Source organism: Actinacidiphila yanglinensis (genome assembly GCF_900107965.1).
In the GTDB taxonomy this organism is placed as follows: domain Bacteria; phylum Actinomycetota; class Actinomycetes; order Streptomycetales; family Streptomycetaceae; genus Actinacidiphila; species Actinacidiphila yanglinensis.
The window spans coordinates 57,033-114,703 of sequence record NZ_FNVU01000015.1 but is presented as its reverse complement, the minus strand read 5'-3'; the positions used below and the strand labels follow the sequence as shown (position 1 = coordinate 114,703).

Genomic DNA, 57,671 nt, shown 5'->3' with positions numbered 1-57,671 from the left:
GTGCCGATCGTCGTCCTGGGCCTCCCGGCCGGTGCCCTGGTGGACCGGTGGGACCACCGCAGGACCATGGCCGCCGTCGACGCCGCCCGGTTCCTGGTCGTCGTGCTGATGGCGCTGCTGATCGCCACCGGGCACGGGTCGATCGGACTGATCGTGGCTGTCGCATTCCTGATCGCCGCCGGCGAGGCGTTCTACGGAACCGCCGCCCAGTCCATCCTGCCGCACCTGGTGTCCCGCTCCTCGCCGCGACTGCGGCGCGCCAACTCCCGGCTGACGGCAACGCGCATTCTCTGCAAGGACTTCGTCGGCCGCCCGGTGGGCGGCGCGCTCTACGCCGTCGCCGGGTGGATACCGGTGCTGCTCAACGCGCTCTCCTACGCCACCGGTTCGCTCCTGGTCGCCGGCATCCGCCAGGAACGGCACCGGCCCGCGACCGGCGCGCCCGGCCCGAGGTCGCTGCGCGCGGAGATCGGGGAAGGGGCCCGCTGGCTGTGGGACCACCGGGTGCTGCGCACGCTCGCGCTTCTGGTGGCGGTGGACAACCTGGTCTTCTCCGCCTGGATCGGCCTGCTGGTGCTGCTTGCCCAGGACCGCTTCCACGTCAGCGGAGTGGGCTTCGGTGTCCTGTCCGGATGCATCGGCGCCGGGGCGCTGTGCGGAAGCCTGCTGGCCTCCCGGCTCGGCACTCGCTTCGGCGCCGCGCGCGTGATGACCGCGGTCATGCTCCTGGAGGGTGTGGCGACGCTACTGCTCGGCGTCGTCCGGCAGGCCGTGGTCGCGGCGCTGCTGCTCGCCGTGGTCGGGTGCGCCGCGGTGACCTGGAACATCCTGACGGTGTCAGCGCGGCAGAACATCGTCCCCGAGCATCTCGCGGGGCGGGTCAACGGCGCCTACCGGCTGCTCGCGGGTGCCGCCGCGCCGGTCGGCGCGCTGATCGGTGGCGCCGTGGCGTCGTTCACCGGCATTCCCCAGGTACTGCTCGGGGGCGGGGTGATCACCGTCCTGCTGGCCCTGGTCGGGATGCGGGTCGTCGACGACGCCGCGCTGCGGCGCACTTCCGACGCCGGGGAGGACTGATGCGGTCCCGATCCGCCGCGCCCGCCCCTGCCGCGGCGTCCAGCCTGCCGGCCACCCCTGCCCAGCGCCGGATGCTGCGCCTGTCCGGGGGCCGGCTGGACGACGCATGCCTGTGGGCACACCGGACCTTACGGCTCCACGGAACACCGGACCGTACGGCGCTTCAGCGGGCGATCGAGCAGGTGGCCGATCGACACGACGCGCTGCGCTGTGCGTTCACCGTGGACGAGGGCGGGACGCTGCGGCAGCACCTCGGCGCCGCTCCAGCACCGCGACTGTCTCCCGACGCTGACAGGGCGTCCGAACGTCTCCTGGACGGTGGCGACGCCCCTCATGTCATCCCCGATGACCGATGCGAAGGCACGTCACCCACCCGGGTCGCACAGCCGCTGTGGATCAGGCTGCGCGACCTCGGCGCGGGCGATCATCTGCTGGAAGTGGCCGCGCACCGGCTGGCCTGCGACGAATGGTCGTTGACCTTGCTGCTGGCCGAACTCGGCGAGCGGTACGGCGCCGCGCTGCCCGGCCGCGAGGCCGCGCGGAGCCGTCCGGCCACCGGCTACGCCGAGGCGCTACGGCAACAGTCGGCCGCCTTGGCGGGGCTGACGGGCGGTCATCTAACTTTCTGGTCACAACGGCTCGCCGACCTGCCCCACGGGACGGCCCTCGATACGCCGGACGGCCCATCGACGGACGCCGGGGCAGTCCTGCTCACCCGCGCACTGGACCCCGCGGTGTCCGCCGAGCTGTCCCGGGTGGCCGCCGTCTGCGGTGCCACCGACCACATGCTGCTCATCGCCGTGGCCCAACTCGTCCTCAGTCGCCGCACGGGTACCTCCGACGTGATGGTGGGCGCGGCAGCAACCGGGCGCCGGCCCGGCTGGCAGCGCACCATCGGCGCGTTCGCGACCACGGTGGCTGTACGCACAGACCTCTCCGGCACTCCCGGTTTCGCGGCGCTGGTCAGTCGGGTCCGCGATGCGGTGGTGGATGCCTACCGGTACCAGGACCTGTCGTACGACACCTCCCCGGCTGACATCGGAGCTGCCCCTGGAGCAGGCGTCGGCGTGGACCCCGGGGACCCGGCGGACGCCTTCGGTGAGCGGTCGCCGGCCTTGACAGCGGACCTCGTGGTCGAGCCGCCGCTGCTGGCGACGCCGCCGCAGCGGTGGGGGGACCTGGTGGCCGAGCCGGCCACGCCGGGTCCGCCGCCCGACCCCGCCTCCCGCGCGGTGCTGCGTACCGTCACCGGCCCGGGCGGCTGGCGGCTGCTGCTGTCCGGCCGGGCCGACCGGATCGCCGAGGACGACGCGGCTGCCTTCCTCGCCCAACTCGACCACGTACTGCGGCAGGTCGCCGAGACCCCGGGACGGATCGCAGACGCGATCTCGCTGCTGCCCGCCGAGCACCGAGCCGTGCTGCCCGACCCGCGCGCGCCGCTGCCCGAGCCACCCGCGACCCGCGACCTGGTCTCGATGGTGGCCGGTCAGGTGTCCCGGAACCCCGGCGCACCCGCCGTGGAGCACGCCGGACGGGTCTGGTCCTACCGTGAGTTGTGGCAGCGGTCGGAGCACCTGCGCTCGGCACTGGCCACCACCGGAGTGGAGCCGGGGCACGTGGTGGCGGTACGCGGCTCCGGGTTCGGGATGGTGGCCGCCATGCTCGCGGTCCTGCGCGCAGGCGCCGTGCTGATGCCGATGGGGTCGGCCGCGCCGATGCGGCGTCAGGCCGCGCTCCTCGATGCCGGGCGGCCCGCCCTGGTGCTGTGCGCCGACGACGAGGAGGTCCCGCCGCGGTGCCGCGTCCCCGTGCTGCGGGTCGACCCCGCCACCGGTCTCGGCTCCGCCGGTTCGGAAACCGGCGCGCATCGGGTGCCGCCGCCTCCCGAGGTGTCAGCCGACGACAGCGCGTACCTGTGCTTCACGTCGGGGACGACCGGAGAGCCGCAGCCGGTGGTGGGCACCCATAAGGGGCTGGGCCATTTCCTCGGCTGGCAGCGTGACACCTTCGGGGTGGGACCCGCGGACCGGGCCGCCCAGTTCACGGACGCGTCCTTCGACGTGTTCCTGCGCGACGTGTTCTGCCCGCTCGTCTCCGGCGCGACGCTGTGCGTTCCGGACCGGCCGGGCGGACGGCTGCCCGATGACCCTCTCGGATGGCTGGCCGGGCAGCGCGTCACCCTGGCCCACCTGGTGCCGACCGTCACCGCGGCCTGGCTCGCCGAGCGGTCCGGCGGCCCGGACAGTACCTGCCTGCGGACCGCTTTCTTCGCCGGCGAACCGCTGTCCGACGCACTCGTGCGCGACTTCCGATCGGCGTTCCCGGCAGCGGAGGTCGTCAACCTCTACGGCCCGACGGAGACCACGCTCGCCACGTGCTGGCATCGCGTGACCTTCCCGCCGCGCCCGGGCACCCAGCCGGTCGGGCGGCCGTTTCCCGGTGCGCAGGTCATGGTGCTCGGTCCGCAGGACCGGGAGTGCGGCGTCGGTGAGATCGGCGAGATCGTCATCAGGACGCCGTACCGCACGCGTGTACCGGAGGGGACCGCGGACGACCGCGCGCCCCGCTTCATCCCGAACCCGCATACCGGCGATCCGGCCGATCCGGTCCACCGCACAGGCGACCGTGGGCGCTTCCGTGCCGACGGGACGCTGACCGTACTCGGCCGCGTCGACGACCAGGTCAAGATCCGCGGCGTCCGGATCGATCCGCGGGAGGTGGCCGCGGTCATCCAGCGGCACGATGCGGTGTCGGCCTGCGTCGTCCTGCCGTCCACGGGTGCCGGACAGCCCGTCCTGACCGCGCACGCCGTCCGCGCCGACCCCTCGTTGACCGTCTCCGATCTGCTCAATCACGTCAGCTCGCGGCTGCCCGCGGCGATGGTCCCGGCCCAGATCCACTTCCACAGCCGGCTCCCCGTCACCCGCAGCGGCAAGCTCGACCGGCGGTGGCTGCGGGAGCACGCGGCTGACCGCGCGCCCACCGGGACCGCCGCGGCACCCCGTGCGTCGGGCGAGGCGCGCTCGGTGGCCGAGGCGCGAATAGCGGCGATCTGGCAGGACCTGCTGCCGGTCGATCAGGTGGAGCGGCAGGACAGCTTCTTCCACCTCGGCGGGCACTCGATGCTCGCCATGCGCATGATCGGCGAGGTGAGCGACGCGTTCGATGTGGACGTACCGCTGCACGCCTTCTTCGACGAGCCCACCATCGCCGGGCTCGTCCGTGTCCTGTCCGCGGCGGTCGCGGGCCCCATCGATCCGTCGAACCAGCCGGGGGGTTAGCCAGTGAAGACAAGCCACACCGACACCGATATCGACGCCCGCACGACGACAGCCGTGCCCGGCAGCGTGCTGCGCATGCGAGTGACTCCGCAGGAGGCCAGTCGGATCCGTGCTCTCATCGAGGAGTTGGGTGCCGCCGATACACCCCCCGAGGAGCGGCTCACCGAGTTTGCGGTGCGCGCACACGATCTGCCCGTACGACTGCGGAAGCTGCTGACCGGGTTCCGGCTGGCCAGTGACGCACCCGCCGCCGGGATACTGCTGTCCGGGCTGCCGGTCGACGAGGATGCGCTCGGCCCGACGCCGACCGAGGCCACCGCAGAGTCCAGCACCGAGGAGTCCGCCCGGGCAAGCACGCTGCTGCTCCTGCTGGCCTCTCTCCTGGGCGAGCCGTTCTCCTTCGCCACCCAGCAGCGCGGGAAGCTGATGCTCGACGTCTTCCCGGTCTGCGGCCACGAGGACACCCAACTCGGGTCCAGCTCGCAGACCGAACTGGAGTGGCACACCGAGGACGCCTTCCATCCGCACCGGGCCGACTGGATCATGCTGCTCGGGCTGCGCAACCCCGACCGTGCACCGACCATGTTCGCCCCGGTCCAGGACCTGGAACTCGGCGAGGACGTGCGTGACCTGCTCTTCGAGGAGCGGTACGTCATCCTGCCGGACGAGTCCCACACGGTCGCGTTCAACCAGGCCACCACCGGAACCGGCAGCGGCGACCACGTGTCCGCCGCCTTCGACCGGATCGCCGACATGTCCACCCGGCCGCAGCGGATCGCCGTGCTGTCGGGGGACCGTCGGTTCCCGTTCCTCCGCATCGATCCGGCGTTCATGCCGGAGGAGCTCGGCGACCCGGATGCCGAGCGCGCGCTGTCCCTGATCGGTTCCGAGATCCACCGCACCATGCAGGAAATCGCCCTCGGCAGCGGCGACCTGCTGGTCATTGACAACAAGCGGGCGGTGCACGGCCGCAGGCCCTTCACCGCCCGCTTCGACGGCACCGACCGATGGCTGCGCCGCATCAACATCAGTGCCGACCTGAGGGCGTGCGCGGACCGTCGGCACGGACCGAACTCCCGTGTGCTGGTGTGACTCACGGCAGGAGCGGTTCGGCAGACCCACCCGACGGCAGCGAGGAGAGCAGGCGGATGTCAGCGGGCGCACCCGGTACGCAGGACCGGGCGAACACATCGGGAGCACAGCGGCAGCAGGCCGCGGACGTGGCCCGCATCTTCAACTCAGCGGTCGCGGCATGGTCCATCGCCGCGGCATGGGAGATCGGCGCCCTGGACGAACTGCGGGAGAAGGGACGGCTCGACGCCCCGGAGTTCGCCGAACGGCACGACCTGGACGTGCCCTCCACCGAGGCCGTCTTCACCGCCCTCGCCACGGTCGACATCGTGCGGTACGAGCGGAGCGGCGGCAACGACAACGACGCAGGCGGCGACGGCATGTGCGAGGTGCTGCCGGGACCGGCGTTCGAGGAGACCTACCGCACCAAGGCTCTTTTCCACTGGCTGTGCCGGGGCAGTGCGCCGTTGTTCACTGCCATGCCCGACGTGATGCGCAATGCCAACCGCACGGGGCGGTTCTACCGCCGCGACGCCGAGGCGATCAGCCGGGCCTGTGCCGATATCGACGCGCAGTTCTTCCAACCAGCGTTCCGGGGCGCCATGGACGCCCTGGACTTCGACTTCTCCCTCGTCGTCGATCTGGGATGCGGAGGCGGCGGCCGGCTCACGCAGATCCTGCGGCGCCATCCGCAGGCGCGCGGGCTCGGTATCGACATCGCTCCGGCGGCGCTGGACCTGGCCCGCGGCGACGCTGCCGACGCGGGAGTCGGCGACCGTGTGTCCTTCGTGCACGGCGATGTCCGGGATCTGGCACCGCGTCCGGAGTTCGAGGACGCGGAGTTGTTGACCTGCTTCATGATGGGGCACGACTTCTGGCCGCGCGCGGACTGCGTGGCATCGCTGCGCCGGCTGCGGGACGTCTTTCCGCGGGCCAGGCGGTTCCTGCTCGGCGACACGGCCCGCACCCAAGGGCCCGGTCGTGGGGCGATGCCGGTCTTCTCCCTCGGTTACGAGGTCGGGCACGCCCTGATGGGCGCGTGCATCCCGTCGCTCGACGAGTGGCGGGACGTCTTCCCGGAGGCCGGTTGGGAACTGCGAAGGACCCACCTCCTGGACACACCCGCCGAGTCGTTCGTCTTCGAACTGGGCTGAACGGACCGGGTGTCAGGAGGGCTGGGCTGGTCGATGCAGGACACGGCCGCCTTGATCCCGTCGACCTCCGTCGCTGCGCCACCTCACGCCGTCTTGCCGCTGATCACCGCGACGACAGGAACACTGCCCACACCATGCGATGCCATCGGTCCAGGTTGACTCACCTGCGAACCCCCGCAACACCGCGAAGCCACCCCCCGTACCCCCCAGGTGGCAAACGATGAGCCCCCTTTCCTACGAGCAGTACGGCATCTGGCTGCACGACCAGGCCGCCGACGCGCGCGGGGCGTACAACACGCCCTTGGCGATCCGACTGACCGGGCCGCTGGACGTTCTCGCGCTGCGGGCCGCGTTCGGCGACGTGGCGGCGCGGCACGAACCACTGCATACCGTCATCGTCGACGGCGAACGCGACGACGGCCGGAGCGGCACGCGCGACGGGCGCGGTCCGCGGCCGCGGCTCCTGGACCCAGCGGCCGGTCGGTACGAAATACCGCTGCAGGTCGTCTCCGCATCACGGCTCGCGGAGGCGCTCGCCGACGTGGCCCACGAACCGTTCGATCTGGCGGCCGAACCCCCGGTGCGGGCCCGGCTGTTCCGGACGGGCCAGGAGGAGCACACCCTCCTGCTGGTCGTGCACCACATCGCAGGGGACGGCCTCTCGCTCACCCCGCTGTGCCGTGACCTGTCCACGGCCTACGCAGCGCGCGTCGTGGGCACGGCACCGCGGTGGAAGCCGCTGCCGGTGGACTACTCCGACTACGTCGTGTGGCGGGGCGGGGTCCTGGGCGAGGAGGAGGACCCGGGCAGTCTCGCCCACGAGCAGGCGGAGTACTGGACCGGCGCCCTGGCCGGGCTCCCGGAGGAACTCGCGCTTCCGGCGGATCGCCCCCGGCCGGCCACGCCGTCCGGTGCCGGGCGCTCGGTGCGGCGGCCTCTCGACCCCGCCCTACGAGCCCGGTTGGCGTCACTCGCGACGGCCCACGACACCACGCTGTTCACCGTCGTGCACGCCGGCCTGGCCGCGTTGCTCACCCGGCTCGGCTGCGGCACGGACATCCCTGTCGGCGCTCCCGTGTCGGGGCGGTCCGACACAGCTCTTGAGGACATGGTCGGGCTCTTCGTCAACACGCTGGTGCTGCGGGCGGACACCTCCGGCAACCCCCGGTTCGGCGAGCTCGTCGACCGGGTGCGCGACGCCGACCTTGCCGCGTACCGCCACCAGGACCTGCCGTTCTCGCGGGTGGTGGAACTGCTCAATCCGCCGCGCAGCGCGGCACGGCACCCGCTCTTCCAGATCATGCTGACCTCCTGGGACGAGGTCTGGCCCGACGCCCGGTTCGAAGGCATGCGGGCAGAGCTGGTCCCGGTCCAGGTCAGGGCCTCGAAGTTCGACCTCTCTCTCGCCTTCGCGGACGGAACGGAGGGTCCGGGCGACCCGGACAGCCCGAGCCGGCGCAGCCGGGAACCCGCGCACCACGGCCCTTACCTCGACCTGACCTACAGCTTGGACCTGTTCGGCGAATCGAGCGCGGAACGTCTGCTCGACCGGCTGGTCGCGCTGCTCACCCGCTGCGCGGCGGCGCCCGCGACCCGGATCGGCGAGCTCGACGTGCTCACGGAGGGAGAGTCCGAGCGCCTCGCGGCCTGGAGCCGCGCCGACCGGCCGGCCGCCCGGCCCGAGGCGTCCGTGCTGCCAGAGATGTTCGAGTGCCAGGCCGCGCGGACCCCCGACGCCGTCGCCGTCGAGACCGTCGACCTCCAGCTTTCCTACGCCGAACTGAACGCGCGCGCCAACCGGTTGGCGTGGCGCCTGATCGGCTTGGGTGCCGGGCCCGAGCAGTTCGTGGCGGTCGCGCTTCCGTCCACCCACGACCTGGTCGTCGCGGTACTGGCCACCCTCAAGGCCGGCGCGGCATACCTGCCTGTCGACCCGGAGTTGCCCGACGAGCGGATCGGCACCATGCTGTCGGACGCGCGGCCCGCCGTGCTGCTCACGCTCACTGCCACCGCCCGTACCCTCCCCGTCGGCCACGGTGTGCGACTGGTCCTCCTCGACGCACCGGACACCGGCGTGGACGCGCCTTCGGGTGACGCCGTCGGGGCCGGGCCGGGGGTCGCGGCCGCCCCGACCGTCCCCGCCACCGCTCGGCGGCGCCCCACGAACCCCTGCGACGGCGACCGGACGGCGCCGCTGACGGCCGGTTGCCCCGCCTATGTCATCTACACCTCGGGCTCGACCGGCGAACCCAACGGGGTGGTCGTCGAGCACGGATCGGTCGTCAACTACCTTGCCCAGGTCGCCCGGGTCCACCCAACGGCATGCGACAGCACGCTGGTGCACGCGTCGATCTCCTTCGACGGCACGGTCACCAGCCTCTTCACCCCGTTGATGTCCGGGGGGCGGGTCCACCTCGGCAGCCTGGACCTGACCCCGTCGCCGCGGCCGGCGCTGTTGAAGGTGACCCCGTCCCACCTGCCCGTGCTGCTCGGGGAGTCCGCGGTCTCCCCGGTCGGCACCCTCGTTGTCGGCGGCGAGCAACTCCTCGGCGAGGCGCTACTGGAGTGGCGGGAGCGGCATCCGGGCGTGGTGATAGCCAACCACTACGGCCCGACCGAGGCGACTGTCGCCTGCACCGACCACAGGATCGACCCTGCCGACCCGCTCCCCGCAGGCCCTGTCCCGATCGGACGGCCGCTCGGGAACATCCGCGTGTACGTCCTCGGCGGTACACGGCCGGTGCCGCCGGGTGTGCTCGGCGAACTGTGCGTCTCCGGGGCCGGGGTCGCCCGGGGATACCTGGGCCGGCCCGCGCTCACCGGCGAGCGCTTCGTCCCCGACCCGTACGGGCCGCCCGGCACCCGCATGTACCGGACCGGCGACCTGGCACGCTGGCGGGACGACGGCGTCCTCCTGCTGGCCGGACGCGCCGACGAGCAGGTCAAGATCCGCGGCTTCCGCGTCGAGCTCGGCGAGGTGGAGGCGGCGCTGCGCGCCGAGCCCACCGTTGCCCGGGCCGTGGTCGTCGCCGGCCGGAACCGCTTCGGCGACCGGCACCTCGTCGGCTACGTCCAGCCCCGATACGGCGGCGTGAACACCGACGCGCTGCTGCGGTGGTCCGCGGACCGTCTGCCGCACTACATGGTCCCTGCGGTCCTCGTCGTGATGGACCGCATCCCGCTCACCCGCAGTGGCAAGGTCGACCGCGGCGCCCTGCCCGAACCGGCGGCGCGGGCCGCCATCGGGCGGGTGGGGGAGTCAGCTCCGCACGAGGCAGTGCTGCAGACCCTGTTCGCCGACGTCCTCGGGCTTGATCAAGACCGGGTCGGCAGGGACGACGACTTCTTCGACCTCGGCGGTCACTCCGTGCTGGCCGGCCGGCTGATCAACCGGGTGCGTGCGGTACTGGGCGCCGGGATCACCCTCCGGAACGTGTTCGACACCCCGACCGTCTCGGGACTGGCCAGCGCCCTCACCACCGAGCGGCCGAACCGGCCGCCGGTGCGGGCCGGCATCCGACCGGAACACCCCCCGCTCTCTTATGGACAGGCGCGGATGTGGTTCCTGCACAGGATGGAGCCGTCAAGCATCGCCTACCACATCCCTTACGTCATGCGGCTGTCGGGAGATCTGGACACTGTTGCGCTCTCCGCCGCGCTGGGAGACGTGGTCGAACGGCACGAGGTGCTGCGGACGGTCATTCGCGAGGAGGGCGGCACGGCGTACCAGCGGGTGCTGCCCGGGCCACCGGTCACCACCGCCCTGACGGCCTGGCCGACAACCTTCGGACGCCTGGACGCGGCCGTCGTCGCCGAGATGGGCCGCACGTTCGATCTGAGCGTGCAACCGCCTCTGCGGGCAACGCTGTTCGGGCTGGGCCCGCAGGATCACGCCTTGTTGCTGGTGCTGCACCACATCGCGGGTGACGGCTGGTCCTTCCTGCCGCTCACCGAGGACCTGGCCACCGCGTACGCGGCACGTAGGGCGGGCCGGGAACCGGCGTGGCCACCGCTGACCGTGCAGTACGCCGACTACGCCGCCTGGCAGCGCGACCTGCTCGATGGCACCGGAGAGGCGGCCGGCGCCGCCGCCGGTCAGGAGCGGTTCTGGGCGGCCGCACTGGCGGGCCTGCCGGATGAACTGCCGCTGCCGCGCGACCGGGAGCGTCCGGCCGAGCCGACCGCGGCCGGCGGAACACTGCCGATCACCATTCCGGCGGACGTCCACCGCCGGTTGCAGCTCCTGGCCCGCGCGACCGGTACCAGTCTGTTCATGGTGGTGCAGGCGGGTCTGGCCGTGGTCCTCAGTCGTCTGGGCGCAGGCACCGACGTGCCGATCGGCACTGCCGCCAACGGGCGGCCGGACCGTGCGTGGGAGGGGCTGGTCGGCTTCTTCCTCAACACGTTGGTGCTGCGCACCGACCTTTCCGGTGATCCTCCCTTCAGCAGGCTGGTGGAGCGGGTCAGGGAGACCGACCTGGCCGCCTACGCTCATCAGGATCTGCCGTTCGAGCAGGTGGTCGAACTGGTCAACCCGGCCCGTGCGGCGGGCCGTCACCCGCTGGTGCAGGTCATGCTGGCCTTTCACAGCTCGCCGCATCTCGACGTCGACATGCCGGGGCTGGTCGTGACCTCCGGAGCCGTGCCGACGTCGACGGCCAAGTTCGACCTGTCCTTCCGGTTCCGGACCCGTCGGACGGCCGACGCCCTCCCCGACGGGATCAGCGGCGCGCTCGACTACAGTCTCGACCTGTTCGACAGGGCGACTGCCGGACGCCTGGTGGACTGGCTGATCGCCGTGCTGGCCCGAGGCTCGTCGGAGCCCTCGACGCGGGTCAGCGCGTTCGACTTCCGAATTGACCCTGTCCCGCCGGTCCGGCCCGGCGAACCGTCCCCTGTGTGGGAGCCGGACGGCTGGAACAAGCCGGGTGAGCCGGCCCGGCGGTTGGCCGCCGCGCTGGGGGAAGCCGGCCCCGCGATCAGGCCCGACCTACGCGTGCTGGACTACACCCTCACACCCGTCCCGGCCGGCATCACGGGACGCCTTTACGTGAGTGGGGTGTCGCCGGACGCGCGCCACGCCGTCGAGTTCGCCGTCCGGTGGTTCGTCGCGGACCCGTTCGGCGCCCCGGGCGCGACCATGGCGCGCACCGGCGTGGCAGGTTACCTCGACGTCACGGGGGAGTTGGTGCTGCTGGAGGAGGAAGCGGCGATCACCCCGGATCCGTTCGCCGAGCCCGAGGCGCTCTGCCTGGTGTTGCGCGGCACGCAGAACCAACGGTGCCTCTGGCCGGTGGGGGTTCCTGTACCGGCCGGATGGGAGGTGGCGCTGCGCGCGGGCACACCGGCCGAGGCACTTGCCTTCGCCGTGCAGGTCGCAGGTAACGACCGTGAACCGTAGTCGCACCGGCAGCGGCGCGGGAACGCGGAGGGGACGTCGACCGTGGACCGCCGACCGGCCCGCCTACGGTCGAGACAAAGCGTGCGGGTTCGTCGCCGTCCGCCTCGCGCTCACGTCCAGGTGACGACAGTCCGCTCGTCGACGAAACCCATGAGGAACGACACGTTCGTCCGGTGTCCCTTGCAGGCGTCGACGGCATGGACATGTCGTCCGTTGAACACGTAGACGTCACCGCTTCGAACATCGAGCTGTATCGCATCGAATGGTTCGAGGGTCGCTGCCGGGTAGGAGAATCCCGTGTGCTGAATTCCCAGCGATGTTCTGCTGTCGTCGTCCGGACGAATGTTCCAGACGACCAGACGGCCACCGTCTCCCTGCTGGACACACATGTTGACGGCGCAGATCTCGTAGTCGGCCGCTCGCTGGATCTCGAATCCGGCCTGTCTCGGGTCCGTGCACTGCGCCTCGTCCTCGTGAGGGTCGAGGGCAAAACTTCCTTCCTTGTCCCATGCGCGAATCAACGCGGCACCGGCAGGCTCGCCTTCGTGTTCGGCGATACGGATACTCGCACCGTAGCGGGCGAGTTCCTCCGCCATCGCCGACCTGAAGGAGCGCCACGGAGAGTGGGGCACGTCAAGCAGCGGGAGTACCGCGTCAGCCGTCGTCGCGGCGTCCTTGAGGTAGCTCTCGGTCGACTTGTTCCAGTGGTAGGAGCCGATGCAGTAGGAGGGCTCCCCGTCGCGGCGCAGCAGACCAGGGCTGCTCCAGAATCGGGCGACCGTCTCCTTCTTCGCGTCCTCGGGTATCGCATCGCGGAAGATCACGCCGAGTCGCCGCCCACGCAGAACGTCCATCACTGGCTCGGGGTCGAATTCATTCCGCTCTTCGAAGCGGAAGAACGCCGATTCGGTTTGAACTCCGGTGAGTCGAAAATCTTGCTTCACAATGAACGCACCCATTTTCCGAAATGCCCGATTGGCCCGTCTTTCGAATATTGCAGGAGGATGTGAAGGCCCTCGAAAATAACCTGGATGTGATGTCATGTCAATGCCGCTGTTGGGTGTCGACATCCGTGCGGATGTGCCCGACCTGGAACCGCACCAGGTCGGGTACAGGTCAAGCAGAGCCGGCCAACTAGGTAGCGATCCAGTGGAGGTTGACGCGGCGCCATGGAGATATCGCTGGATGAAACTCAGGACCGTCACCTGTCCGTCTTCTGGGAGTACCTGACGGACCCGGAAATGCAGCAACTGGCGGCTGTTGGGGGAAATGCCTCGACGTCCGTGGCCATTCTGATCGGGACCGGGCCCAAGTACAGCCCGGTCCCGCAAGGCGCTGACGAACCGTTCTCGCCGACGGCGCCGTGGAAGGGCATGCCGTCGTGGTCGGGTCGCCCTCGCTCGTCGTCGATGCGAGAGCGTGAGCGAGAACCTAACAGGTCCCTTCGGGCGCTGGGGATGAACGGATGAACGGAGTCACGGCGTCCGGAGGACGGTGCGGGCCGACCGGGCAGCGGTTTCTCAGCGCGGCGCTTTGATCGTCTCCGCGTCGGCGACCCAGCCGAGCGCACCGGCGATCAGGCCGGCCTGGAATCGGCTCTTCACCTTCATCCTGGTCATCAGCTCGGACATGATGCGGCGCACGGTGCGCAGCGAGATTCCCAGGTGCCGGGCGACGCCGTCGTCGGTCAGACCGAGCCCGAGCAGGTGGAGGACCTCTCGCTCCTGGCTGGTCAGTCCGTAGCTGTCGCGGCGTTGCGGCGCGCCCAACGGGGTCGCGTCCTGCCACACCCGCTCGAAGAGCGCCACCAGGGGGGTGATGACGCCCTCACTCGTCACGACGAACGCACCCGCGCGAGCCTCGGCGGGATCGAGGGGCAGCATCGCGGTCGAACGGTCCACCACGATCATGCGCAGAGGAAGGGTGGAGACGGTCCTCACCTGCCCGCCCAGGTCGGTCAGCCAGCGGGCGTAGCCGACACTCGCGGCGTCGTTCCTGATGCTCTCCAGGTAGACCGTACGCATACTGATGCCGCGGCCGAGAACGGCTTCGTCAAGGGGCCTGCTGTTGTCCAGCACCTCTTTCGGCTGCACACCGCCGGGGGCGAAGGCCAGGACTTCGTGGCGCGCCTCGCGGGCCAACTGCTCGATCTTCATCCGCACCTCCCCCAGGTCGGTGTAGAACTCGGACTCCAGCCTGGGGGAGCCGACGTTGAGCGCGCTGTACTGCGCCATGAGAGCGCTGACGGCACCGCGGCTCAGCTCGACCTCCTGCTGGTGCCGGGCGAGTTCGGCTTCCTTGCGTGCGAGGATCGAGGCGAGGCCGAGTGCGGGGCTGATGGTGTGCCAGTGATCCCCGGCTTCGGGGGATTTCTCCGCAAGGGAGAGTTCCGCGAGCCGTGCGAGTGCCGCGCTGATCCACGTCTCCGACTTCCCGAAGTGCGTGGCCAGTTCCGCCATGCCCCAGTCGGGGTTCCGCAGCATTATGTGGTATACGGATTCAACCTGATCATCGAGCCCGAGTATCTCGAACACTGGTTCCCCCGTGAGTCCTCGTTGGCGCGTCGCCATGGTAGCCATATGTACACCCCGAGTGGTGGAGCATGTAAGGTTTCGTCGGTTGTCCGGGCGGTAAACCCGAAGCTCGGCAGCCGTGCGGCGCGGCATCGTGAACACTGTGTGTCGGCGCCCCGCTATGCGCCGTTCCCTGTCCGCGGAACCGGGTTCCGACGGCCGCCCGATCGCGTGCGCACATGTGAACGCCCGCCGCGTACGGATGAACATCCCCCGTTGCGCGACGTGTTGAGGGGTCGCGTTCAGGACTCTGCAGCATGTCCGCACGGGACGGCGGGTGGTGGACGGCGAAGCGGTGGTCGTCAGAGGGTGGTTGACCGCGCCGCTGATCAGCCCGACGCTGGGGCGGAGAACTCGCCGGAGGCCGCGGGCCGTCCCCTGGCGGTCGGCAGCGGTACGGGCTCACGGGGTCGGGCAGGGGCGAACACCGGGGCTGATCGTTCGCGATCACGGCCGGTCCGGTTGGATCTCCTGCGCGAACGCATCCTCCCCGCCCAGCGGCCCGTTCAGGAAATCGCGACAGTCCGCCAACGCCGGGGAAAGGGAAATCGATTCGCTCTCATCCGCCCCGATGAATTCACCCGGGACCGTTCGCGTCATTGATTCCTGGACGCGCCGTGGCCTGGTCTCTGATAAGTGCGTCGTGGGCTTTCCCTTTCGGGTGCGCGGTGTCTTTTTCGCCGGCGGCGTCCAGGGCGTGGCGTGCGTGCGGGCCGGCCGAAGGACGCCCGCACGCACGGTGGTCCCCGCTCGCCGTGGTCTGGCTGGATGGTGCGAGGCCGGAAGCTGCAGGCACCGAACCCGCGGCAACGGCATCCGCGGCGGCCATGCTGCACTGATGTACGCCATTCGACTCCAACTGCTCAGGACCGGCTCGCCCCACGGCGAGCCCACACCGACGGACCTGGTCGAGGTCCTCATCGAGGGGCTGCCCCCGCCGTGCGGGGTCCAACAACTCACCGCCCTGACGGACCAGTCGGGGCGCCGCATCGACGCGATCGCGTTCGTGCTGGCACCTTCCCTGTTGGCTGCGGAGACCGCGGTGCGCCGCGCCTGTCTGGATGCGATCGCCCGGTCCGTGGTCTTTCCGGGATGGAGCCTGACCCGTTGCGAGGCCGACTTCATGCTGACGATGGATCTGCCGTGACCGCGGACGGCCCGCTTCCGGAATTGCCGCTTGGTGCCATCGCACTTGATGCCAGGAGCCTCGCGTGACAGTCGGACCTGAGGTCAGGAATGCTCAAGACCTGACAGGGCGCGGCTGGAACGGTCGTAGGAAGCCGGTGCCCTGGGGCAGCCCATTCCCTCTCGCTGGAAGGTCGCTCACACATGAAGATCTTGACCGTGTCGATATTCGCCGCACTGGCCCTGGTACTGCTCGGCTCGCTGGCAGTGGTGTCCGGACACGGACCGAACACCGCTGCTGGAGGCCGTGGTTCGCAGCAGAGCGCGACGGCGCCCCTCGCCTCGCCGAGCGGTGACACCCTGGGATGGGGCTGACCGTCGCGAGCGGTAAGGGCCCCGCGGCTCGGGCAGGACTCAGACCGGGCCGCCCACCTCGTGACCGGCCCGCTGCAGCACGCTGATCGCCTCCTCCTTCCGCGGCGAGGGCACCAGCACCACATCCGCGTGGTAAGTGGAGGCGACGAACACCGGTACCGCTGCCGCGGCCAGCGGCCCGACCAGCGCGACCAACATGCCCGGAAGGTCCAGGGCGTGAGCGCTGTCACCGTAGAACCCGGTCCACAGCTCATCGCCGGTGCCTTCGGCGGTGTGCTCGCGAATGACCGTCAGGCCCTCGGGGGCCCGAATCAGCGCGAACCACCGGTCATCGGGAGCGCTGCGCGCACCCGGCAGGTGCTCGACCACGAATTCCGTCGGCAGTAGACGAAGCCGTTGGACGGTCGCTGAAGTCATGGCTTCCCTCATAGGACGGTCCATCTGCCATGCCCCATTCACTTTACCCCACACCGAGCCATGGAGGCCGATCATGCAGGAGACCGAAGAGTTCGACGATGCCGTCTTCGACGTCGTCGTCAACGACGAGGAGCAGTACTCGATCTGGCGCAACGACATGCCGCTGCCGCTGGGCTGGACGAACGCCGGCTTCCAGGGGTTCAAGGACGAGTGCCTGGCCTACATCGACGCGCACTGGACGGACATGCGCCCGTTGAGTGTCCGCCGGGACATGGAAGCACGGCAACGCTGAGACAGCCCGTCCGCGCACGACTGAGAAAGGCAACGACAGTGGCGGGACGTGTATCCGTGGCTCCGGTCGGCCGCGCACGAGAGCTGCGACTCTTCGAGACGGTGGCCAGGGCCTCGGAGCACGGGCCCCAGTTCGTCGCCCTGGTCGGTGACCCGGGGATCGGAAAGACCCATCTGCTGACCGCGGTGCGCCGACGTTTCGCGGGCGCCGGCTGGCAGGTGGTCTCCGGAAGGGCCCGCGCCGTCGCCGTACCGTACGGGCTGCTGGCCGATGCACTGGACGGCCTGCCCGAGGGAGCGGCCGCCGGGCTCGCCCCCCAGGACGCGGAGTCGGTGGCTGTGGTGCTCCCCGTGCTGGGCCGTGGGGCGGCTCCGGCCGGACCGCCGACCGAGGGCTACCCGGTCGGCCGCGCGATCAGCTCCTTGCTGCAGTGTGCAGCCGCCGCCTCGCCCCTGCTGATCCTGCTCGACGACGTTCACCAGGCCGATGCGGCCTCCTTGGAGATCCTGGAGTACCTGCTGCACCATCCTCCGCACCGGAGGGTGGTCATCGCGGCGGCGTACCGCCCGCGGCAGGGCCCGGACCTACCCTGGCAGGGATACGGGAGCCATGGCGCGTTACCGGTGTGGCTGGTGGCGCCACGCCCCCTGGGCGCCCAGGAGGTGGACTCGCTCATCCCACCCGGCACCGCGCCCGCGCGGCAGGCCGTGCTGCGGGAAGCGAGCGCCGGCAACCCGGGAGTGCTGCGGGCCTTCCTCCAGGCCGGATCGACCGCTTCCGGCCGCGGCTATGGCATGGACGAGCTGCGGATCGGCGTGCCGCCGGTCGTCCCGGGAGCTCTCGCGGTCGGACAGAACCGGCTGACCCCGCTCGCGCGGCTGGTCGCCGAGGCCGCGGCGGTTGCCGGGGACCCCTTCGAGCCCGACGTGGTGGCCGCGGTCGCGCATCTCGCCGAACCGCGTGTGCTCGCCGGCCTCGACGAGCTGCTGGCCGCGGACCTGCTGCGGTCGGAGGGTGTCTGGCGTGGTTTCAGGTTCCGTGACCTCGCCGTCCGCGCCGGTTTCTACCACGCGTCCGGTGCGGGCTGGCGCTGCGCGGCCCACAGCCGGGCCGCCACCGCACTGTACGGCCGCGGGATGTCAGCCACCCGCTGCGCCCACCACCTGGAGCACGCCGCGGCCATCGGTGACACGGCGGCGGCGGCCCAGCTGTTGACGGCCGCCAGGGAAGCGGTCCCGCTGGCACCGGATCAGGCCGTCCGTTGGCTGCGTACGGCCGACCGCCTGCTGGCGCACCGTACTCCGCCAGAACTGCCGGCTCTGCTCGCGATCGCACTGGCCGCCTCCGGCCGGGTCGGACCCTGCCTGCAAGCCCACGAGGCAGCCGGCGCGGACCCTCGGCTCGACGCCGGCCTGCGGGGCGAAGCGACGCAGTGGTGTGCTCGCGCGCTGCGGTTCGGGGGCGACCACAGCGCGGCGCGGCGGCTGTTGCTCAGCGCCCGGCCGGCGGGCCGGGCCGGAGCGGGTCTTCACCTGGAGCGGGTGACCCTGGCCTACGAGCTGGGCACGTCCCATGCGCAGGACCAGGCGGAGCTGCTGCGGCTCGGAACGGACGGGGAACGTCCGGTACGGGCGCACGCCCAGGCCCTGCTGGCCCTGCTGGCACTGGACCGGGACGACCGCACCGACGCCGCGGCCTACGCGCTGGACGCCGCGGTACTGGTCGACGCACTCGACGACGCCGCGGCGGCGGGCCGGCTCGAAGCACTGTACTGGCTGGCCGAGGCCGAGTTGCGGCTCCAGGACCTCGACCTCTCGGTACGCCACTTCGGCCGCGGCCTCGAACTCGCGGTCCGGTACCAGCAGGCGCAGCTCGGCAACCGGATGCGGTCGGGACTCGCCCGGGCACAGGGCCGGGGCCCTGAGCAACTGCCGCCGGGACGCGCCGAGTCGGGGACCGCGGCGCCCGAACGGTCCACCGTGTCCGCCCTGGGCCTGCTCAGCAAGCGGGAGCAGGGCATAGCACGGCTGGTCAGTGAGGGAATGACGAACCAGCAGATCGCCACCCGCCTGGTCATCAGCCCGAAGACGGTGGAGACCTACCTCGCCCGGGTCTTCAAGAAGCTCGAGGTCACCTCGCGGGTCCAGGTGGCCCACCTGGTCGGCCGGGCCGGGGGCGGGCTGCCCGTCGCGGGCTGAAACCGTCGTTCGCGGTCCGGGGCGAACACCGGATGCTTTCACGGGTTGCCTGCCGCCGACGCGGGCCCGCTCAATGGGCGGGTTCGCGCCGGCGGCAGGCTGTTCTCGCCGGTCCGTCAGGTGCACCGAGCTCCCGGCGTGAAGGGCGCGCCGGGACAGGCGGCCACGCTCCTTGCCGGATGACCACGTGCCGGATGACCACGGTCGGCGACAGCTCAGCTGCTCCGCCGCGTGGAGTCCTCGCCCATGTCTACGTCCTCGGGCGGTACATCTTCGGTCCGGGCGGGTGCGGCGGACAGGTGACACACTGTGCGGGCAAGTCCCGCCGCCGAGATCGCCTGGAGAGCGGCGACCAGCAGTGTGGCCAGCAGAACCAGGGCGGGCGACGGGGGCAGGCCGGCGAGTGCCGCGACGATGCGCGCCGTCGAGGAGACCGAGCCACCGTGCAAGGCGCTCCACAGCAGCGGCAGCGCCCACCCGGCGCCGGATGCGAGGCCGGCCGTCGCGAGCATCGGCGCCGTGCTCCTGCGGCGGCCCCAGACGCCGACGGCCAGCCCGAAGGCGAACGGCAGGAACCACAGGCCCGCGGCCGTACCGAGGGCGGTGGCCGCGGCGCCCAGGACGGCAGCCGTCGCCACCGGGGCGGGCAGCCGACCGCGCAGGCGGGTGAACGGCGTCGGCGGGGCCGGCCGGGCGGTCTCGGCCGCGGTCGAGAGCTCAAGGGATGTCATCACGGTTCACCGTTCCGGTCGGAGGGTCCAGCGGACGTCGCCGGATGATGTGCCGTCGCGGGACTGCTCGGCGGCGGTGCGCAGCGGCAGGTACCGTCCGTCCCACCACAGCGGGATGAGGTTCTGGTACCAGGGCGATGCGGGATCCTCGCTCTGCCCGCCCGGGTAGATGGCCTTGGCGGTGGACTGTCCGGGACCGGTCCAGGTGACCGTCATACGCCAGCTGGGCCCGAAGTCGGAGACCATGCCGTCGTCGGCGGCGTTGGGGGTCCACGGGTCGCCTCCGGCCGGGAACGGGCCGTAGCCGAGTGCCGCAGCCCCGGTCAGGGAGGGGATCTTCCGCTGGTGCAGCCGCCCCCAGGTCCAGTCGGCCGGATCGTTCCCCAGCTGCTTGGTGAGCGAGTCGACGGTCTTGGTGAAGGCCGCGCGCATGGCCGCGGGGGCGTTGGGAGTGGTCGAACCCGGCGATGCGAAGGCGGCGTTGGTCGGGTCGTGCAGGGTCCACTGCTCGAGATCCTCCACCAGCGGGCCGGGGGCGTGGCCGAGATCGAGGTTCCAGGGGTCCAGGCTCACCGGGACCTTCGCCTCGTCCCACCAGGGCTGGAAGACGGTGCTCAGGTACGTGCCCCAGAAGGTCCACCACACGCTCGCCGCCGGGGACGAGGCGTCCATGGACCCGTTCCAGCCGGCCAGCATGGTCCGGACGGACCGGGACCGGGCGTCGAGGGACGTCCCGTCGAGTGCGCTGAGCAGTCGCGGCACGATCGAGCGGGCGAGGCTGTCGGTGACGCTGCTCTGGAGCGCCGCGGAGCCGGAACTGCCGTCCTGCGTCGTACCGTCGAGGGAGCCGTAGATCTCGTCGGCACGGTAGCCGGGGTCGAATCCCTGCGAGGTGCCGATGTAGTACGGGTAGTTCGCGCCGACCGGGCGCTGGTTGGCCGTCGCCACCACATGGCCGGGCGGGTCGTAGGTCTTCGGGACGGCGGCGAAGGGGATGGTGCCGGAGATGTCGGACTCGCCGGTCCCGGACAGCGGGAGCCACGGCTTGCCGGAGCGGACGAGCGGGTAGTAGCCGGGAGCGATGATGCCGATGTGGCCCTGGTCATCCGCGTAGACGAAGTTCTGGGTGGGTGCGCGCCACTCGCGCAGCGCCTTGGTGAAGCCGCCCCAGTCGCTCGCGGTGTTCACGGACAGCAGGGCACTGAGATCCGCCGAGGGGATGTCTCCCATCCAGTCGACCGAGGTCGTCTGGCCCTTCTCGGTCATGATCGGGCCGTGCACGGTGAGGTTGACGGTCAGCGGCACCGAGGAGGCTCCGCGCACCGGGATGGTGTAGTGGACCTTCTGCAGGGGACGCCAAGCGCCCCGCCAGAAGTACTCGTCAGGGTGCGAGGAGCTGGTCCTCTCCTTGTAGAACAGCGTGGACTGGTTCTGCACGTCCGTCAGGGACCAGGAGATGTGCGCATTGTGACCCAGCAGGATGGCGGGCATGCCGGGGAGACTGGCACCGGTGACGTCGAACCCCGGGGAGCGCAGGGAGACCTCGTACCAGTAGGAGGGGAGCGACAGCTGCAGGTGCGGATCGCCGGCGAGCAGCGACACGCCGCCCCGCAGGGCGGAGCCGTTCACCGCCCAGGCGTTGCTGTCCGGATGGATGTGCCGGAGATCGTCGGGCAGGCTCGCGGTGCCGGACAGGATCGAGACCGCGGCCGCGGCGGCATCGGCGGTGGTGGTCGAGGTGGTGGCTGCGGCGGTCGTCGGAGCGGCCGACGAGGTCGCCGGCACCGCGGCGGCGTTGGCGTTGGCCGCGGCCAACGGATCCGTGCCCAGGTAGTGGTACGGGCCCGGGTCGTAGGGCTGCTGGGCGTTGGCGGGTTGGACGGGGAACCACCGCGCGGTGTCCGCCGCGCCGAGCGACTTCTGCAGGATGCTGTAGTCGAGAGGCGCGGTGGTGAAGTCGAGCTGCTGGGTCAGGACCTCCTGCACCACCATGCTGTCCACGGGGGTCCAGCGGGCCGGGTGAACCCCGGTCAGACCGTAGATCGCCGGCCACTCGTGGGTGCTGTGCAACTCGGCGAGCCGGTCGTTCACCCCCTGCGCGTAGGCGGTGAGTGCCTGGCCGGCCGGGCTACCGGGGGCTGTCGCGGCCCACTCGGCCCGGGCGGTGCGCTCCAACCCGAGGCGCAGTTCGAAGGTGTCCGAGGCCACCGCGGAGGACCCCTGGAGCTGGGCCAGCCGGCCCTCGCCCAGACGGCGCTCCAGATCCATCTGGGTGAGCCTGTTGCGGGCCGTGACGTACCCCTGGGCGAGGAAGAGGTCGTGGTCGTTGGACGCCTGTACGGAGGCCATGCCGGACGACGTGAAGGAGACCTCCGCCGTGCCGGTCAGGCCGGGTATCCGGAGAGCCTGGGAGTGGGGGAGCCGGGCGCCGGCGGCCGACGGCCAGACGCCCCCGCCGGGAGCGAGGGCCCGTCCCAGGGCCGGCACCGGTCCGATGCCGACGCCCAGGACGAACATCAGCAGGGTGGCGCTGAGCGTCGCGGTGAGACATGCGGCGACGCGGCGCAGTCTGGCAGCCATGGTGCTCCCGTCATGGGTCGAGATCGGGTGGACCGACAGGCGTCGGTCGCCGTCAGTAGGCGTTGACCGGGCGCCCCAGGTCACGGGCGAAGACGTCCAGCAGCTCGTCCGGCGCGTCCATGAAGCGGTAGTGGGCTCCGTCGAGCACGCGGAACTCGGTCTCTCCGCAGTCGGACCAGGACGCCATCAGCCGGTGGTCGACCTCGACGTCCTGGTTCCAGCCGAGCGCGGTGATGGGGCACACCAACCGGACCGGCGCGGCGGGGTGGTAGCGCTTGTTGGCCTCGACATCGGCGCGCAGGATGTCCAGGCTCAGCTCGACCAGGTCGGGGCGCGGGGCGCCGCCGAGCTGGACGATCAGGGTGCGGACCTCCTCGGCCAGCTCCGCGTCGCTCATTTCGAGGAACCTGCCCTGCGGGCCCGTGTGCGGTGCCACCTGGGAGGACACGAACAGGCGGTCCGGCGCCGGGTAGCCGCGCTCGGCGAGGCGTACCGCGGTCTCGTAGCCCGGCAGGGCGGAGCCGCAGTGACCGAAGAGGGCGAACGGCCGGTCGAGATGGGGGAGCAGGGCCTCGACCAGGTCGTCGGCCAGTGCCTCGTACGTTCCGTACGGCTCCTCGCGGAAGCGGTTCTCGCGGCCGGGGAACTGGACGGGGCAGACCTCGATGTCCCCCAGGAACCGGGGCCACTTGCGGTACATGGTGGCTCCGCAGCCCGAGTACGGCAGGCAGAACAGCCGGATGCCGCTCTCGGGTGAGGGTTCGCGGAGGAACCAGCGGGAGGTACCTGTGTCGACTGGCATGGTCTGGCGTCCTCCTGGGAGAGGCGGGGAGAGGCGTGAACGGGGGAGTCGATGGGTGTCAGTGGGCGGGCACGGCGAGCCGGTCCACGGCGTCCCGGCGGAGTCGGGCGACCAGTGGCATGTGCTTGATGCCGGCGACGAAGTTGGAGTGCAGGTGCTGGATCTCCCCGGCCGGGGTGAATTCCTCGAAGGTGGCGAACATCTCGCTGAACAGCACCTTCAGCGTCATCCTGGCCACGGTGTGGCCGACGCAGTAGTGCGCTCCGCTGCCGAACGCGATGTGGCGGTTGGGCTTGCGCCGGATGTCGAAGGTGAACGGGGCCTTGAAGGCGGCCTCGTCGCGGTTGGCCGAGCCCAGCCAGACCACCACCGCGTCGCCGGCCCGGACCTGCTTCCCCGCCAGTTCGACGTCCTGCAGGGCGTAGCGCATGAAGTGGTTCGCCGGGGAGGCCCAGCGCAGTGCCTCGTCCACGCCGCCGCCGAGCAGTTCGGGGTGGGTGCGCCAGTCGTCCCACACCGGTGTGCCCATGATCTCGGCCATGGCGCCGGTCGGGACGTAGGGCGTGGTGACGTTGGCGCCCAGGATGAGGCTGTAGCAGTTGGACAGGATCGCGCCGGTCTCCAGCCTGCGGCCGTCGATCTCCATGTCGAGCAGCATGCTGATCAGGTCGTCGCCGAGGTTGTCCCGGCGCTCGCGCAAGATGTCGTGGAAATAGGCGAACAACTCCCGGTGGGCGGTCTCCAGGGTCGCCTTGGGGCCGCCGGGCTCCTGGAACTCGGGGTCGTCCGGGGCGATCGACATCGCGGTGAGCCGGGTCAGCCGTGGCCAGGTCTCGCGGGGGAGCGCCATCATCGTTCCGGCGGTCGCCATCGGCAGGGTCATCATGGCCTCTGCGAAATCGAAGGGCTCCTCGGTCAGCGCGGGCGCGAGGACCCTGCGGACCTCCTCCGTCACGGCGTCGCGGTAGCGCTCCACCCGTTTGCTGGTGAGGGCGCGCTGCATGGGCTCGCGCATCCTGTTGTGCCGGGGCGGGTCGGTGGCGGCCATCTGCCGGCCGCGGGCCGGGTCTTCCTTGCCGAGCAGGAAGAGCATGGTTCCGCGTTGGGAGGTGAAGCGGGTGTGGTCGCGGAGGACCAGGTCGGCGTCCTCGAACGTGGTGACCGACCAGAAGCCCAGGGTGTCGTTGACCGGCTGCCAGCGCACCGGCTCGCGGTCGCGCATGGCGTGCCAGACGGCGTGCGGGTCGCCGTCACCGTACAGGCGGGAGTCGGAGAGGTCGTAGGAGTCCAGGTCGACGGAGTCGGGGTCGACGGGGTGGCTGAGGCGCATAGCGGCGTTCCTTCCAGGCCGGGCGGGGCAGTCGGGTGGCTCGGGTCACGTCCGAACGGGGTTGTCGGCCAGGGCGGGCAGGGTCTCGGTCAACTCGGCGACCGTGGGGTGCAGATAGAGGGTCCGGGCCGGGACGGTGACGGCGAAGCGCTGCTGCAGGCGGGACAGCAGTTCCGCCGCGAGCAGCGAGTGGCCGCCCAACTCGAAGAAGTCGTCCTCCACCCCGACCGGTTCGATGCCGAGCAGGTCGCCCCACTCCTCGGCCACCACGGCCTCCAGCGCGCTCCGCGGCGCCTGGTACTCGCTGTGGAGGTTGCGCGGCAGCCTGCGGGCGGCCGGCAGCGCCGAGCGGTCGACCTTCCCGTTGCGGTTGAGTGGCAGTTCGGCGAGGGACAGTACGGCCGAGGGCACCATGTAGGCGGGAAGTTCGGAACGAAGTTCCTCGCGCAGGCGCCGGCCGAGCTCGGCGGGATCGTCGTCCTCGGGACTGAGCGCGGTGATGTAGGCGAGCAGCCGTTTGCCCCGGCTGCCGTCGTCCTGCGTGGTCACCACGGCCTGCCGGACGTCGGGATGGCGGGAGAGGACCGCCTCCACCTCGCCGGGCTCGACGCGGTAGCCCTGGACCTTGATCTGCCGGTCGGCGCGGCCCAGGAACTCCAGGGAGCCGTCGGGCAGCCAGCGGACCAGGTCGCCGGTCCGGTAGAGCCGGGCTCCGGGGAACCCGCCGAGCGGGTCGGGCCCGAAGCGGTCGGCGGTGTCCGCGGCGCGCCCCAGGTAGCAGCGGGCCAGCCCCTCCCCGCCGGCGTGCAGTTCGCCCGGCACGCCCACCGGGACCGGTCGCAGCAGCGGGTCGAGTACCCGCACCAGAGTGCCGCTGATCGGCCGGCCCACGGGTACCGAGGCGTTCCCGGGCGGCAGCGTGGAAGTCCAGACCGTGGTGAAGGTGGTGTTCTCGGTGGGTCCGTAGCCGTTGCTGAAGACCAGTCCGGGGTGGCTCTTGAGCAGCGACTGCACCCGGTGGGCCGGGACGACGTCGCCACCCGCGAGGACGTGCCGCAGCCCGGTGAACGCGTCGAGATGGCCGCGCACCATCCGGTCGAACAGGCCCGCGGTGAACCATGCCACGGTGATCTTCTCGTCGACGAGCGTGCCGGCGAGACGACTGGTGGAGATCGGCCCGGCCGGGTGGATCGCCAGGGCCGCCCCGTTGGTCAGCGCGCCCCAGATCTCCAGGGTGGAGGCGTCGAAAGCGACGGGGGCGAGTTGCAGGAAGACGTCTCCGGGGCCGAAGTCCGCCCAGTCCGGCCGCTGCACGAGGCGGGAGACCGCCCGGTGCGAGACGCAGGCGCCCTTGGGAACGCCGGTGGACCCGGAGGTGAAGCTCACATAGGCGAGCTCGTCGGGATGCACCTCGCAGGACACCCGGTTCGGCAGATCCACCCCGCCCGCGATGTCCTGCTCGCCGGCGGAGCCCGCCGGGGCTTCCAGCGTCAGTAGGACGGCTCCCTCGGGCGGCCGGGTCCGCAGGCCGGGCTGGGCCAGGACGACGTTGGCACCGGTGTCGGCGAGTTGCTGCCGGAGCCGGGACGCCGGGAGGTCGGGCTCGAAGGCCGCATAGGCGGCGCCCGTCTTGAGCACGGCCAGCAGGGCGACCACGAGTTCCGGGGAACGCTCGGCCAGGACGGCCACCACCTGTCCGGGCCCCGCCCCGGCCTCCGCCAACTGGGTGGCCAGCCGATCGGCGTGGCGGTTGAGCCCACTGTAGGTCAGGACGGTTCCACCGCAGCGGAGCGCGGTTGCCTCGGGAGCACGCCGGACCTGGTCCTCGACCAGCAGATGGATGGGCCTGGCGGCGGCGGGAGCGGCCCCCGAGCCACTCCAGGTCTCGATCCGGCGCAGTTCCGCGGCCGAGGCCAGCCGGAGCCCGGAGACGGCGCGACCGGGGTGGGCCCGGGCGTCCGCGCGCGCGGTCCGCACCTGGTCCAGGAGTTCACCGGCCAGGCCGGGAGGCCGGTTCGGGGGCACGGCGCAGTAGAGCGTTCCCGCGTGCAGGAAGAACACGGGGACCGCGGCGGGAGCGCCGGGTTCGGGGGTGCCGAGCAGCAGCACGGCGTCCGGCTCGCAGTCGTCCGATTCCACGGGGATCTCGACGCCCCTGCCTGCCAGCGTGGCGAGGTCCGGGTCGTCGGAGAGGTCCGCGTCGAACAGGTGGCGGCCGCCGTTCCGGTGGACCGTGATGCGGATGTGCTCCTGGAGCGTGCGGCGGTGCAGTACGGCGGCCAGTGTCGCGAGCAGTTCGGCGGGCTCGGTCGCCCGTGGCGGTATCGGCTCGGTGGTCAGGGTCACAGTTCCTCCAGGGCGGGCTCGGATGCCGCGGTCGCGGCCGCGGGTGCGTCGGCCACGGGGACGCGCAGCGGGAGGGCGGCGTGTGCACCGAGGACGCGGACGCCCGGATCGGCGGCGACCAGGCGGAGCAGGTCGCGGTAGTCGGCGGCGATGTCGGCTGCCCGCTGCGGGGTGAAGGCATCGGCCCGGTAGGTGACGATGACGTGGGTGCCGTCCTCGCCCGCGGTCACCCGCAGGGTCAGGTCGCGCAGGGCGTGGTGCCAGGGCGGATCGGCGATCATCTCGCTGCGCAGTTCGCCGTCCGGGGCCAGCGGGATCTCCGGGTCGCTCTCTTCGGTGAACAGGACCCGCATCAAGGTCCGGCGTCCTTCCACCGGGTCCATTCCCAGGGCGTCGATCAGCTCGTCCAGGGGGAGTTGGTGGTGCTCGAAGTCCAGCAGCGTGGCGTCGCGGACCTGCTCGAGCACCGTGTGGAAGGCCGGGTCGCCGGACAGGTCGGGACGGAGCATGAGGTAGTTGATGAAGGCGCCGATCGGCGCGTAGGTCTCGGGCCGGTCCCGGTAGGAGTAGGGCGTGGACACCATGGCCCCGCGCTGGCCCGAGTAGCGGGCGAAGAGGAGGTGGAAGGCGGCCAGCGTGACCATGAAGAGCGTTGCCTGGTGCTCCTTGCCGAGCCGGCGGAGCCGATCGATCGTCTCCTCGTCGACCGGGAGTTGGCAGGTCAGGCCCGCGGACGACGGTTCGGGGCCCGGTTGCACGTCGGTCGGGAGCCGGAGCGGTTCAGCGTCGGCCAGCCGGCGCTGCCAGTAGCCGGTCACCCGCCGGCGGGTGTTGTCGTCCCAGCGAGCCCGTTGCCAGGCCGCCACATCCGCGGGCTGCACGGTGAGCGGTGGCAGCGGGCTCGGGACTTCGGCGGCCAAGGACAGATACAGCGCGCTCAGCTCCTGGATGAAGACCTCCATGGAGTGCCCGTCACTGACGATGTGGTGCAGCACCAGCATCAGGTGGTGCTCCTGCGGGGCCAGGCGCAGTACGTGCAGTCGCGCCAGCGGACCGTTGACCAGGTCGAAGGGCTGGTCGATCGCGGCTGCCGCGGCCGTCCTGGCCTGCTCCGCGGAGACCTCGAGGACCGGGAGTGTCAGCCGGTGGCCCCGGTCCAGTACGACCTGCTCCACGGTGCCGCCCTCGCCGGCGCGGAACACCGTGCGCAGCGACTCGTGTCGCTCCACCAAGGCGTCCAGCGCACGCTGCAGCAGGGCGAGGTCCAGCGGTCCGAACAGCCGGACGCCGCCGAGGGTGACCCAGGTCGACTCACCCGGGCACTCGTGGTGGAATTCCCACATCAGCTGCTGGACCGGCGACGCGGGGAAGCGGTTGACACCGGGTCGGCGGCCCGCCGCGGGGATGCCCGGGTTGCGTCGGGCGCGTCGGGCCAGGAGCCGCTGCTCGAGTTCGGCCCGGTCCCGCAGGCTCCGTTCCGCGGTGGTCATGAAGCCACCTCCTGGGCGTCGTCGGCGGACTCCTCCAGCAGGAGTTCGAAGATCCGGTTTCCGAGTTCGGCCACCGTGGGGTCCGCGGAGAACAGCGTCCGCAGCGGCACCTCGACTCCGAACTCGTCGCGGACCTCGGAGATCATCCGGACCGCGGAGAGCGAGTTGCCGCCCAGTTCGAAGAAGTCGTCGTGGACGCCGACGCGGTCCGCGCCGAGCAGTTCCTCCCAGATCCGTGCGAGCCCTTCCTCCACCGGGGTCCGCGGCGGTGTGTACGGCGTGGTGCTCTCCCGGGCCGGTTCCGGCAGCGCGCCCCGGTCCAGCTTGCCGTTGGCGGTCAGCGGCAGCGCGGTCAGCGGGACGAAGACGGCCGGGAGCATCCAGGCAGGGAGCTTCTCGGCGAGGAAGGCGCGCAGTTCGTCGCTGCCGGGTCCGTCCGGGTCGCGGGCCACCGTGTACGCCGCCAGGCGTGCCTGGCCCTGAGCGTCGGGGCGGTTCTCCACCACGCAGCCGGAGAGTGCCGGGTGGCTGCTCAGCGAGGCCTCCACCTCGCTGGGCTCGACCCTGAAGCCCCGTATCTTGACCTGCCGGTCGGCGCGTTCGACGAATCGCAGGGTGCCGTCGGACCGGCGGCTGACCAGGTCTCCGGTGCGGTAGAGCCGGGCTCCGGGGACCGTGCCGAACGGGTCGGGCACGAAGCGCGCCGCGGTGAGCCCAGGGCGCCCGTGGTAGCCGCGGCTGACGGACGGCCCGCCGAGGTACAGCTCTCCGGCCACGCCGTCCGGCACGGGTTCGAACCATGGGTCGAGCACATGGGCCCGGCAGCCGGGCAGCGGCGTTCCCAACGGGACCACCGCGTCCGGCTCGCCGTCGAAGTCCACGGCGGCAGCGGCGGAGGTGCAGCTGGCCTCGGTCACGCCGTAGACCTGGACCAGCCGTCCCGGCCACTCCTTCCACGGCAGCAGTGTGCGCAGGGTCGGTGCGGCCTCGCTGCCGAACACCAAAGTGCGCAGGGTCGGCGGGATCGCGGCGCGTTCGGCCGGGCCGATCGCGGCGAGCCTGGACGGCGTGGTGGACAGGACCGTGGCTCCGGAGGAGGCGACCAGGTCCCACAGCTCCCCGGTGTCGACCGGTGGTTCGCCCTCCGGCAGCGCCACCGATCCCCCGGTGAGCAGATGCGGGTACAGCTCCTCGGCGACCACGTCGAAGCCGAGCGGGGCCAGTTGGAGGGCCCGGTCGTCCTGGTGGAGTCCGAAGGCCCCTGCAGCGGCCAAGGCGAAGCCGGTGACGCCCCGGTGGGTGTTCATCGCTCCCTTCGGTTGCCCGGTCGAACCCGAGGTGTAGATCAAGTAGGCACCGTGGTCCGGATGCGCAAGGTCGGGGGGCGGTCCGGCGGGCGTGTCCGGCAGTGGGGCGTCCACCGCCACCACGCGTGCGGCCGAGGCCGGCAGCAGCGGAGCCAGCGCGGGCGTGGACAGCACGAACGGGGCGGCCGAGTCGGCCAGCATGAACCGCAGTCGGTCCTGCGGGTAGCCGGGGTCCAGCGGCACGTAGACGCCACCGGCCTTGAGGACCGCGAGATAGGCGGTCACGAGTTCCGGTGAGCGGTTCAGGAACACCGCGACGCGGGTCTCCGCGACGACGCCCGATGCGCGCAGGTGCCGGGCCAGCCGGTCGGCGCGGCAGTCGAGCGAGCGATAGGTGACCCGGTCGTTCCCCTGGACCAAGGCGACGGCGTCGGGGGTGGCGGCGGCCTGCCGTGCGAAGACCCGGTGCACGCAGTCGGCGGCGGGGTCCGGCGCCGGGGTGCCTGCGGCCAGGATGCGCGCCCGCTCCCGGTCCGGAAGCAGCCGCAGCCGCGAGATCCGGGCGGCCGGATCGTCGGCGACGGCGGTCAGCAGCTCGGTGAACTGCTCGGCCAGCTTCTCGACGCTGCTCCGGTCGAAGAGGTCGGTGCTGTACTCCAGGGTGCCGCGGGTGCCCCCCGGCCCGGGGGTGAGCTCCAGTGAGAGGTCGAACTTGGCGGTGCGGGTGGCCACGTGCATGGCCTCGTAGCTCAGCTCGCCGACGGACCACTTCTGCTCCGGCAGGTTCTGCAGCGAGAACATCACCTGGGCGAGCGGTCCGCCCAGGCCCGCGTAGCGCGGTGGACGCAGTTCCTCGACCAGCCGCTCGTACGGCAGGTCCTGGTGTGCGTAGGCGCCGAGGCAGGCCTCCCTGGCCCGGCCCAGCATCTCGGCGAAGGTCGGATCGCCGGAGGTGTCCAGGCGCAGGACCAGGGTGTTCACGAAGAAGCCGATGAGCCCGGCGAGTTCGGAGCGGTCCCGGCCGGAGACCGGCGAGGCGACCGGGATGTCGCGGCTGCCCGAGTGGCGCGAGAGCAGCACGGAGAAGACCGCGAGGTAGAGCATGAAAGGTGTGCACTCGTGCGACCTGGCCAGCCGCTCCAGCCGGTCGTTGAGGCTCGCGGGAAGCTCGAAGGCGTGCAGACCGCCTGCCGAGGAGGCCGTGGCCGGTCGTGGCCGGTCGGTCGGCAGCCGCAGCGGCACCAGCCCCGCCAGCCGGTCGCGCCAGTACCCGACCAGCTTGTCCAAGGCCGGCCCGTGGAGGGTGTCGCGCTGCCAGACCGCGTAGTCGACGTACTGGATCGGCAGCGGCTCCAGCGCCGGCGCCCGGCCGGCGGCATGGGCCTCGTAGCAGAGCGACAGCTCCTGGAAGAGGATGCCCGAGGACCAGCCGTCCGTGACGATGTGGTGCACCGTCAGGACGGCGACGTGGTCCTCGGCGTCGCGGCGCAGCAGCCGCATCCTCAGGAGCGGTCCCGCGGCGAGGTCGAAGGGCTTCTCGATCTCGCGGAGGACCAGGGCGTCGATGTCGGCGTCGCCCACCTCGTCGATCGGGAGTTCCAGGCGCAACTCCGGCAGCACCGACTGGAGCGGCTCGTAGCCGTCGAACCCGAACACGGTGCGCAGTGATTCGTGCCGCTCCACGACCGAGTTGAGCGCCGCGCGCAGTGCCACCGGATCGAGCGGACCGCGCATGCGTACCGCTGCCAGCACGTTGTAGGTGGGTTGGCCTGGATCGACCCGGTCGACCAGCCACAGGCTCTGTTGGGCGAAGGAGGTCTCCGCGGTCAGCGGCTCCTCGTCGGTGTGCGTCACGGCAGCACCCTTTCCGGCCTCGACGGCCCGTGTCGGCGTGGTCATGGGGTGCGCTCCCGGTGGCCCTGCCGGGGGCCCGCCGCTTCGGTCGGCCGGCCCGAGGCGGCGGCCCGCTCGGCGCGGCGGCGCCGAAGCGCCTCGCGGCTCTGGCGGCGTATCGGGGCGATCTCCTCTTGCGGACGGCTCAGCCGCTCGTCCACGAAGGCGGCGACCGAGGCGATGGTCGGCGACTCGAAGAGCCGCCCCAGCGGAACATCGATCTTGTAGTCCTTGCGCACCCGTTCGATGACCTCGGCCCCGAGCAGCGAGTGGCCGCCGAGTGCGAAGAAGTCGTCGTGAACGCCGATCCGGTCCACACCCAGCGCCTCGGCCCAGATCCTGGCCAGGGACTTCTCGGTGTCGGTGCCGGGTTCGCGCTGTGCCTCGGCCGCCGCAGCGAGCAGATCGGGCCTGGGCAGCGCCGCACGGTCCAGGGTCAGGTCACGACCGGTCGGGAACGCGTCGACGACAAGGAGGTGGGCGGGCACCGCGTAGCCGGGGAAGCGTTCCTGCAGGTGGGCGCGGAGCAGCGGGGCGACGGTACGTGACCGGGCGGCGGTGAGCGGCTGGTTGGCCAACGGCCGGGGTGTGCTGCCGGGAGCGGCGGGGCGGCGGCCGAAACCGGTGGGGAAGTGCTGTTCGGCGCCGGCCCCGGTGTCGTCTCCCGGTTCCTCCCGGGTGAGCAGGACGTCGAGTTCGTCCCCGGGGCCGTCGTCGCGGTACTGCAGCATCGCCCGGTGGCCGGCTTCCGCGGCGATGCCGTTGAGCTGGTGCGGGTCGATCGGACCGCCGGCCCGGGCCGGTTGCGGCACCAGCGCGGCGGTCACCTCGGCCGCGCTGCGCAGGGTGTCGGCGTCCAGGGCCCGCAGCGCGTCCAGCCGGGCGCGCAGCCGGGCGTCGGGGACGCCGCGCAGCAGGACCCGGCTGTGCCCGCCCGCACGGAGAAGTTCTGTCAGCGCGGCCGGGTCGAGCCCGTCGGCCTGCCAGTCCAGCGTGGTGACGGGCGGTGCCGCCGCGATCGGACTGCCCGCGCGCAGCACCACGTCGTACCGATAGCCGGCCAGTTCGTTGCGGCTGCGGCCCAACCGCGGCAGGACGTACACCTCGGCGAGGCCCGGGAGGCGTCCGGCAAGACCGGTGAAGTAGCCGGGATCCAGCGCGAGTTCCTCCTCGCGGGCGACGTGGGACGCCACACTGTCGCGCAGCTCCGCGGCGCGCGCCCCGGGTTCCAGCCGGGCCAGTTGCGCGGGCAGGTGCAGGGCGCGCAGCAGCGGCAGGCTGCGCACCGCGCCCAGGTAGACGTGGCCGCCGGGCGGGAGCAGGGCCAGCGCGCCTCGCAGCACCCGCTCCAGATAGGACTGGTCCGGGAAGTACTGCACCACCGAGTTGATGACCACGGTGTCGAAGCGGGCGTCCTCGAAGTCGGTGAAGTCGTCGGCAGCCCTGGGCAGCAGGGTCACGTCGTCGACCTTGTTGGCGAGCCAGTCCTGGTGGCTGCGGATGTGGGCCAGCGCGCGGGTCGACAGGTCGGTGCCGGTGTAGGTGTCGCAGCGGGGCGCCAGACGGAACAGAAGCGCGCCGGTCTTGCAGCCGATCTCCAGCACCCGGGCGGGGCGCAGCGCCGTGATCCGGCGCAGGCTGGAGTCGGCCCACTCGCGCATCTCGGCCGCGGTGAGGTACTCGCCGGTCTGCGGGCTGTTCCAGCCCTCGGGGTTGAGCGTCGGGTCGTCCTCGGCGCTGCGGCTGGTCCAGATCTCCTCGAAGAGCTTGCGCCCCCGGTCGGCGGAAACGGCTGTCCCGCCGGTTCCCTTCGTACGGGGCGTGGACGGGTCGGGACGCAGCGAGACGTGCGCGACCAGCAGTGGTTCGGTCTCGGCCGCCGACAAGTCCTGGGCGAGGGTGGCGGCGTTCGCCCGTGCCACGTCCGGGAGTTCTTCCAGGGCGGCGGCGATGTCGCGGGTCTCCAGCAGGTGCCGGCGTACCCGGGTCTCCTCGGCCAGCAGGTCGAGCCGACCGTCCGGCAGCCAGCGGGCCCGGCTCCCGGTGCGCAGCAACTGGCCGCAGACCCCCAGCGGATCCTCCACCAGCGCGTCGGCGCTCTCCCGCGGACGGCCCAGGAACACGGGCGGGGTCGGCGGTACGGTCAGGCAGAGTTCGCCCGGCACGCCCATCGGCACCGCGGCGCCGCACCGGTCCAGGACCCGTACGCCGGGGCCGGGCAGCAGCGTGCCGAGGAGCGACCGCGACCCGGGCCGGTGAGTCGCTGCCACCGGCTGGGCGAGGGTGTCGAGCGCGGCCGAGGCCGGACCGCTCTGCTGGAACAGCCGGGCTCCGGGCGCGACCCGGGCCAGGTCTCCGACCAGGGCGGGCCACGCGGCCTCGCCGCTGATCACGACGTGCCGCAGCGGGGCCGGGCCGCGGTCGTCCTCGGCCAGCGCGGCGAGGACGCCGGCGAGCGTGGACGCTGTGCAGCGAAGCGTCCGCACCGTCTCCCGGCGGACGGCCAGGGCGATCCCGGCCGGCGAGCCGTCCTCGGGCAGGACCAGCCGTCCTCGCGCCGCCGGCACGCCCAGCAGTTCCCAGGGCGCCAGGTCGAACGCCGACAGCGCGACCAGCACGGCGTCGCCTGCGGTGAGCGGGAAGCAGGTCGCGGCCCAGGCGAGCCTGCGAGCCACCGCCGCGTGGGAGTTGACGGTGCCGACCGCGGCCGGTTCAGGACGGGGATAGCACACGAAGGCCGGACCCTCGGCCGGGACGGTCCAGGCGGGGCGGTCCTCGGGAAGGCCCTCGGTCTCCCGCGGGTCGCCCGGGTCGACCGGGCGCACCATGGAGTCCAGGCCCTTGGGACCGTCGCCGTCGGTCAGCACCAGTCCGGCGGAGCAGTCCAGCAGGGCCTCGTTCAGCTCCGTGACCGGATAGTCGGGGTTCAGGGGGACGGCGGCGCCGCCTGCTTTGGCGACGGCGAGCAGTGCCGTCACCAGCCGGGCGGAGGGGGGCAGGCAGACCGCCACGGGCTGGCCGGGTCGTACTCCCAGGGCCTGGAGCCGCCACGACAGCCGGTTGGCGAGACGGTCCAGCTCCTGATGCGACAGCGTGGCGTCGGGGCCCGAGACGGCGGTCACGGAGGGGGCCGCGGTCCTGGCCCGGTCCATCAGCCCCAGGAAACCGGCCGGGGCCTTCGGGGACTCCGGGGCCGCCGTGCCGCCGGGGGCCGGCGCTCCGCTGCCCACGTCCCGCAGCCGGTCGCTCTCCGCGCGGCCGACCAGGGGAAGTTCGGCGACGATGCGGTCCGGCTGACGGCCCGCGGCGTCGAGTACGGAGTCCAGCGAGTCGAGCAGGCGCAGGACGATGTCCTCGGTGAACAGGTCGGTGGAGTAGTAGACGGTGCCGGACAGGCCGCCCGCTCCGTCAGGCGACAGATCGACCTCCAGATCGAAGCGGGCGGTGTCGGTGCTCAGGCCCGCGACCTCGAAGGTGAGCCCGGGCAGTTCGACGCGCCACTGCGGCTCGTTGTGCAGGCCCAGCTGATGGCGTACCAGCGGAGCGTGCGCGATGGCGTCGCGCTCGGGGTTGACCGCCTCGACCACCCGCTCGAAGGGGACCTCCTGGTTGTCGTACGCGCCGAGCGCCACCTCGCGTACCTGGCACAGCAGTTGGCGGAACGTGGGGTTCCCCGAGGTGTCGACGCGCAGTGGTACCTCGTTGATGAAGCAGCCGACCAGGTGCTCCACCTCGGCTCGGCCCCTGTTGGCCACCGGGCAGCCGACGACGACGTCGCTCTGGCCGCTCCACCGGGACAGCACCACCGACTGTGCCGCGACCAGGGCCATGTAGAGGGTGCTCTGCTCACTCTCGGCGACCTCGGTCACCCGGCGGATCACGTCCGCCGGGATGTGGCGCCGCAAGGTGCCGCCGTCCCAGCTGAGCACGGTCGGCCGGGGCCGTCCGGTGGCGAGGTCCACCAGCCTGCTGTCGGCCAGCCGCTCCCGCCAGTAGTCGAGCTGATCCCGCATCCGGGCGCCGTCGAGCCAGCCGCGCTGCCATTCCGCGTAGTCGCCGTACTGGACCGGCAGGTCCGGCAGCTGCGGCTTCTCGCCGCGCAGGTGCGCGGCGTAGCGTTCTCCGATCTCGCGCATCAGCAGGTTGACCGACCAGCCGTCCGTGGCGATGTGGTGCTGGCACAGCAGCAACAGGTGTTCCTCGGCCGAAAGCCGCAGCAGGGTGGGTCGGAGCATCGGGTCGCGGGTCAGGTCGAAGGGACGGCGGGCCTCGGCCGCGCAGTACTCGGCAGCGGCGCCCTCGCGCTCCTGGACCGGCAGTACGCTCAGGTCGACCAGCGGCAGCGACGGCTCGGTTGCCGGGCCGACCCGTTGCACGCCGGCGCCGTCGACCTGGTGGTAGGTGGTCCTGAGGATCTCGTGGCGCTCGACGATCGCGCCCAGGCAGCGCCGCAGCAACTCGGCGTCCAACTTCCCGCGGATGCGGGCGGCTCCGGCGACGTTGTAGATGGCCGCTTCGGGCTGCAGTTGGTCGAAGAACCAGATGCGCTGCTGCGAGGAGGACAGCGGCAGGCAACTGCGGTCTCCAGGGACCCGGGTGATGCGGTCCACGGTGCCGGCACCGCCGAGGCGGTCGACGAGACGGTCGAACAGCTTGCGCTGCTCAGCGGTGAGCGTGGCGGGTCGCATGGATGCCTCATTCTTCTTCCGTGGCTGATGCTGCGGGTCGTCGGACGGTCAGCCCGTGGCGGCGCGGGCCCGGCGCAGGACCTGCGCGACGTCCTGTCCGAGTCGCGCCAGGACGAGGTCGGTCGACTCCTGGACGAAGAAGTGGCCGCCCGGGAAGATGCGGATCTGGAAGTCCCCGTCGCTCTCGTCCTGCCACCGGGCGGCCCGCTCCTGGCTGACCGAGCGGTCATCGGCCCCGAGGTAGACCCGGACCGGGCAGTCGAGCGGGGGTGCCTGCGGGGCGACAGGGCGTCCGGCGAGCACGGTGAGATCGGCACGCAGTACCGGCATGAGCATCCTCAAGTACTCCTCGTTGGCGAGGAGTTCCTGGGGCGTGCCGCCGGCCTGCGCGAGGAAGTCGCGCAGGCCGGCGTCGGTGAGCCGGTCCACGTCGTCCTTGCGGCGCGGGCTGCGCGGCGGTTCGCAGCCCGCGGCGACGAGCAGGTCCGGGACCAGGCCGGCGGACCGGCGCAGTTCACGCACGAGTTCCGCGCCGACCGCCCCGCCCATGCTGTGGCCGAAGACCACCAGCGGGCGGTCGAGCAGCCCGGCCGCGGCCCGGCTCAGCGGCGGGACGATCTGCTCCAGCGTGGTGGCGGCCGGCTCGTCCGCCCGGGTTCCCCGGCCGGGCAGTTCCACCGACACCACGCCCACGTGCGGGGGCAGCAGGTGCGGCCAGCGGCGGTAGAGCCGGGAACTGCCGCCGGCCGGCGGCAGGCACAGCACTCGCAGCTCCACCTGGTCGTCCATCGACCAGTCGCGCAGCCAGGCGGTGCTGTCGGAGTTCTGCATCGGATCCACCTCCCACGGGAAGAATTCCTGCTCCCAGCTTCGTCATCCTGAGTCGTGGTGGTAGTCGGGGGAGTCCCTGACAGTGGACCCACGCGGTGCCGTACCGGGTTCGGCCGACCGGTCCACATCGGTGCGGAGCGCGATGAGCAGACCGACGGCGAACAGCGCGGAGCCGGCGACGAAGGGCGCGCGCAGCCCCCAGAGTTGGGCGAGCACACCGCCCGCGGCGGCCCCCAGGGAGGTCATTCCGACCGCGACCATGCGGTAGGACGCGTTGACCCGGCCGCGCAGTCCGGCCGGCACCAGGCTCTGCCGGGCCGACACGGTGACCACATTGGTGACTCCGACCGAGGCACCGACCCCGGTCAGCGCCAGCGCCGCGACCGGGGCGCTCGAGGTGGCGGCGGCCACGAGGAAGGCCGGCGGCCCCAGCGCGAAGGCGAGGCGCAGCGCGCCGCCGCGCCCCAGCCGCCGGGACAGGGCCGGGGCGAGCAGCGCGCCGGCCACGCCCGCGCTGGCGATCAGGGCGAGCAGCAGTGCGTACAGGTCGTGGCCGACGTGGAGCACCTGAAGGGCGTAGAGCACGGCGATGGAGACGACGGCGGTGACGCCCATCCCGGACAGGCCGGCCAGCAGACACAGGGTGCGCAGGGGCCGGTTCTGCCACAGCCAGCCCAGGCCGTCCATCAGTTCCCCGGTGATGCCGCCCCGCGGGGGGTCTTGCGACGGCAGCTCGGACGTGCGCGGGGCAGCCGACGGCGCCGGCGACGGCCCGACGGAGCCGGCCAGCGCGGTGGCGGTGATGGCGGAGACCAGCAGCGCCGCCGCCCCGAACGAGGCCGAGTCCAGGAGGAACGGAAGCCCGGCCGGGAGCACGACCAGGAGTGCGCCGGCCGGCGGGCCCAAGAGGTCGATGGTGACCAACTGCGCGCTCTGGACTCCGCTGTTGGCGCTGTCGAGCCGATCGGGCGGCACCAGATCAGGGAGCAGCGTCAGCGCCGCGTTGTCGCGGAGCGTCTGGACCGAGCCCAGGACGAAGTTCAGGCCGATCAGCAGGGCGATGTCCGCCGCCCCTCCCGCCATCAGGACGGCGAACAGGGCGGCGGCCAGGGCGGCGGCCAGATCGCAGGCGCTCATGATCCGGGTCCGGTTGCGCCAGCGGTCGGTCAGGACCCCGGTGAAGGGGCCGACCAGCACGAACGGCAGGCCACCGGCGAACCAGACGGCCGCGACCGCCTCCGGTCGGCGGCTCAGGGCCGCGGCGACCAGCGGAAGGGCCCCGACCCGGACACCGTCCCCGGCTCCGGAGACCAGGGCGGCCCACCACAGGTACCAGTAGGACCGGCCCAGTGCGCGACCGGTGGCGGGAGCGTGGGACAGCGTGGACGATGCCATGGGGTCGGCACCCCTTCCGGGGCGGTCTCACGCCCCCGTGGTCGTGACGGCAGGCCGGCCGGGTCAGTCCCCGGTGGCTCCGTCGATGAGCTCCCGGACGATGTCGGCGTGCCCGTTGTGGCGTGCCGTCTCCTCGATCATGTGGATGACGATGCGGCGCAGGTCGATCCGGCCCCAGCGCTCATTGGGCACCGTCCGGTCCAGCGAGTCGGCGGCTTCGAGGATCTTCCGGCTGCGCTTGCACATGGCGAGGTAGGCGTCGACGATCGACTCGGCGGTCTCGTGCGGCTCGGGGCGGAACCCCGCCTCGGGATCGTCCTCGGTTTCGTACAGCGGTGGTTCGCCGGTCTGCGCGTACTCGTTGACGAACCAGCCCTGCTCGGTCTCGGTGAGGTGCTTCACCAAGCCCAGCAGCGAGGTGCCCGAGGGCACCATCGGACGGCGCAACTGCTCCTCGTCCAGGCCGTCCAGCTTCTCCAGCAGCGTCGCGCGGTGCCAGTCGAGCCAGGCGGCCAGTGCCTCCTTCTCGTCGGCCACCGCGGGTGGGGGAGTTCGCCGGACGGGAGTACGGAACACCATGGGGGGACACCTTTCCTCGGTCGGGCTGCGACGTTCGGGCTTCACCGTTCCCGCGGCGCGGGCGGATCAAGCCGGGCAGCCCTTCATCCGGCATCCTCCAGCACCGGACCGATCACGGTGCGCTGCCCGTGCCCGGACCTCGGGTACGCGTCCGCGGCGCCGGCCGGCAGCGGGTGGTCGGGCAGCGGGAAGCGCCGGCACAGGTCCCGCGCCTCGGCGGAGACCTCCTCCCGGACCGACTCGTCGAGCAGGTACTCCTGGCTGCCGAGCGGGCGGACCCGGTGCAGCACGGTGGAGACGAGGTCCGCGCAGCGCGCCACCTCCCCGGGGCCCATCCCGCGCAGGGCCAGGATGTTGGTGCCCAGACGCAACCCGCTGGTGATCCGCGGGCCGTGCGGGTCGCCGGGGATCGAGTTCTTGTTGACGACGATGCCGCAGCTCTCCAGGGCGCGTTCGGCGATTCGCCCGGTCAAGCCCTCCCCGGCGACGTCCAGAAGCACCATGTGGGTGTCCGTGCCGCCGGTCAGCACATGGTGGCCTGCGGCTTCGAGCCGTGATGCCATGTGCCAGGCGAGTTCCAGGATGCGACGGGCCATCAGCCGGAACTCGGGGGTGGCGACCGCGGCCAGCGCCCTGGCCTTGGCGGCGATGGTGTTCAGCCGAGGGGTGCCCTGCACGTAGGGGAAGACCGCGTTCTGCAGCGTCTGTTCGAGGGTCCTCCCCGACGGCAGGGCCCGGTCCGCGTCGCGGCCCATCAGGATGAGCCCGCCCCGCGGACCGTAGAGCTGCTTGTACGTACTGGTCGTCGTCACATGGGCGACGTCCACCGGGCTGGGGTGCACGCCTGCCGCGACCAGTCCCGCGATGTGCGAGATGTCCGCCACCAGGTAGGCACCGGCCTCGTCCGCGATGGCCCGGAACCGGGCGAAGTCCACCGTCCGCGGGTAGGCGCTGGCTCCGCAGAAGATCAGCCGCGGCCGGTGCTCCCGGCTGAGCCGGGAGACCTCGTCGTAGTCGATCCTGCCCGTCCGGTCGAGCCCGTAGGGCACCGCGCGGAAGAACCGCCCCGACATGGAGGCGGCCGCGCCGTGGGTGAGGTGGCCGCCGGCCCGCAGATCCATGCCGAGCAGGACGTCGCCGGGCTCCAGCAGCGCGCACAGCACCACCTGGTTGGCCGTCGAGCCCGAGTGCGGCTGGACGTTGGCGTAGCGGGCACCGAAGGCGGCCCGGGCGCGGGCGACCGCAAGCCGCTCCACCTCGTCGACGATGTCGCAGCCGGCGTGGTACCTGGCGCCCGGGTAGCCCTCGGTGGTGACGTTTCCGGCCGCGCTGGCCTCGCAGACCAGCACCGAAGGGTCGGCGATACTGGCCGCGGCGACCATGGACAGTGTCTCGTGCTGCCGGACCTGCTCGCGGTCCAGCAGCGCGTACAGGTCGGGATCGGCGCGGGCCAGCGACTGCACTCCGTGGGCGAGCGTGCGGGCGAAGGTCTGTCCGGTCATCGGGTCGCTCCTTCCGCCGCTGCGAACTGCTCCCGGGCGGTGTCGTCGGTCATTGATCGGATGTGCAGGTAGAGAGTGGCGATCGCGTCGGCGTCCAGACCGGCGGCGGTGGCGGCGGCCGCGGCGGCCCGGGCCTGCCCGGCCACCGTGGCGGACTCGAACACCTCGCGCAGCGGGATGTCCACGCGGAGGTTCTCGCGCACGGCCGAGGCGACCTGGGTCACGCCCAGTGAGTTGCCGCCCAGCTCGAAGAAGTCGTCGTGGGCACCGACCCGGTCGATCCGCAGCACCGCCTGCCAGATGTCGGCGACGGCCAACTCCAGCGGGGTGGACGGTTCGACGTAGTCGTTGCCCAGCGTCGCGCGGACCGGGTGCGGCGCGGGCAACGCGCTCCGGTCGAGCTTGCCGTTCGCGGACAGCGGCAGGGCGGACAGCGGCACGAACACCTCGGGGACCATGTGGTCGGGCAGGGTCCTGCGGAGGTGGTCCCGCAGCTCCGCGATCACCGGTGTCTGCTGCCCGGCCACCGGAACGACGTACGCCGCGAGGCCGATGCCGCGCCCGGAGCCATCGGTTCGCACCACCGTCAGTGCCTCGGCCAGCCCGGGGTGGCGCAGTAGCGCGGCGTCCACCTCGCCGAGCTCGACGCGGAACCCGCGCACTTTCACCTGGTGGTCCAGGCGGCCGAGCAACTGGACGGTACCGTCGCCGCTGTAGCGGGCCAGGTCACCGGTCCGGTAGAGCCGGGCGCCCGCCGGGACCTCCGGGTAGACACCGGCGAAGGGATGCGGGCGGAAGCGCTCGGCGGTCAGCGAGGGCCTGTCCAGGTAGCCGCGGGACAGGCCGATGCCGGCCAAGCACAGCTCGCCCGGCACGCCCGGCGGAACCGGGCGCAGGTCGGGCCCCACGATCAGCGCCTGCTGGTTGTCCATCGGCCGTCCGTACGGCAGGTGCGCCCAGTTCGGATCGACCGCTCCCACCAGGTACGCGATCGAGTGGATGGATGCCTCCGTGGCGCCGCCGAGCGCGTGCACCCGCAGCGCGGGGAACAGGGCCCTGGCCCGGTCCGGCAGCTCCACCGGTATCCAGTCCCCGCCGAGGAAGGCCGCCCGCAGTGTGGGGGCGGCCGGTGGACGGCCGCCGTACGAGTCGACCAGCGCCTCCAGCAGTGAGGGCGCCGAGTTCCACACGGTGACCCGGTGGTGTTCGACCAGTTCCGCCCAGTGCCGGGGGTCCTTCGCCCGGTCGGCCTCGGGAAGCACCACCGCCCCGCCGGCCGCGAGCGTACCCAGCAGCTCGTATACGGACATGTCGAAACTGGACGCGGACAGAGCCAGTACCCGGTCGTCCGGACCGACCCGCTCCCTCCGGTTGAGATCGGCGATGTTGTTCACCACGCCCCGGTGGGTGACCGCGACGCCCTTGGGTGTGCCGGTGGAACCGGAGGTGTAGATGACGTAGGCGAGGTTGTCCGGGCCCACCTCGGCTGCCGGCGCCGGGGCCTCGCCGGACCTGCCGTCGCCGTCGAGGCCCTGGTCCAGGTCGAGGTCGAGGTCGAGGACGCGCGGCCCGGGCGCTCCACCAGCACCCAGGACCAGCCCGGTGGCCGGATCGACCGGCAGCCGCCCGAGCAGGTCGCCCGAGGTCAGCAGCACGGCCGGGCGGGCGTCGGCGAGCATGTGCGCGAGGCGGTCGGCCGGATAGGCCGGGTCCAGCGGGACGTACGCGCCACCCGCCTTGAGCACCGCGAGCACGGCCACCGCCATCCGCTCGGAACGCTCCAGACAGAGCGCGACCCGCACGTCGGGCCCCACGGCCAGTCCCCGCAGCCGCGACGCGAGCGCGTCGGCGCGCCGGTCCAACTCGCCGTAGCCGAGTTCGCCGTCCGCCCGGATCAGCGCCGTCGCCTGCGGGGCGGCCGCCGCCTGCTCCTCGAAGAGCTGGTGCAGGCAGCGGTCCGGTGCCGGTGCATCCGTCCGGTTCCACACGCCGACCTGCTGGTCGAGTTCGGCCGCGGTGAGCCAGGGCAGTTCGCGGACCGGACGCCCGGGTTCGGCGAGGGCCGCGCCGAGCAGCACCTCGAAGTGCCCCCATAGACGGCGTACCGTCTCCGGGTCGAAGAGGTCGTCTGCGTACTCGACGAAGCCGGCATACCCTTCGTCGGTCTCGCGCAGTTGGACGTCGAGGTCGCACTGGGCGCCGCCGCGCTCGGTTCCGGCCGCGGACACCCGCAGGCCGGGCAGGTCAGGCACGGGCAGCGGCGCGTTCTGGAGGATGAACATCACCTGGGCGAAGGGTGTGCGACTGAGGTCGCGCTGCGGGCGCAGCTCGGCGACCAGCAGGTCGAACGGAAGATCGTGGTGGTCGAGTGCGCCCAGCGTGGTCTCCCGTACCCGGTCCAGCACCTCCACGAAGGTCGGGTCGCCGGCGAAGGAGGTGCGCAGCGGAACGGTGTTGATGAAGCAGCCGATCAACTGCTCGGTCTGCGGGGTGCGGGTCGCGGTCCCGGTGCCGACCACGATGTCCTCGCTGCCCGCGTAGCGTGACAGCAGTGACTGGAAGGCACCGAGCAGAACCATGAACGGGGAGACCGCGCAGCGGCGCGCCAAGTCCTTGGTCGCGTGGGAGAGTTCCGGTGACAGGGAGACCGCGAGCTGCTTTCCGCGCAGTGACTGCACCGGTGGTCGCGGCCGATCGGTCGGCAGGTTCAGCGACGGGGGGGCTCCGGCCATCCGCTGACGCCAGTAGCCGAGCAGTTCCTCCAGCCGGTCCCCGTGCAGCCGGCCGCGCTGCCACACCGCGTAGTCCGGGTACTGCAGCGCGATCTCGGCGAGCGGTGCCGGCGTCCCGGTCACGGCTTCCGCGTAGCAGGCGCCGAGTTCCCGCAGCAGGACCCCGCACGACCACAAGTCGGACACCAGGTGATGCAGGGTGAGGGCGAGCACCCGCTCGTCCTCGGAGGTGCGGAACAGCCGGGCCCGGATCAGCGGTCCCGCCGCCAGATCGAACGGCCGGGCGGCCTCCACCGCCAGGACCTGTGCCAACCCGTCCTCGGACACCGCCTCCTCGGGCAGGGCGACCTCGACCGACGGGTGCACCAGCTGGACGGCCCGGCCCTCGACCTCGGTGACGCTGGTCCGCAGGGCCTCGTGCCGGTCGACCACGCGCTGCAGCGACCGCCGCAGCGCCTCCCGGTCCAGCTCACCCGTCAGGCGCAGCGCCAGTGGGATGTGGTAAGCGGTGGTGCCCGGAGTGACCTGTTCGACGATCCAGAGGCGCTCCTGCGCGGAGGCCAGCGGGAAGATGGCGGTTTCTGCTGTCGGCATGACCGGCTCCGTACTCTGCCGTGGACGTGGGTGAGTGTTCGGGATCCGTGCGGGAGCGCCGCTCACGGTCGCCCCGATCCGGAGCCGGTGAGTGCCTCGGGCAGGGCCACCGTCCCGTCGGCCTTCCGGGCGCCGGTGTAGCGCGAGCGGTCGGCGCGGACGATGGTGTCCGCACCCGGGTCGCGGCGCGGCCCGTCCATGCCGCGGTCCACGGCGGCGGCGATCCGGGTCACGGTCGGCTCGACGAACAGTTCCTGCAGGGGGACGCGGACTCCGAAGTGTTCCTCGGTGCGCAGCGCCAGCCGGGCCATCAGCAGGGAGTGCCAGCCGAGAGCGAAGAGGTCGTCGTCGCGTCCCACCGAGGCCACGGCCAGCATCTCGGCGGCGAAGGCGGCGATGGTCCGCTCGGTCGCGGTGGCCGGAGCGGCCGGCCGCGTCCCGACCGCCTCCGTGGTCGCGGACAGGGCCCGGCGGTCGACCTTCCCGTTACCGGTGACCGGGATCTCCGGCACGGTCAGGAAGGAGCCGGGGATCAGGTACTCGGGGAGCAGGGCGCGCAGATGCGCGCGCAGTACGGCCGGGTCGAGCGGGTCCGGTCGCGAACGGCCGGTCGTCAGATATCCGACCAGTCCTGTCTGTCCGCCGGGGGAGCGCCGGGGCACGACGACGGCCTGCAGCACGTCGGGGTGGGTCCGCAGGGCCGCCTCGATCTCGCCGGGCTCGATCCGGTGCCCGCGGATCTTCACCTGGTCGTCGGCCCGGCCGAGGTAGACCAGCCGCCCGTCCTGGTCCAGCCGCGCCAGGTCGCCGGACCGGTACATCCGGCGGCCGGGAAGCTCGGGGTGCGGGATGAAGCGCTGCGCGGTCAGTGCCGGCAGGCCCAGGTATCCCCGGGCCACACCGGCGCCGCCGAGGCAGATCTCGCCGGGTTCCCCGACCGCCGCCAGCGCGCCGTCGGCACGGAGCAGCCGCAGGTCGGTTCCGGTCAGGGGGACGCCCAGCCCGATCGCGGACGTCGGATCCGTACCGCACGGCAGCGGTCCGTACGTGGCGTGCACCGTGATCTCGGTGATGCCGTACATGTTGGTGAGTCGGGTGCCGGGGTCGCCGTGCGCCCACCAGGTCTCCAGGTGCCCGCGGTCGAGCTTCTCGCCGCCGAAGACGATGTGGCGCAGGTCCAGTCCGGCGAGCTGGTCGGGGCAGGCGGCCGTCAGTTCCGCGAAGACGGCGGGAGTCTGGTTGAGCACGGTGACCCGGTGCCGGCGCAGCAGGTCCCAGAGCGCCCTGGGCGACAGCGTCGCCTCGGTCGGGACGATGACCAGGGCACCACCGTGGACCAGCGGCCCCCACAGCTCCCACACCGAGAAGTCGAAGGCGTAGGAGTGGAAGAGCGTCCACACATCGGTGTGGTCGAAGCGGAAGTCCTCGGCCGCCGCGAAGAGGTTGGCCACCCCCCGGTGTTCGACCAGCACGCCCTTGGGCCGGCCGGTGGACCCGGAGGTGTGGATCACGTAGGCCAGCCGGTCCAGGTCGCCGGGTACCTCCGGGGCCTGCTCGGGCAGCGCCGCGATCACCTCCGCCTCTGCGCCGAGGTCGATGACGTCGGCGGTGTACTCGGGGAGCGAGGCGAGGGTGGCGGTGGTCGCCACCACGACGCGGGGCGCGGAGTCCCGCAGGACATGGTTGATCCGCTCCGCCGGGTGTCCCGGGTCGAGCGGTACGTAGGCGCCGCCCGCCTTGGCGACCGCGATCACCGCCACCACCAGCTCGGCTGTGCGCGGCAGGCACAGCGCCACCATCGACTCGGGTCCGACGCCGGCCGAGCGCAGCCGGTGCGCCAGCTTGTTCGCGCGGGCGTCCAACTCGCGGTAGCTGAGCGAGCCGCCGTCCCAGAGCAGGGCGACGCGGTCCGGGGTTCGTGCCGCCCGGTCGGCGAACTGCTCGTGCACCGGCCGCAGCGGCCGGGCCTGGCGGTGCGAGCTGTCCGGCCGGTGGACCTCCGTGCGAACCTCCGTGCGGCCGACCGGCGTGTCGGGGTCGTGCACCAGGGCGCCGAGGACCTCGGTGAAGGACGCCGCCCAGCCTTCGGCGGTGGACCGTGCGAAGAGGTCGGGATCGAAGTGGAGCAGTCCGACGAAACCCTCGTCGGCGTCGGCGAGGGTGAGGCCGATCTCGAACTGGCTCGGAGGCGGAGTGAACTCCGCGGATTCCAGCCGCAGTCCGCCGATACTGCCCGAGGTCCCCGGCCTGCCCAGCGCGCAGGCGGCGACGAGCGCGCCGCAGGACCCGACGGGCCGATGCACCGTCAGGACGGCCTGTACCAGGGCAGGTCGACCGGCCTCGCGCCGCGGGTTGAGCCGCTCGACCAAAGAGGGGAAGGGGAGTCCGCTGTGGCGCAGTGCACCGCGAACGGTGGCGTGCGTGCGCCGCAGAAGGCTCCGGGAGTCCTCATCCGCGGACAGCGTGCCGCGCACCGGCACGATGTCGGCCAGCAGGCCGATCCGCGCCGCGTCGGCCGGGTCGGTGCGCCCGTGGACCGGGGTCGCCACCAGCAGGTCGCGCTGCGCGCTCACCCGCCCGAGCAGGACCTGCCATGCGGCCATCAGTACCGTGTACGGCGTGGTCCGCTCCTGGCGGGCGAGAGCGGTCAGCGCGTCGGTCAGTTCACGGCCGACCTCGACGGGCACGGCGTCGCCCTGAAAACGGCGGCTCGGCGGGCGGGGTCCGTCCAGGGGCAGCAGCAGGCTGGTGGGCGCACCGTCCAGCTGGTCGCGCCAGTAGTTCCACAGCTGCTCGGCGGGCGCCGGATCGGGCGGCGCCGTGGCCGGTCCCGGTGCGGTCCTGGTCGGCGGTTCGGGAGCGGGCGCCGCTTCGCCGGTCTCGACGGGATAGCGCCGGTCGATCTCCGCGAGGAGCAGTTCCAGTGACGCGAGGTCCGCGACGAGGTGGTGGACCGAGAGCACCAGGCGGTGCTCGCCGGGACCGGTGGCGAAGACCGTGACGCGCAGCAGCGGGCCGTGCTCCAAGTCGAAAGGCAGGTAGGCGGCTTCTTCGGTCCGCGAGCGAAGCACGTCTCCGCTCCAGCCGATGGCGTCATGGCGGGAGAAGTCCGGGGGCAGGTCGTCCGAGACCTGCCGGACGATCTCACCGTCCACCGTCCTGACAGTGCTGCGCAGGGCGGGGTGCTGCCGGACGGCTCCACGCAGGGCCCGCTCCAGGGCGTCGGTGTCCAAGCTGCCGTGCACGTCCACGGCGGCGGCGATGACCTGGCTCCTGGCCCCGGGGGCCAGTTGGTGGCCGAGCCACTGCGAGCGCTCGTTGGCGGACAGCGGCTGGATACCGACCGCGGCGCGGACGTCCTGTCCCCGCTCCGGCTGCGGCGCCGGTACCGGGAGCGGATCGGGGGAGCCTGCCAGTAGGCCGGCCAGCTCGGTGAGGCTGAGATCCGACACGTCGTCGAGCTCGACCCGCCGGCCGAGGGCGCGCTCGATGCGCTGCTGGAGGCCGACCGCGCCCAGCGAGTCGAGTCCCAGCGCGACCAGGGGGGAGTCCTCCGCGAAAGCCCCCTGGCCGAGGACGTGCTCCAGCTCCGTACGGAGCACGTCCAGGACGTCGGCGGTCCGCAGATCCTGCGCAGCGGACCCGGATTCGCGTGGGGGAGCGGTACGGGCCAGTTCCGGCAACGCACCGGCGAGCAGTTCCTCGCGGCAGGCCCGCCGCTGCACTTTGCCACTTGAGGTACGGGGCAGGCCGCCGGTCCTGATCAGGACCACCGCGTACGGGCGCACGCCGTGGGCCGCCGCCACAGCGGTGCTCACGGCCTCGGCGACCTCCGCGAGGTCTCCCTCGAAGGAGCGGTGCACCTCGTGCACGACGACGAGTTCCTCGGCGTCGAGGACCTTGAGCGAGAAGGCGGCCCCGCCGCCGCGGGACAGCGCGGGGTGGGCTGCCTCGGCACTTTCCTCGATGTCCTGCGGGTAGTGGTTGCGGCCGCGGATGATCACCAGATCCTTGAGCCTGCCCGAGACGTGCAACTCCCCGCCGCTCAGATAGCCCAGGTCCCCGGTGCGCAGGTACCGGGTGCCCGGCTCGTCCTCCAGCGCGGCCCGGAAGACAGCCGCGCTCTCCTCGGGTCGGCCCAGGTAGCCCTCGGGCACGCTGGGAGACGCGATCCAGATCTCGCCGACCGTTCCCTCCTCGCGGCGCAGCCCGCTGTCCGGGTCGACGATCCGCACCTGGTGCTCCTCCGGTACCGCGCCGCAGGAGACGAGGGCGCCGCCGGCTTCGGGCGGGGAGTGGTCGATCCGTACTTCGGTGCCCCGGACCTTGGCGCTGACCAGGAGCGTCGCCTCGGCGAGTCCGTAGCACGGGGTGAGCGCCTCGGCCCGGAAGCCGCACTCGGCGAAGGTCTCGGCGAACTGCCGCAGCGTGTGCGGCCGGACGGGCTCGGCGCCGTCGAAGGCGACCTCCCAGGCGCTGAGGTCCAGGGCCGCGCGCTCCTGCACGCTGACACGGTCCACACACAGCTGGTAGGCGAAGTCCGGTGCCCCGCTGATCGTCGCGCGGGTGCTGCTGATCGCCTCCAGCCAGCGGGCGGGACGCTGCACGAACGCGGTCGGGGACATCAGGGTGCAACTGCCGCCGCAGTACACGGTGCCGAGTACCGAGCCGATCAGTCCCATGTCGTGGTACATGGGCAGCCAGGACACCACACGGGTGGCCTCGGATGTGCCGAAGAGCCTCCGGGTGACCGCGGCATTGGCGAGCAGGTTGCCGTGGGTGAGCAGGACTCCCCGGGGAGTCCCGGTCGAGCCGGAGGTGTATTGGACGAACGCCGGGGTCCCCGCGTGCACGCCCGGCGCGGTCCAGTTGTCCGCGTACTCGGTCGGTACCTCGTCCGTCGCCACGATCCGCAACCCGACGTCCTCCGCGAACAGAGCGCCCAGCCGCAGCGCGGACTCCGCGGTGGTCAGGGCATGCGTCGCCCCGCAGTCCGCGGCGATGCCCAGGACGCGCCGTACCGAGCGCGGACGGCGGGTCGGCGGATACGCGGGCACGGCGATCGCGCCGGCGTACAGGCAGCCGAAGAAGGCGGTCACGTACTCCACCCCCGGCGGATAGAGCAGCAATACCGGGCGATCGGCGAGCCCGAGTTCCCGCAGCCGCGCCCCGATCGCGCGTGCCCGGCGGTCGAGTTGGCCGTAGCTCAGTGCGGCCGCCGGCTCCTCGCCGTCGACGAGGAAGTCGAAGGCGGCACGGGCGGGTTGCCGGTCGGCGGTCCGTGCGAGCAGTTCAGTCCAGTCGCCCGCGCCGGGGTTCGGCTGTGTCATCGGCACCTCACTGGTCCTGGGCGCGGGGCGTCTCCCTCGCCGGATGGGCGGTCCTGAGGATCGGTGTGCGGATCAGACGATCGCGCGGCCGTGCGACCCGTAGCGCCGGTCCTCCGACTGGCGCAGGTCCGCGGTGATGTTGATGCGGCGCAGCCAGCGGTCGCTGCCGTCGTAGCGCGCCTCGAACGGGCGGCGGCCGTGCACGGCCCGCTTGTTGTCGATGACCAGCAGCTCACCCGGGGCCAGGACCACGTCCTGGATCCGGTCGTCGATGGACCGGATCACCTGGTCCAGGGCCTTCTCCGCGGGCTCGTCGTCCAGGTCGCGCTCCATGAACGCGGGGTCAAGGCGCACGAACGGCGCGGCGGGGTCGCCGGTGAGCACGGCGGTCCGGTGCGGACTGCTGTTCATCTCGGCGACCTGCTTGAACGCCCGGCCGACCCAGTCGTCCTCGTCGACGCCGGTGGTGGCCTCGTTGAAGGCGGCGGTGTGCGACTCGTCCGGAAGCACCACGAAGCGGTCCTCGAAGAGCACCCGGGAGGTCTCCTGGTCCAGCGGGACATCCTGGATCGGCAGGAAGGTCGTCGGCACCCGGTCGTGGTTGCGCAGGCAGAACAGCATGAGCCAGTCCGCGCGCAGCGGGTGGAAGGCGTCCTCGTTGTGCCACTCCAGGTTGACCGTCGAGCTGGACCCGAGCTGCGACTCCTCGTGCCCGCGCACCGGGAACACGTCGAGTACCAAGCGGCCGCGCTGCTGGGTGAGGTAGGAGAAGGGATTGCCCAGCAGGGAGCCGGTGAGGAGCAGCAGTGCGGCGGCGCGTTCGGCCTCGGCGCCGTCGGGCGTGTCGGTGTAGGAGAGCGGGGTGGGGCCCACGGCGGACTCGTCGATGGGCAGACCGGAGATGACCAGCCCACCGTAGGGGCGGCCGGTCAGCCGGAAGGAGTTGAGCACGCTGCGCAGCCGGAGCGGAAGCCCATGGGCGTGCAGGGCCAGCCGCTCCAGCCGTTCCTCAAGCGGACGGCCGGGGTCCTCGGCGAGCACCGTGTCGGTCGTCGCGCGGATCGCCTCGCGCTCGTCGGCGGTCAGTTCGAGGCCGGGGATGTTGTCGGTCGCTCGGACGGTCAGCTCCTCGGAGCCTGCCGTCCGCATCGAAGTCGAACCCATGTCGTACCTCCGGGGAACGTGCGGGGATCGAAGTGCCGTGTCGGCCGTGCTTCGGCGGCGGCCGGCACGCGGTGGTGCACAGGACACGACAGTGGCAACAACCATCGCCGGGGCGACAGTCGGGAGGATGCCTGACAGCAGACCCTCCCCGCTCCGGCAACCGGCGGACGTTCGCGCACTACGGTTCGAGACCGAGACCGGGGCTGCTCCGCCCGAGGAGGACGCCCCGGCCGCCGTCCCAGGAGGAGGCAGCCGTGTCCCACAGCCCCGTGTACCGCGAGCGCGGGCTCACCATCGCCGCGGGTTTCAACGGCCCGCCGACCAGCGCCAACGGCGGTTACGCCTGCGGTCGGCTCGCGGCCATGGCCGCCGAGCACCTGGAAGGACCCGTCGCGGTGACACTGTTGTCGCCTGTGCCGCTCGCCGTCCCGCTGGTCTACCGCGTGTCGGGGCGGCGCGGCCAGGCGTGGGCCGGGGACGAGCTGGTCGCCACCGTGAGTCCCGCGAACGACGAGGTGGTGCCGGTCCCCGGGATTTCCCCGGCGGAGGCCGAGGTGGCCGCAGAGTCGTTCCTGGGCCGCACCGGCCACCCCTTCCCCACCTGCTTCGCTTGCGGTGTCGACCGCGGGGGCGAAGGACTGGGACTGACCCCGGGACAACTGCCCGGGCGCTTCGGCACGGTCGCCTGCGTCTGGTCACCCGACGAGCGGCATGCCGACGCGTCGGGGACCATCGCGGCCGAGGTGGTCTGGGCGGCGCTGGACTGCCCTGGCGGCTGGACCACCGATCCCCGGATCGAACTGCGGTTGCTGGGCCGGATGACCACCCGCGTCGTGGAACCGCCGCGCGCCTCGCGCCCCTGCGTGGTGGTCGGTCAGCGCACGGGCGGCGGCGGTCACGTGGTGGTCAACTCCACAGCCCTGTACGACGCGGAGGACGGCAAGCTGCTGGCGAGCGCCACGGCCCACTGGGTCGCGGTCTGAGGCGGCTCCGTTCCCACCGGTTTCGCCGTGGACAGCGCGGCCGCGTCGTCCAGACACAACCAGGGCTACCGGTTTGCCCGGATGCCCTTCCGGGCGCACGGCCTTCGCGGATCTGCCCGCCCCGCCGTGGCGGCTTCGACAACCTGGATCAAAGACCTCGTTCAGCTCTCGATGCCATGATGCCGGGCATGACACAGCACAGTCGTGAGGACCAGGAACGGGCTCTGGAGAACGCCCTCCGCCTGCTGGAGCGCACGATCCGCTTCGTGCGGACATCGCAAGACCGGTCGGCCGAGCGAGCTGCATACGCAGCCGACCTTGTTCGCCTCGCCAAGGGCACAGCTTCAATCGCCATGCGCCTCGACGAGACGGCCTGACACCAGGCGTGAGGCCCGATGATCCAGATCAAAGACCGCACTCGGATCATCCGTTGATCACGCATCGGTACACCTGGCCAACCGTCCAATCTCACATCAGGTGCGGCGCGCTGCGGATGGAGGCGCGTCGGTGTCCAGGGCTTTGCGGACGCTGCGGCCGGTGTGCTCGACTGCCTGGTCCAGCAGGATGATGACTCGAAGGCTCACGAACCGCCCACTCACGATCCAGACTTGGAAGGTGGGACAAGCCAAATCCTGTCTCCCCGATATCCGTGGGCGCGGGTGTCAGGAGGGCCTAGAGCACGCGCAGGGCCTGGTCGAGGTCACGTTCGCGTCTGGCCAGCGCGTGCATGACGGCCTGATCGCCATGCCGTTCCCGGGCAGCCGCGATGAGCACGTCAACCGCGACGGCCAGGGTGGCTTCGGGCGCCGAGCAACGAACGCCCACGCTCAGTGCCAGATCATCCAGGTGGACTGCCAGTTCGACGCAGCGGGTCCGGAGGTAGCCGTCGAGCAGCATCTCCTCTCCTGGCCGGTGAAGGATGGCCACTCGCCGATCGGTCGGCTCCTTGTCCAGCCTGGCTGCCAGCCGTCGCCACGCAGCCTCCGCCTGCTCGGCAACGGCGGCGGGGCCGGCTGCTGCCGTTTCCTCGCTCCGCGCCCGCACGCCGACGTTCAGCGCGGAGCCGGGAACGGACGTGCCCACGAGCCTGGCGTAGTAGTGCACCGGAGACACCGGTTCCGTGCCGACCACTTGGCCGTCGAGGAACCACTCGACTTGCAGAACGCTGCGTGCGAGGTGGCCGGCCAGCCCGCCGACCGACATCCCTGGCAGCACTGATTCCTTCTCCCAGCGATGTGCCAACTCTTCAGTGGCCAGGAGTTGCACGGCCCGTTCAGCAGCCAGTAGGTACGCCCCGCGTATCTCCGAAGTCATGCGGGCATCTTGCCGATACGTTGGTCACAGTTGCCGGCGTGTCCATGATTTGGTCATTCTGTCCAACATGCGGACCCGCGTCCGGGGCATTCGAGAATGCTCCAGGCCGATACGGGCGTCGCTGCGATCGGCAGGCTTCCTGTTCTGTGACTGGCCACCCGGTCTCCGCGGCCCGAACTTCTCCCTTCCAACGGGCGCCCGCGACATGGAGGGGGCTTCGGCTTGTCCGTCATTGCTCGGGTCCGCCGACAGCGCGATCGAGAACCCTCGGCGCCGGAGTCACGCGCTTGGGCGAGCGGGACGGGGCGGTCGATACGGAGGCCCGGAGGCAGGGGCGGCCGCGACGTCGCTTGTCCGGCGGCTCTGTTGACGGCACGCGGACCCCTCGCGTTGCGGGTGAGAGTGCTTGATGCGCTGGTCGGCCCGGATGGTGGGGGAGTCAAGGATTTGGTCATGGGGCTTGACATGCGTGCGTCCAGTGGGGCTATCTGATGATCGACGTTCGAGTCTGTTCGGTTGGCGTCCGAGGAAGTGCGAAGATGTGACGTTTTTTGTTCGTTCGACCGGATGATCTGCTCGACGTTCCCCGCGGGAGGGCGAGTTCGACGCCCTTCCGATCCTGCCTGTCGCGCCGTCAGGGCGCTGCGATGGAGGAAGACCCTCATGAGGAGATCGATCCGCGGCATGCTGGCCGCGTTCACCGGAGCTCTGCTGCTCTCCACGGGTGTGACCGTGACAGCGGGGCAGACGGCGCATGCCGAGGCCGCAACTTCCGGTTCCGGCTCCGCCGCCGGCGCCAAACCCGTACTCGGCTGGAGCAGTTGGAGTTTCATCCGCCGCACCCCGACCGCGCAGAACATCGAGGCGCAGGCGAAGGCGCTCAAGGACAGCGGGCTGGCGAAGGACGGTTTCGTCTACGCCAACATCGACGACTTCTGGTACCACTGCCCCGGCAGCCAGGGCCCGGACGTCGACCAGTACGGCCGCTGGGTGACCGACGAGACCGCGTTCCCTCCCCAGGGGAGTGAGAACGGCATCCAGGTCGTCGCCGACTACGTGCACTCGCTCGGCCTGAAGTTCGGCCTGTACGTGACGCCCGGCATCTCCCAGCAGGCGGTCGCGCAGAACACCGCCATCAAGGGCACGTCGTACCACGCCGACGACATCGCCACGACGAGCCCGGAGAACAACTACAACTGCGGCGGGATGGTCGGTATCGACTACACCAAGCCCGGCGCTCAGCAGTTCACCGATTCCTGGGCGGACCAGTTCGCCGGCTGGGGCATCGACTACCTGAAGATCGACGGCGTCGGCACGCCCGACATCGCCGACGTCCGGGCGTGGTCGCAGGCACTGCAGCAGACCGGCCGGCCGATCCACCTGGAGCTGTCCAACAGCCTCGACATCAACAACGCGGCCGCCTGGAAGCAGCTGTCCGACGGCTGGCGTACCGGCGGCGACATCGAGTGCTACTGCGGGCCGAACGGCAGCAGTTACCCGCTCACCTCCTGGTCCTCCATCACCTCCCGCTTCGACCAGGTCGCCGCCTGGGCGCCCTACGGCGGGTCCGGCGGCTACAACGACTACGACTCCCTGGAGATCGGCAACGGCACCGACGACGGGCTGACCCCGGATGAGCGGCGTACCCAGATGAGCCTGTGGTCGCTCGCCGCGTCGCCGCTGATCCTCGGCACCGACCTGACGCATCTGGACCCGACCGACCTCGCGATGCTGAAGAACAACGACGTCCTGGGCGTCGACCAGGACGGCATCGACGCGAAGCGGATCGCGGACGGCACCGACAGCCAGGTGTTCGCCAAGACCGAGAAGAACGGCGACGCGATCGTCGGTCTGTTCAACACCAGCTCCTCGCCCCGCGAGGTGGCCACCACCGCGAAGGCCGTCGGGATCGCCGGCGCCCGCGACTACGCGCTCACGGACCTGTGGAGCCACGGCGCCACCGAGTCCGCCGGCCGGATCGCCGCGGACGTGCCGCCGCACGGCGTGGCGCTCTTCCGCGTCCACCCGACCCGCCAGGTCGTCGCCGGCGCCGACCCGTCCGTGACGCTGGGGCTGAACTGGGCGCCCGCCGCCAGTGACAGCACCACCCGCACGGTCACCGCGGTGCTCACCGACAACGGCTCCCGCCCCGTGACGGACGCCGCGCTCGCCCTGACCGGCCCGGACGGCGCGACCGTCACCACGCATTCCCCGACCCAGGCACGTGTCATCGCCGGCGGGCACGCGCTCAGCGCCACGTACACCGTCGCCCTGAAGCCGTCGGACGACCTGTTCCCGTCCAGCGCGTTCCAGGCCACGGCCTCCTACCGCCACGGATCAGGCACCACGCGGCTGGCCGTCGGGGACACGATCACCGTCAACCACGCCGTGACGGCCCCGTACAAGACCTACTCCTCCACCACGGCGGGCTTCAGCCAGTCGGGCACCCGTCTCGGCATCCAGGCCCAAGGCGCCGACCTGTACAACCCCGTCGACGAGTACGGCACGATCTACCAGCCGGGAGCCGAGCACGACGGTTCGACGACCACGGTGAAGATCGACTCCCAGGCGAACACCAGCGTCTGGGCCAAGGCCGGGATCATGGTCCGCAACGACATCACCAAGGCCGGCTCCTCGGCCGGCTACGTGGCCCTGGTCGAGACCCCGGGCAACGGCTACCTGCTCGACTGGGACAGTGACGGCGACGGGCAGCTGGACTCCCAGTCCTCCACCGGCACCGCCACCTACCCGTCGTGGCTGAAGCTCGTCCGCGACGGCAACACCTACACCGGCTACTACTCCACCGACGACTCCACCTGGAACCTCGTCGGCACCGCCACCCTGCCCACCGCCGCGGCCACCCAGGACGTCGGCCTCACCGCCACCTCCCATGCCGCGGGTACCACCGGCGAGGTCGACTTCGACGACTTCACCACCACGTCCTCGTAGCCGACGGTCGACAATCCCACCGGTGCCGTGCGGAGTGGGGAGCCCTGGGCGCCCCACCCGCACGACACCGCGCCGGCCGACCGACCTGCCGGCTCGCTGACCGGCCACCTGGGCCAACCCGATCGAGGCGCACTTCGGCCCGCTGCGGCAGTTCACCCTGGCCGGCTCCAACCACCGCGGCCATCCCGCGCAGACCCAGGCCCTGCACCGCTACCTGCGCCGGCGCAACGCCCACGCCCGTCACCCCGACGTGCTCGTCGCCCAGCGCGGGGAACACGGGGAGGGCATCCGCCGGGGCGGACGGCCCATCGACTGCGCTGCCTGATCGCTCAATTCGCCGACGCTGACGGACGATGCATCAGCCGATCGCAGCAGCGGGCTCGCCTCGCCCAGAACAAGGCCGAACCCGGTGAACCTATGCGGTCACAGCACCAGGCAGTCGGCTCAGGAGCGCGACGGCACACAGCACGGGGATCAGCGCGGCGAGCGTCCAGGTCAGGCCGGCGAACTCGGCGGCCCAGCCGATCACCGCGGGACCGAACAGGGTCCCCGCGTAGGTGAAGGTGGTGAACCGGGAGATCAGCGTCGCGGCTTCCGAGCTGTCCGGCTTCGCCTGTCCGACCGCGCTGTAGGCCAGCGGGATCAGGACCGAGGCACCCGCGCCCGCGACGGCGAACCCGCCGATGGCCGCGACCGGGTTCGGTGAAAGCAGCGCCATCGCCAGGCCGCAGGCCGCGACGAGGCCGCCGGTGCGGAAAAGGGCCAGGGCACCGTAGCGGAGGGTCAAGCGGTCGCCGATCACTCGGCCGACTGCCTGAGCGCCGGTGTAGGCGGTCACGGCCGTCGCCGCGAGACCGAGTGACGCGCCCCGGGAGTCGTGCAGGAAGATCGCGCTCCAACCGAGGGCGGCGCCTTCACAGACCATCAGCGCGGTGCCGGTCAGGCCGAGTGCCACGACCTGGCGGCTCCAGCCTCCGCGTTGGCCTCGGTGGCGCTGTGCGGGCGAGGGCTTGGGGGCGCGGTCGCGCGTGCCGGTCTCCACCAGGAGCCGTCCCAGCAGCAGGCCCCCCGCCATGAGCACGGCGGCGGCTACGGCGAGGTGCGCGGCGAACGAGACACCCGCACGCTCCAGGGCGGCCGTGGTGAGTGAGGCCACGACCGCGCTGATGCTCCAGGCGGCGTGGCAGCCGTTGAGTAGGGGACGTCCGATGCGCTGTTGGACGGTGACGGCGTGCGTGTTCATGGCCGCGTCGGTGGTGCCGTGCAGGGCGCCGAGCGCCATGACGACCACCACAAGTTCGACAACTCCGCCCACCAGGCCGACCAGTGCCAGCAGCACGGGCATGACGACGAGCGAGGTGCGCAGCACCGGCCCCTCCCCGTGCCGCGCCGTCAAAGCGCCGACGCCCTGCATGCAGGCGATGGCCGCCACGGCGAAAACCATGCCGATGAGCCCGAGTTGCCCGTCGCTGAAATGGTGCTTGCTCTTCAGCGATGCCAGCCGGACGACATACGTCGACAGCGTGAGCCCATTGAGAAAGAAGACCGCTGTGGCCGGCCACCGTCCGGAGTTCCCCGGACTGCCTGGATCCTCTGATGTGGTCGAGCCGTCCCGGACCGGGCCGGCAGCCGTTGGTGTCGTATGCGCCGCGGTCTGTTCCTCGGCAGTCATCGTGCGCTCCGTCACGTCCCCCCGTGATCCGAGGATGCCCGGACGGCGGGTGAGAAACAGATCGACCCTAGCACCGCCGCACACTGCCGAGCCGCTCCCCGGTAAGTCGTCAACGCGGCCCGCTCGATCAGGCCGATCTGACCTGTACCCCTGTACGAGAGGGGTGCCGATCGTCGAGGCCAACAGCATTGTCGCGGGCCGGAATCGCACCGAGCCGGTGCTGCCGCGGTGCACGATTTGCTGCGTCTCCTTCCCCTCCTGGTCGGTCGGTCCGCGCACTCGGACAGCCTCGGCCACCGCACCTCCAGTGGCCGGATTCGGACGTCACCGACTGACTCGTACGACGGCCGGATCTCAAGGGGTGCGACACGCGGCGTTCGACGCAACGGCGCTCCGTCGCGCGGACCCGATTCCCTTCAACTCCCGTCCTGCGGGGGTGCGCTGTGCCGGTCCGATCTCCAGGCGTGTGGCGTCCGGCGGGCTCGACCCGGAGTC

At 71.8% G+C, this 57,671-nt stretch carries 32 protein-coding genes and 1 pseudogene (1 of these 33 only partly in view); 13 read left to right on the top strand and 20 right to left on the bottom strand.

The genetic code is table 11. The features are described from left to right. The 5 genes from C4U44_RS28480 to C4U44_RS28460 all read left to right on the top strand — a co-directional run. On the top strand, positions 1-1,077 hold the 3' portion of the coding sequence (locus C4U44_RS28480) for an MFS transporter (RefSeq protein WP_146088360.1). Its footprint begins 189 nt before the window's first position; only the last 1,077 of its 1,266 coding nucleotides appear in the window; its start codon lies off the left edge, out of view; it ends in the stop codon at positions 1,075-1,077. Then, on the top strand, positions 1,077-4,358 hold the full coding sequence (locus C4U44_RS28475) for a non-ribosomal peptide synthetase (RefSeq protein WP_103888921.1): 3,282 nt from the start codon (positions 1,077-1,079) through the stop codon (positions 4,356-4,358). Before C4U44_RS28480 ends, C4U44_RS28475 begins: the two co-directional genes overlap by 1 nt. A gap of 3 nt (positions 4,359-4,361) precedes the next feature. Then, positions 4,362-5,450, top strand: a complete 1,089-nt coding sequence (gntD, locus tag C4U44_RS28470; RefSeq protein ID WP_235032413.1) for a guanitoxin biosynthesis L-enduracididine beta-hydroxylase GntD — start codon at positions 4,362-4,364, stop codon at positions 5,448-5,450. A gap of 56 nt (positions 5,451-5,506) precedes the next feature. Beyond that, positions 5,507-6,583 carry a class I SAM-dependent methyltransferase gene (locus tag C4U44_RS28465; protein ID WP_103888920.1) on the top strand — a complete coding sequence of 359 codons (1,077 nt, stop codon included), beginning with the start codon at positions 5,507-5,509 and terminating at the stop codon, positions 6,581-6,583. Positions 6,584-6,803: 220 nt separating this feature from the next. Further along, on the top strand, positions 6,804-11,984 hold the full coding sequence (locus C4U44_RS28460; RefSeq protein ID WP_160145128.1) for a non-ribosomal peptide synthetase: 5,181 nt from the start codon (positions 6,804-6,806) through the stop codon (positions 11,982-11,984). 110 nt (positions 11,985-12,094) lie between these two features. On the opposite strand, the gene C4U44_RS28455 is transcribed toward C4U44_RS28460, so the two are convergent. Together C4U44_RS28455 and C4U44_RS28450 are read right to left on the bottom strand one after the other, a co-directional pair. Beyond that, positions 12,095-12,943: a hypothetical protein gene (locus C4U44_RS28455; RefSeq protein WP_146088359.1), complete on the bottom strand. Its 849-nt coding sequence runs from the start codon at positions 12,941-12,943 to the stop codon at positions 12,095-12,097. Positions 12,944-13,504: 561 nt separating this feature from the next. Next, positions 13,505-14,467 (bottom strand): helix-turn-helix domain-containing protein, encoded by a 963-nt coding sequence (locus tag C4U44_RS28450; protein ID WP_160145127.1) that lies wholly within the window; start codon positions 14,465-14,467, stop codon positions 13,505-13,507. Between the two features lie 928 nt (positions 14,468-15,395). On the opposite strand from C4U44_RS28450, the gene C4U44_RS28445 reads away from it, so the two are divergent. Further along, on the top strand, positions 15,396-15,704 hold the full coding sequence (locus C4U44_RS28445; protein ID WP_103888916.1) for a hypothetical protein: 309 nt from the start codon (positions 15,396-15,398) through the stop codon (positions 15,702-15,704). Positions 15,705-15,886: 182 nt separating this feature from the next. After that, the gene (locus C4U44_RS41690; RefSeq protein WP_160145126.1) at positions 15,887-16,057 is read left to right on the top strand and encodes a hypothetical protein; all 171 of its coding nucleotides are present in this window, start codon (positions 15,887-15,889) and stop codon (positions 16,055-16,057) included. 39 nt (positions 16,058-16,096) lie between these two features. On the opposite strand, the gene C4U44_RS28440 is transcribed toward C4U44_RS41690, so the two are convergent. Continuing rightward, positions 16,097-16,426: an ACT domain-containing protein gene (locus tag C4U44_RS28440; RefSeq protein ID WP_235032412.1), complete on the bottom strand. Its 330-nt coding sequence runs from the start codon at positions 16,424-16,426 to the stop codon at positions 16,097-16,099. A gap of 121 nt (positions 16,427-16,547) precedes the next feature. On the opposite strand from C4U44_RS28440, the gene C4U44_RS41685 reads away from it, so the two are divergent. Continuing rightward, positions 16,548-16,766: an MbtH family protein gene (locus C4U44_RS41685; protein ID WP_103888915.1), complete on the top strand. Its 219-nt coding sequence runs from the start codon at positions 16,548-16,550 to the stop codon at positions 16,764-16,766. Next, complete coding sequence (locus C4U44_RS28430) at positions 16,685-18,964, top strand: helix-turn-helix transcriptional regulator (RefSeq protein WP_103888914.1); 2,280 nt, start codon at positions 16,685-16,687, stop codon at positions 18,962-18,964. Before C4U44_RS41685 ends, C4U44_RS28430 begins: the two co-directional genes overlap by 82 nt. Positions 18,965-19,179: 215 nt before the next feature. Here C4U44_RS28430 and C4U44_RS28425 read toward each other — a convergent pair whose 3' ends face one another. The 15 genes from C4U44_RS28425 to gntD (C4U44_RS28355) form a co-directional block, all read right to left on the bottom strand. Further along, positions 19,180-19,695, bottom strand: coding sequence for a hypothetical protein (locus C4U44_RS28425; RefSeq protein ID WP_103888913.1), 516 nt, complete (start codon positions 19,693-19,695; stop codon positions 19,180-19,182). Positions 19,696-19,701: 6 nt separating this feature from the next. Further along, positions 19,702-22,275 carry a penicillin acylase family protein gene (locus tag C4U44_RS28420; protein WP_103888912.1) on the bottom strand — a complete coding sequence of 858 codons (2,574 nt, stop codon included), beginning with the start codon at positions 22,273-22,275 and terminating at the stop codon, positions 19,702-19,704. Positions 22,276-22,327: 52 nt separating this feature from the next. Beyond that, positions 22,328-23,077 (bottom strand): thioesterase II family protein, encoded by a 750-nt coding sequence (locus tag C4U44_RS28415; RefSeq protein WP_103888911.1) that lies wholly within the window; start codon positions 23,075-23,077, stop codon positions 22,328-22,330. A gap of 58 nt (positions 23,078-23,135) precedes the next feature. Continuing rightward, the gene (locus tag C4U44_RS28410; protein ID WP_103888910.1) at positions 23,136-24,407 is read right to left on the bottom strand and encodes a cytochrome P450; all 1,272 of its coding nucleotides are present in this window, start codon (positions 24,405-24,407) and stop codon (positions 23,136-23,138) included. A gap of 45 nt (positions 24,408-24,452) precedes the next feature. After that, entirely contained in the window at positions 24,453-26,753 is a 2,301-nt protein-coding gene (locus tag C4U44_RS28405; RefSeq protein WP_235032411.1) for a non-ribosomal peptide synthetase, read from the bottom strand. Continuing rightward, positions 26,750-28,243: a condensation domain-containing protein gene (locus C4U44_RS28400; RefSeq protein ID WP_103888909.1), complete on the bottom strand. Its 1,494-nt coding sequence runs from the start codon at positions 28,241-28,243 to the stop codon at positions 26,750-26,752. Before C4U44_RS28400 ends, C4U44_RS28405 begins: the two co-directional genes overlap by 4 nt. Continuing rightward, positions 28,240-31,449: a non-ribosomal peptide synthetase gene (locus C4U44_RS28395; protein ID WP_103888908.1), complete on the bottom strand. Its 3,210-nt coding sequence runs from the start codon at positions 31,447-31,449 to the stop codon at positions 28,240-28,242. The genes C4U44_RS28400 and C4U44_RS28395 overlap by 4 nt, the downstream gene beginning before the upstream one ends. Next, positions 31,446-36,131 carry a condensation domain-containing protein gene (locus C4U44_RS28390; protein ID WP_103888907.1) on the bottom strand — a complete coding sequence of 1,562 codons (4,686 nt, stop codon included), beginning with the start codon at positions 36,129-36,131 and terminating at the stop codon, positions 31,446-31,448. The genes C4U44_RS28395 and C4U44_RS28390 overlap by 4 nt, the downstream gene beginning before the upstream one ends. Positions 36,132-36,179: 48 nt before the next feature. After that, the gene (locus C4U44_RS28385; RefSeq protein ID WP_103888983.1) at positions 36,180-36,962 is read right to left on the bottom strand and encodes a thioesterase II family protein; all 783 of its coding nucleotides are present in this window, start codon (positions 36,960-36,962) and stop codon (positions 36,180-36,182) included. 42 nt (positions 36,963-37,004) lie between these two features. Next, the gene (locus C4U44_RS28380) at positions 37,005-38,357 is read right to left on the bottom strand and encodes an MFS transporter (RefSeq protein WP_103888906.1); all 1,353 of its coding nucleotides are present in this window, start codon (positions 38,355-38,357) and stop codon (positions 37,005-37,007) included. Between the two features lie 63 nt (positions 38,358-38,420). Continuing rightward, positions 38,421-38,936 carry a DinB family protein gene (locus C4U44_RS28375; RefSeq protein ID WP_103888905.1) on the bottom strand — a complete coding sequence of 172 codons (516 nt, stop codon included), beginning with the start codon at positions 38,934-38,936 and terminating at the stop codon, positions 38,421-38,423. 83 nt (positions 38,937-39,019) lie between these two features. Next, positions 39,020-40,438 (bottom strand): serine hydroxymethyltransferase, encoded by a 1,419-nt coding sequence (locus C4U44_RS28370; RefSeq protein ID WP_103888904.1) that lies wholly within the window; start codon positions 40,436-40,438, stop codon positions 39,020-39,022. Continuing rightward, entirely contained in the window at positions 40,435-43,764 is a 3,330-nt protein-coding gene (locus tag C4U44_RS28365) for a non-ribosomal peptide synthetase (protein ID WP_103888903.1), read from the bottom strand. Before C4U44_RS28365 ends, C4U44_RS28370 begins: the two co-directional genes overlap by 4 nt. 62 nt (positions 43,765-43,826) lie before the next feature. After that, on the bottom strand, positions 43,827-49,094 hold the full coding sequence (locus C4U44_RS28360) for a non-ribosomal peptide synthetase (protein ID WP_103888902.1): 5,268 nt from the start codon (positions 49,092-49,094) through the stop codon (positions 43,827-43,829). A 72-nt stretch (positions 49,095-49,166) separates the two neighbouring features. Next, positions 49,167-50,258 carry a guanitoxin biosynthesis L-enduracididine beta-hydroxylase GntD gene (gene gntD / locus C4U44_RS28355; RefSeq protein ID WP_235032410.1) on the bottom strand — a complete coding sequence of 364 codons (1,092 nt, stop codon included), beginning with the start codon at positions 50,256-50,258 and terminating at the stop codon, positions 49,167-49,169. A gap of 254 nt (positions 50,259-50,512) precedes the next feature. On the opposite strand from gntD (C4U44_RS28355), the gene C4U44_RS42755 reads away from it, so the two are divergent. Together C4U44_RS42755 and C4U44_RS28345 are read left to right on the top strand one after the other, a co-directional pair. After that, a complete protein-coding gene (locus C4U44_RS42755) occupies positions 50,513-51,241 on the top strand; it encodes a hypothetical protein (RefSeq protein WP_235032409.1) in 729 nt (242 codons plus the stop codon). Between the two features lie 188 nt (positions 51,242-51,429). After that, positions 51,430-51,618 (top strand): hypothetical protein, encoded by a 189-nt coding sequence (locus C4U44_RS28345; RefSeq protein WP_146088357.1) that lies wholly within the window; start codon positions 51,430-51,432, stop codon positions 51,616-51,618. 295 nt (positions 51,619-51,913) lie between these two features. On the opposite strand, the gene C4U44_RS28340 is transcribed toward C4U44_RS28345, so the two are convergent. Then, complete coding sequence (locus C4U44_RS28340) at positions 51,914-52,555, bottom strand: maleylpyruvate isomerase N-terminal domain-containing protein (RefSeq protein ID WP_103888900.1); 642 nt, start codon at positions 52,553-52,555, stop codon at positions 51,914-51,916. Between the two features lie 663 nt (positions 52,556-53,218). On the opposite strand from C4U44_RS28340, the gene C4U44_RS28335 reads away from it, so the two are divergent. Both C4U44_RS28335 and C4U44_RS42750 read left to right on the top strand, forming a co-directional pair. Beyond that, the gene (locus C4U44_RS28335; protein WP_235032408.1) at positions 53,219-55,504 is read left to right on the top strand and encodes an NEW3 domain-containing protein; all 2,286 of its coding nucleotides are present in this window, start codon (positions 53,219-53,221) and stop codon (positions 55,502-55,504) included. A gap of 103 nt (positions 55,505-55,607) precedes the next feature. Continuing rightward, a pseudogene (locus C4U44_RS42750) lies at positions 55,608-55,829 on the top strand (IS630 family transposase); the annotation flags it as partial. A 90-nt stretch (positions 55,830-55,919) separates the two neighbouring features. Here the strand turns inward: C4U44_RS42750 and C4U44_RS28325 are convergent. Beyond that, a complete protein-coding gene (locus C4U44_RS28325; protein ID WP_146088356.1) occupies positions 55,920-57,191 on the bottom strand; it encodes an MFS transporter in 1,272 nt (423 codons plus the stop codon). Between the last annotated feature and the right edge of the window lie 480 nt (positions 57,192-57,671).

What these genes read in the sequence shown, in the direction of transcription:
- C4U44_RS28475 (WP_103888921.1), top strand. Translation starts at nt 1,077, where the DNA reads ATGCGGTCCCGATCCGCCGCGCCCGCCCCTGCCGCGGCGTCCAGCCTG.
- C4U44_RS28465 (WP_103888920.1), top strand. Translation starts at nt 5,507, where the DNA reads ATGTCAGCGGGCGCACCCGGTACGCAGGACCGGGCGAACACATCGGGA.
- C4U44_RS28460 (WP_160145128.1), top strand. Translation starts at nt 6,804, where the DNA reads ATGAGCCCCCTTTCCTACGAGCAGTACGGCATCTGGCTGCACGACCAG.
- C4U44_RS28455 (WP_146088359.1), bottom strand. Translation starts at nt 12,943, where the DNA reads ATGGGTGCGTTCATTGTGAAGCAAGATTTTCGACTCACCGGAGTTCAA.
- C4U44_RS28450 (WP_160145127.1), bottom strand. Translation starts at nt 14,467, where the DNA reads ATGCTGCGGAACCCCGACTGGGGCATGGCGGAACTGGCCACGCACTTC.
- C4U44_RS28445 (WP_103888916.1), top strand. Translation starts at nt 15,396, where the DNA reads ATGTACGCCATTCGACTCCAACTGCTCAGGACCGGCTCGCCCCACGGC.
- C4U44_RS41690 (WP_160145126.1), top strand. Translation starts at nt 15,887, where the DNA reads ATGAAGATCTTGACCGTGTCGATATTCGCCGCACTGGCCCTGGTACTG.
- C4U44_RS41685 (WP_103888915.1), top strand. Translation starts at nt 16,548, where the DNA reads ATGCAGGAGACCGAAGAGTTCGACGATGCCGTCTTCGACGTCGTCGTC.
- C4U44_RS28425 (WP_103888913.1), bottom strand. Translation starts at nt 19,695, where the DNA reads ATGACATCCCTTGAGCTCTCGACCGCGGCCGAGACCGCCCGGCCGGCC.
- C4U44_RS28420 (WP_103888912.1), bottom strand. Translation starts at nt 22,275, where the DNA reads ATGGCTGCCAGACTGCGCCGCGTCGCCGCATGTCTCACCGCGACGCTC.
- C4U44_RS28415 (WP_103888911.1), bottom strand. Translation starts at nt 23,077, where the DNA reads ATGCCAGTCGACACAGGTACCTCCCGCTGGTTCCTCCGCGAACCCTCA.
- C4U44_RS28410 (WP_103888910.1), bottom strand. Translation starts at nt 24,407, where the DNA reads ATGCGCCTCAGCCACCCCGTCGACCCCGACTCCGTCGACCTGGACTCC.
- C4U44_RS28400 (WP_103888909.1), bottom strand. Translation starts at nt 28,243, where the DNA reads ATGACCACCGCGGAACGGAGCCTGCGGGACCGGGCCGAACTCGAGCAG.
- C4U44_RS28395 (WP_103888908.1), bottom strand. Translation starts at nt 31,449, where the DNA reads ATGACCACGCCGACACGGGCCGTCGAGGCCGGAAAGGGTGCTGCCGTG.
- C4U44_RS28390 (WP_103888907.1), bottom strand. Translation starts at nt 36,131, where the DNA reads ATGCGACCCGCCACGCTCACCGCTGAGCAGCGCAAGCTGTTCGACCGT.
- C4U44_RS28385 (WP_103888983.1), bottom strand. Translation starts at nt 36,962, where the DNA reads ATGCAGAACTCCGACAGCACCGCCTGGCTGCGCGACTGGTCGATGGAC.
- C4U44_RS28380 (WP_103888906.1), bottom strand. Translation starts at nt 38,357, where the DNA reads ATGGCATCGTCCACGCTGTCCCACGCTCCCGCCACCGGTCGCGCACTG.
- C4U44_RS28375 (WP_103888905.1), bottom strand. Translation starts at nt 38,936, where the DNA reads ATGGTGTTCCGTACTCCCGTCCGGCGAACTCCCCCACCCGCGGTGGCC.
- C4U44_RS28370 (WP_103888904.1), bottom strand. Translation starts at nt 40,438, where the DNA reads ATGACCGGACAGACCTTCGCCCGCACGCTCGCCCACGGAGTGCAGTCG.
- C4U44_RS28365 (WP_103888903.1), bottom strand. Translation starts at nt 43,764, where the DNA reads ATGCCGACAGCAGAAACCGCCATCTTCCCGCTGGCCTCCGCGCAGGAG.
- C4U44_RS28360 (WP_103888902.1), bottom strand. Translation starts at nt 49,094, where the DNA reads ATGACACAGCCGAACCCCGGCGCGGGCGACTGGACTGAACTGCTCGCA.
- gntD (WP_235032410.1), bottom strand. Translation starts at nt 50,258, where the DNA reads ATGGGTTCGACTTCGATGCGGACGGCAGGCTCCGAGGAGCTGACCGTC.
- C4U44_RS28345 (WP_146088357.1), top strand. Translation starts at nt 51,430, where the DNA reads ATGACACAGCACAGTCGTGAGGACCAGGAACGGGCTCTGGAGAACGCC.
- C4U44_RS28340 (WP_103888900.1), bottom strand. Translation starts at nt 52,555, where the DNA reads ATGACTTCGGAGATACGCGGGGCGTACCTACTGGCTGCTGAACGGGCC.
- C4U44_RS28335 (WP_235032408.1), top strand. Translation starts at nt 53,219, where the DNA reads ATGAGGAGATCGATCCGCGGCATGCTGGCCGCGTTCACCGGAGCTCTG.